49 protein-coding genes (1 of these 49 only partly in view) are annotated in these 57671 nt (G+C 61.0%); 24 read left to right on the top strand and 25 right to left on the bottom strand.

Going from position 1 to position 57671, the window contains the following annotated elements; genetic code table 11:
* The 10 genes from brnQ to sdhC form a co-directional block, all read right to left on the bottom strand.
* A protein-coding gene (brnQ, locus tag BM275_RS05295) for a branched-chain amino acid transport system II carrier protein (protein WP_046620163.1) crosses the window boundary here: on the bottom strand, nt 1-682 show its 5' portion. It extends 638 nt beyond the left edge of the window; 682 of the gene's 1320 nt are visible here — the first part of the coding sequence; it begins with the start codon at nt 680-682; the stop codon falls past the left edge of the window.
* 451 nt (nt 683-1133) lie between these two features.
* Nucleotides 1134-2018, bottom strand: coding sequence for a succinate--CoA ligase subunit alpha (sucD, locus tag BM275_RS05290; protein ID WP_014820473.1), 885 nt, complete (start codon nt 2016-2018; stop codon nt 1134-1136).
* On the bottom strand, nt 2018-3184 hold the full coding sequence (gene sucC / locus BM275_RS05285; RefSeq protein ID WP_011913022.1) for an ADP-forming succinate--CoA ligase subunit beta: 1167 nt from the start codon (nt 3182-3184) through the stop codon (nt 2018-2020). The genes sucD and sucC overlap by 1 nt, the downstream gene beginning before the upstream one ends.
* 192 nt (nt 3185-3376) lie before the next feature.
* Nucleotides 3377-4813 (bottom strand): dihydrolipoyl dehydrogenase, encoded by a 1437-nt coding sequence (gene lpdA / locus BM275_RS05280; protein ID WP_090519744.1) that lies wholly within the window; start codon nt 4811-4813, stop codon nt 3377-3379.
* A gap of 95 nt (nt 4814-4908) precedes the next feature.
* Nucleotides 4909-6129 (bottom strand): 2-oxoglutarate dehydrogenase complex dihydrolipoyllysine-residue succinyltransferase, encoded by a 1221-nt coding sequence (gene odhB / locus BM275_RS05275; RefSeq protein WP_023447232.1) that lies wholly within the window; start codon nt 6127-6129, stop codon nt 4909-4911.
* Between the two features lie 69 nt (nt 6130-6198).
* Nucleotides 6199-9030: a 2-oxoglutarate dehydrogenase E1 component gene (locus BM275_RS05270; protein ID WP_014820477.1), complete on the bottom strand. Its 2832-nt coding sequence runs from the start codon at nt 9028-9030 to the stop codon at nt 6199-6201.
* Between the two features lie 292 nt (nt 9031-9322).
* A complete protein-coding gene (locus tag BM275_RS05265; RefSeq protein WP_003302396.1) occupies nt 9323-10027 on the bottom strand; it encodes a succinate dehydrogenase iron-sulfur subunit in 705 nt (234 codons plus the stop codon).
* Between the two features lie 10 nt (nt 10028-10037).
* Nucleotides 10038-11810 (bottom strand): succinate dehydrogenase flavoprotein subunit, encoded by a 1773-nt coding sequence (sdhA, locus tag BM275_RS05260; RefSeq protein ID WP_014820478.1) that lies wholly within the window; start codon nt 11808-11810, stop codon nt 10038-10040.
* A gap of 3 nt (nt 11811-11813) precedes the next feature.
* Entirely contained in the window at nt 11814-12182 is a 369-nt protein-coding gene (gene sdhD, locus BM275_RS05255) for a succinate dehydrogenase, hydrophobic membrane anchor protein (protein ID WP_014820479.1), read from the bottom strand.
* Nucleotides 12176-12550 carry a succinate dehydrogenase, cytochrome b556 subunit gene (gene sdhC / locus BM275_RS05250; RefSeq protein WP_014820480.1) on the bottom strand — a complete coding sequence of 125 codons (375 nt, stop codon included), beginning with the start codon at nt 12548-12550 and terminating at the stop codon, nt 12176-12178. The genes sdhD and sdhC overlap by 7 nt, the downstream gene beginning before the upstream one ends.
* Before the next feature lie 360 nt (nt 12551-12910).
* Here sdhC and gltA point away from each other — a divergent pair, with 360 nt between their 5' ends.
* Nucleotides 12911-14182, top strand: a complete 1272-nt coding sequence (gene gltA, locus BM275_RS05245; RefSeq protein WP_090519742.1) for a citrate synthase — start codon at nt 12911-12913, stop codon at nt 14180-14182.
* A gap of 460 nt (nt 14183-14642) precedes the next feature.
* Here the strand turns inward: gltA and BM275_RS22395 are convergent, their stop codons facing one another.
* Nucleotides 14643-14894 carry a YkgJ family cysteine cluster protein gene (locus BM275_RS22395; protein ID WP_090519741.1) on the bottom strand — a complete coding sequence of 84 codons (252 nt, stop codon included), beginning with the start codon at nt 14892-14894 and terminating at the stop codon, nt 14643-14645.
* Between the two features lie 144 nt (nt 14895-15038).
* On the opposite strand from BM275_RS22395, the gene BM275_RS05235 reads away from it, so the two are divergent.
* On the top strand, nt 15039-15380 hold the full coding sequence (locus BM275_RS05235) for a DMT family protein (protein WP_090519739.1): 342 nt from the start codon (nt 15039-15041) through the stop codon (nt 15378-15380).
* A gap of 118 nt (nt 15381-15498) precedes the next feature.
* Nucleotides 15499-15780: a pyrimidine/purine nucleoside phosphorylase gene (gene ppnP, locus BM275_RS05230; RefSeq protein WP_090519737.1), complete on the top strand. Its 282-nt coding sequence runs from the start codon at nt 15499-15501 to the stop codon at nt 15778-15780.
* Nucleotides 15781-15988: 208 nt separating this feature from the next.
* Here ppnP and BM275_RS05225 read toward each other — a convergent pair whose 3' ends face one another.
* From BM275_RS05225 to moaA, 9 genes are all read right to left on the bottom strand, one after another.
* Complete coding sequence (locus BM275_RS05225) at nt 15989-16282, bottom strand: flagellar protein FliT (RefSeq protein ID WP_090519735.1); 294 nt, start codon at nt 16280-16282, stop codon at nt 15989-15991.
* 71 nt (nt 16283-16353) lie between these two features.
* On the bottom strand, nt 16354-16740 hold the full coding sequence (gene fliS, locus BM275_RS05220) for a flagellar export chaperone FliS (RefSeq protein WP_090519732.1): 387 nt from the start codon (nt 16738-16740) through the stop codon (nt 16354-16356).
* Nucleotides 16741-17157: 417 nt separating this feature from the next.
* Nucleotides 17158-18645, bottom strand: a complete 1488-nt coding sequence (gene fliD / locus BM275_RS05215) for a flagellar filament capping protein FliD (protein ID WP_090519729.1) — start codon at nt 18643-18645, stop codon at nt 17158-17160.
* Nucleotides 18646-18701: 56 nt separating this feature from the next.
* The gene (locus BM275_RS05210; RefSeq protein ID WP_208607444.1) at nt 18702-19064 is read right to left on the bottom strand and encodes a flagellar protein FlaG; all 363 of its coding nucleotides are present in this window, start codon (nt 19062-19064) and stop codon (nt 18702-18704) included.
* A 70-nt stretch (nt 19065-19134) separates the two neighbouring features.
* Nucleotides 19135-20340 carry a flagellin gene (locus tag BM275_RS05205; protein WP_090519726.1) on the bottom strand — a complete coding sequence of 402 codons (1206 nt, stop codon included), beginning with the start codon at nt 20338-20340 and terminating at the stop codon, nt 19135-19137.
* A gap of 534 nt (nt 20341-20874) precedes the next feature.
* On the bottom strand, nt 20875-23241 hold the full coding sequence (ligA, locus tag BM275_RS05200) for an NAD-dependent DNA ligase LigA (RefSeq protein WP_090519723.1): 2367 nt from the start codon (nt 23239-23241) through the stop codon (nt 20875-20877).
* A 304-nt stretch (nt 23242-23545) separates the two neighbouring features.
* Nucleotides 23546-24367, bottom strand: a complete 822-nt coding sequence (gene zipA / locus BM275_RS05195) for a cell division protein ZipA (protein ID WP_044315813.1) — start codon at nt 24365-24367, stop codon at nt 23546-23548.
* Between the two features lie 181 nt (nt 24368-24548).
* On the bottom strand, nt 24549-28037 hold the full coding sequence (gene smc, locus BM275_RS05190) for a chromosome segregation protein SMC (protein ID WP_090519720.1): 3489 nt from the start codon (nt 28035-28037) through the stop codon (nt 24549-24551).
* Nucleotides 28038-28242: 205 nt separating this feature from the next.
* Nucleotides 28243-29238, bottom strand: a complete 996-nt coding sequence (gene moaA / locus BM275_RS05185; protein ID WP_090519717.1) for a GTP 3',8-cyclase MoaA — start codon at nt 29236-29238, stop codon at nt 28243-28245.
* A 189-nt stretch (nt 29239-29427) separates the two neighbouring features.
* On the opposite strand from moaA, the gene BM275_RS05180 reads away from it, so the two are divergent.
* Nucleotides 29428-30279, top strand: a complete 852-nt coding sequence (locus tag BM275_RS05180) for an ion transporter (protein WP_090519715.1) — start codon at nt 29428-29430, stop codon at nt 30277-30279.
* Between the two features lie 121 nt (nt 30280-30400).
* Nucleotides 30401-30814: a CopD family protein gene (locus tag BM275_RS05175; RefSeq protein ID WP_090519712.1), complete on the top strand. Its 414-nt coding sequence runs from the start codon at nt 30401-30403 to the stop codon at nt 30812-30814.
* Nucleotides 30815-30935: 121 nt separating this feature from the next.
* Here the strand turns inward: BM275_RS05175 and BM275_RS05170 are convergent, their stop codons facing one another.
* Nucleotides 30936-31412 carry a DUF2231 domain-containing protein gene (locus BM275_RS05170; protein WP_090519710.1) on the bottom strand — a complete coding sequence of 159 codons (477 nt, stop codon included), beginning with the start codon at nt 31410-31412 and terminating at the stop codon, nt 30936-30938.
* 147 nt (nt 31413-31559) lie between these two features.
* On the opposite strand from BM275_RS05170, the gene coxB reads away from it, so the two are divergent.
* From coxB to BM275_RS05150, 4 genes are read left to right on the top strand one after another with little or no spacing between them, the layout of a single operon-like run.
* A complete protein-coding gene (gene coxB, locus BM275_RS05165) occupies nt 31560-32450 on the top strand; it encodes a cytochrome c oxidase subunit II (protein ID WP_090519708.1) in 891 nt (296 codons plus the stop codon).
* The gene (gene ctaD, locus BM275_RS05160) at nt 32447-34975 is read left to right on the top strand and encodes a cytochrome c oxidase subunit I (RefSeq protein ID WP_090519706.1); all 2529 of its coding nucleotides are present in this window, start codon (nt 32447-32449) and stop codon (nt 34973-34975) included. Before coxB ends, ctaD begins: the two co-directional genes overlap by 4 nt.
* Nucleotides 34975-35334: a hypothetical protein gene (locus BM275_RS05155; protein WP_090519705.1), complete on the top strand. Its 360-nt coding sequence runs from the start codon at nt 34975-34977 to the stop codon at nt 35332-35334. The genes ctaD and BM275_RS05155 overlap by 1 nt, the downstream gene beginning before the upstream one ends.
* Nucleotides 35335-35345: 11 nt before the next feature.
* Nucleotides 35346-36173 carry a cytochrome c oxidase assembly protein gene (locus tag BM275_RS05150; RefSeq protein WP_090519703.1) on the top strand — a complete coding sequence of 276 codons (828 nt, stop codon included), beginning with the start codon at nt 35346-35348 and terminating at the stop codon, nt 36171-36173.
* A 29-nt stretch (nt 36174-36202) separates the two neighbouring features.
* Here BM275_RS05150 and tusA read toward each other — a convergent pair whose 3' ends face one another.
* Both tusA and rlmM read right to left on the bottom strand, forming a co-directional pair.
* Nucleotides 36203-36454, bottom strand: coding sequence for a sulfurtransferase TusA (gene tusA / locus BM275_RS05145; protein ID WP_014820499.1), 252 nt, complete (start codon nt 36452-36454; stop codon nt 36203-36205).
* Between the two features lie 65 nt (nt 36455-36519).
* Complete coding sequence (gene rlmM, locus BM275_RS05140; protein ID WP_090519701.1) at nt 36520-37569, bottom strand: 23S rRNA (cytidine(2498)-2'-O)-methyltransferase RlmM; 1050 nt, start codon at nt 37567-37569, stop codon at nt 36520-36522.
* A 164-nt stretch (nt 37570-37733) separates the two neighbouring features.
* Between rlmM and acnA the strand changes: the two genes are divergently transcribed.
* Complete coding sequence (acnA, locus tag BM275_RS05135; RefSeq protein WP_090519699.1) at nt 37734-40409, top strand: aconitate hydratase AcnA; 2676 nt, start codon at nt 37734-37736, stop codon at nt 40407-40409.
* Nucleotides 40410-40750: 341 nt separating this feature from the next.
* On the top strand, nt 40751-42319 hold the full coding sequence (locus tag BM275_RS05130) for a methyl-accepting chemotaxis protein (RefSeq protein WP_090519697.1): 1569 nt from the start codon (nt 40751-40753) through the stop codon (nt 42317-42319).
* Here BM275_RS05130 and BM275_RS05125 read toward each other — a convergent pair.
* Nucleotides 42316-43056: an alpha/beta family hydrolase gene (locus BM275_RS05125; RefSeq protein ID WP_090519696.1), complete on the bottom strand. Its 741-nt coding sequence runs from the start codon at nt 43054-43056 to the stop codon at nt 42316-42318. The genes BM275_RS05130 and BM275_RS05125 overlap by 4 nt on opposite strands.
* Nucleotides 43057-43119: 63 nt before the next feature.
* Here BM275_RS05125 and ccoN (BM275_RS05120) point away from each other — a divergent pair, with 63 nt between their 5' ends.
* The 12 genes from ccoN (BM275_RS05120) to BM275_RS05065 all read left to right on the top strand — a co-directional run bounded on the left by ccoN (BM275_RS05120) (nt 43120) and on the right by BM275_RS05065 (nt 55195).
* Nucleotides 43120-44544 carry a cytochrome-c oxidase, cbb3-type subunit I gene (ccoN, locus tag BM275_RS05120; protein ID WP_041014122.1) on the top strand — a complete coding sequence of 475 codons (1425 nt, stop codon included), beginning with the start codon at nt 43120-43122 and terminating at the stop codon, nt 44542-44544.
* A 13-nt stretch (nt 44545-44557) separates the two neighbouring features.
* Complete coding sequence (gene ccoO, locus BM275_RS05115) at nt 44558-45169, top strand: cytochrome-c oxidase, cbb3-type subunit II (protein WP_003301811.1); 612 nt, start codon at nt 44558-44560, stop codon at nt 45167-45169.
* Nucleotides 45170-45261: 92 nt separating this feature from the next.
* Nucleotides 45262-46197, top strand: coding sequence for a cytochrome-c oxidase, cbb3-type subunit III (gene ccoP / locus BM275_RS05110; protein WP_090519693.1), 936 nt, complete (start codon nt 45262-45264; stop codon nt 46195-46197).
* 353 nt (nt 46198-46550) lie between these two features.
* Complete coding sequence (ccoN, locus tag BM275_RS05105; protein ID WP_003301808.1) at nt 46551-47978, top strand: cytochrome-c oxidase, cbb3-type subunit I; 1428 nt, start codon at nt 46551-46553, stop codon at nt 47976-47978.
* 11 nt (nt 47979-47989) lie between these two features.
* Nucleotides 47990-48601, top strand: a complete 612-nt coding sequence (gene ccoO / locus BM275_RS05100; protein ID WP_041014125.1) for a cytochrome-c oxidase, cbb3-type subunit II — start codon at nt 47990-47992, stop codon at nt 48599-48601.
* 6 nt (nt 48602-48607) lie between these two features.
* Nucleotides 48608-48793 (top strand): CcoQ/FixQ family Cbb3-type cytochrome c oxidase assembly chaperone, encoded by a 186-nt coding sequence (locus tag BM275_RS05095; protein ID WP_003301805.1) that lies wholly within the window; start codon nt 48608-48610, stop codon nt 48791-48793.
* Complete coding sequence (gene ccoP / locus BM275_RS05090) at nt 48794-49711, top strand: cytochrome-c oxidase, cbb3-type subunit III (protein WP_046620101.1); 918 nt, start codon at nt 48794-48796, stop codon at nt 49709-49711.
* A gap of 135 nt (nt 49712-49846) precedes the next feature.
* On the top strand, nt 49847-51259 hold the full coding sequence (gene ccoG / locus BM275_RS05085; RefSeq protein ID WP_090519692.1) for a cytochrome c oxidase accessory protein CcoG: 1413 nt from the start codon (nt 49847-49849) through the stop codon (nt 51257-51259).
* 12 nt (nt 51260-51271) lie between these two features.
* Nucleotides 51272-51772, top strand: a complete 501-nt coding sequence (locus BM275_RS05080) for a FixH family protein (RefSeq protein ID WP_090519689.1) — start codon at nt 51272-51274, stop codon at nt 51770-51772.
* A 7-nt stretch (nt 51773-51779) separates the two neighbouring features.
* Nucleotides 51780-54194, top strand: a complete 2415-nt coding sequence (locus BM275_RS05075; RefSeq protein WP_090519687.1) for a heavy metal translocating P-type ATPase — start codon at nt 51780-51782, stop codon at nt 54192-54194.
* Between the two features lie 79 nt (nt 54195-54273).
* Complete coding sequence (ccoS, locus tag BM275_RS05070; protein WP_045665510.1) at nt 54274-54486, top strand: cbb3-type cytochrome oxidase assembly protein CcoS; 213 nt, start codon at nt 54274-54276, stop codon at nt 54484-54486.
* A complete protein-coding gene (locus BM275_RS05065) occupies nt 54479-55195 on the top strand; it encodes a sulfite exporter TauE/SafE family protein (RefSeq protein ID WP_090519684.1) in 717 nt (238 codons plus the stop codon). The genes ccoS and BM275_RS05065 overlap by 8 nt, the downstream gene beginning before the upstream one ends.
* A gap of 18 nt (nt 55196-55213) precedes the next feature.
* Here BM275_RS05065 and nadE read toward each other — a convergent pair whose 3' ends face one another.
* Nucleotides 55214-56041, bottom strand: a complete 828-nt coding sequence (nadE, locus tag BM275_RS05060; RefSeq protein WP_045665512.1) for an ammonia-dependent NAD(+) synthetase — start codon at nt 56039-56041, stop codon at nt 55214-55216.
* 206 nt (nt 56042-56247) lie between these two features.
* On the opposite strand from nadE, the gene hemN reads away from it, so the two are divergent.
* Nucleotides 56248-57624: an oxygen-independent coproporphyrinogen III oxidase gene (hemN, locus tag BM275_RS05055; protein ID WP_045665513.1), complete on the top strand. Its 1377-nt coding sequence runs from the start codon at nt 56248-56250 to the stop codon at nt 57622-57624.
* The last annotated feature ends 47 nt before the right edge of the window (nt 57625-57671 follow it).

Raw genomic sequence — 57671 nt, 5'->3', positions numbered from 1 at the left:
TCGAGTAACGGGTAACCAGCGCGGGCTCGGTGACACCGCGGTCGCGAATGGCGGTGGCGATCACGATGCCGAAAACCAAAGCGCCGAGGGTATCCATGGTCAGATAGCCCTCGAGAAAACCCTTGATCAGCGGCGACGCACGGTAACTCTCACTCGCAGCACCGACCTCTCCCGCCGGGGCGAAAATCGCCGCGCCACCGAGCACCAGCAGTGCCGCCAGCAGCACCGGCGTAATGAACTTGCCGATACGGTTGACCAGCTGACCGGGGTTCAGCACCAGGAACAGCATGGCCGCGAAGAACACCAGCGTGTAGATGAATAGCGGCATGCCGGCGTTACCGCTGAATGGCGCAATGCCCATCTCGAACGAAACGACGGCGGTGCGCGGAGTCGCGAACAGCGGACCGATCGCCAGGTAGACGGCCACCGCCAGCACCGTACCAGCAACCTTGCCGAGCGGTGCGGTCAGACGGTCCATGCCCCCACCCACTCGCGCCAGCGCAACGACGGTCAGCAGCGGCAACCCGACACCTGTCAGCAAGAAGCCCAATGCCGCCTGCCAGATAAACTCGCCCGACGCCATACCGGCGCTGGGCGGGAAGATGATGTTGCCGGCGCCAAGGAACAGCGCAAATGTCATGAAGCCAAGAGCCAGCAGGTCGAAACCTTTCAAACGATTCATGCGGAAAAAACTACCAAATGGATGACGGCATAAATGAACGCGACGCACATGCCACGAGCGCGACGGGTCAGCGGTTCATATTGGCCTGAATGATGGGATTACGGGTTTCCTTCAGGGATAAGGGGAAACGTCATTCAGCCGGTTGGGCCGAATCCTTCGTTGCACGCTGTCGCTCTTGTGGACCGAACAAGCGTATGAATGAGCGGCAATGATGCCACGATGCGGCGATGGATGCTGACCGGAGCGTCAGCATTGGCCGCGAAAAAACGTCGCGCCGCAGGGTTGAAGCGCTCAACGCGTGATAGATGAAGCGCGGGACCAAGCAGCGATTGAAGCTGCAACATTACCAAACCCAAAGCTGAAAGCCCCGAGGCAGAACCGTCAGGTCTGCCTCGGGGCATGCGAAGACTGAGCAGCTCGAACGCCCGGCTGCAGCCGGGCGGGCGTCACATCAGGCCTTCATTTCCCAGCCAGTCACTTCCGCCAGCGCCTTGCCGATATCGGCAAGCGAGCGAACGGTCTTCACACCGGCGTCCTGCAGGGCTGCGAATTTCTCTTCCGCCGTTCCCTTGCCGCCAGAAATGATCGCGCCGGCGTGCCCCATCCGCTTGCCAGCCGGAGCGGTGACACCCGCGATGTAGGAAACGACTGGCTTGGTCACGTTGGCCTTGATGAAGGCCGCCGCTTCTTCCTCGGCCGAACCGCCGATCTCGCCGATCATGACTATGGCCTCGGTCTGCGGATCATCCTGGAACAGCTTGAGGATATCGATGAAGGTCGAGCCCGGAATAGGGTCACCACCGATGCCAACACAGGTCGACTGGCCGAAACCGGCGTCGGTGGTCTGCTTCACGGCTTCGTAGGTCAGCGTGCCGGAACGCGAGACGATGCCGACCTTGCCGGGCATATGGATGTGCCCAGGCTGAATGCCAATCTTGCACTCACCCGGCGTGATCACACCCGGGCAGTTCGGCCCGATCAGGCGCACACCCAGCTCGTCGCACTTGATCTTAACCTCGAGCATATCCAGTGTCGGAATGCCTTCGGTGATGCAGACGATGAGCTTGATCCCACCGAAAGCCGCTTCGAGGATCGAGTCCTTGCAGAACGGCGCCGGCACGTAGATCACCGAGGCGTCAGCACCGGTGGTCTCGACGGCCTCCCGAACGGTGTTGAATACCGGCAGACCGAGGTGCATGGTGCCGCCCTTGCCCGGCGTGACGCCGCCGACCATCTTCGTGCCGTAGGCAATGGCCTGCTCGGAGTGGAAGGTACCTTGCGAGCCGGTGAAGCCCTGGCAAATGACCTTGGTGTCCTTGTTGATCAATACGCTCATTACTTGCCCTCCGCGGCTTTGACAACCTGAATGGCCGCATCGGTCAGGCTGTTCGCACCGATGATGTTCAGACCGCTCTCACTCAGCATCTTGGCGCCCAGGTCGGCGTTGTTGCCTTCCAGCCGCACCACCACCGGCACCTTGACCCCCACTTCACGCACGGCACCGATGATGCCCTCGGCGATCATGTCGCAACGCACGATGCCACCGAAGATGTTCACCAGAACCGCAGCGACATTGCTGTCGGAGAGAATGATCTTGAACGCTTCGGTCACGCGCTCCTCGGTGGCGCCACCGCCCACGTCGAGGAAGTTCGCCGGCGCGCCGCCGTGCAGGTTGACGATGTCCATGGTGCCCATGGCCAGACCGGCACCGTTGACCATGCAACCGATGTTGCCGTCGAGCGCCACGTAATTCAGCTCCCACTTGGCAGCATGCGCCTCGCGCGGATCGTCCTGTGACGGGTCGGCCATGTCGCGCAGCTTCGGCTGGCGATAGATGGCGTTGCTATCGATGTTGATCTTGGCGTCCAGGCAGTGCAGATTGCCGTCGGTCTTGATCACCAGCGGGTTCACTTCCAGCAGGGCCAGGTCATAGTCTTGGAACAGCTGGGCGAGGCCGACGAAGATGTGTACGAACTGCTTGACCTGGTCACCCTTGAGGCCCAACTGGAACGCCAGTTCGCGCGCCTGGAAGGGCTGCGCGCCCACCAGTGGATCGATGGTGGCCTTGAGGATTTTCTCGGGCGTGTCGTGAGCGACTTTTTCGATGTCCACGCCACCTTCGGTCGACGCCATGAAGACGATCCGGCGACTGGCGCGATCGACCACGGCGCCCAGGTAGAGCTCCTTGTCGATATCGGTGCACGCCTCGACCAGAATCTTGCTGACCGGCTGACCATTGGCATCGGTCTGGTAGGTCACCAGACGCTTGTCGAGCCACTGCTGGGCGAACGCCCGGGCCTCATCCTTGCTGCGAACCAGCTTTACGCCACCCGCCTTGCCACGTCCACCGGCATGCACTTGGGCCTTGACCACCCATTGTGTGCCGCCGATCTTGTCGCAGGCTTCCGCTGCTTCCTTCGGGCTATCTACCGCATAGCCTTTGGACACGGGCAGACCGTATTCAGCGAACAGTTGTTTACCTTGGTACTCGTGAAGATTCATGCTTTCTACCGTCTGTTTGGTATTGGCGCATTTACGGCACGACGAACCGCCGTGCCTCCCTCACAAGTCGCTGAAAACTATCTGCTAATTCACGATACCTCTCAGCGACCTGCAATCCTTTTCGAATCTGCAGTTTGCAAAAGGCCCGGCGTATCCGCAGATACGTCGGGCCCGGGTACAGCACGAAGCCGATTAGCGCTTCTTGCGATTGGCGATATGGATGGCGTGGCCATTCACTGCCAAGGCCGCTTCATGCAGCGCTTCGGACATCGTCGGGTGCGAGAACACCATCATGCCCAGGTCTTCGGCACTGGTGCCGAATTCCATGCCGATCGCGCCTTGCTGAACCAGCTCGGCAGCGCTTGGGCCCATGACATGAACGCCCAGCACGCGGTCGGTCTTGGCATCGGCGATGACCTTGACCAGACCAGCGGTGTCGTTGGCAGCCATGGCACGTCCGCTGGCAGCGAACGGGAAGGTACCGACGTTGACTTCAACGCCTTCAGCCTTGAGCGCCTGCTCGGACTTGCCGACCCATGCGATTTCCGGGTGAGTGTAGATGACCGACGGAATCAGGTCATAGTTCATCTGGGTCTTGTGACCAGCGATACGCTCGGCAACCATCACGCCCTCTTCCGAGGCCTTGTGGGCCAGCATGGCGCCGCGAACAACATCACCGATGGCGTAGACGCCAGGGACGCTGGTCGCGCAGTAGTCGTCAACGAAGATGAAACCGCGCTCATCCATATCGACACCAGCATCGGCAGCCAGCAGCTCGGAGGTGACCGGACGACGGCCAACTGCGACGATCAGCTTGTCGAAGGTCATCTGCTGCTCGCCTTCGGCGCTGGTGAAGTTGACGGTCACTTGATCGCCCTTCACTTCCGAACCGGTCAGACGAGCGCCCAGCAGAATCTTCAGACCCTGCTTGGAAAGAACCTTGAACGCTTCCTTGGAGATTTGCTCATCGGCAGCTGGCAGGAACTTTTCCATGGCTTCGATAACGGTCACTTCCGCGCCGAGGCGCGCCCAGACCGAACCCAGCTCGAGGCCGATCACGCCAGCACCGATGACGCCGAGCTTGCCCGGAACGCTCTGAAAGTCCAGTGCGCCGGTGGAATCGACGATGACGTTCTGATCGACCGGCGCCGGCGGAATGTTTACCGGAGTCGAGCCGGAGGCAAGGATGACGTTCTCGGCAGCCAAAGTCTGCACGTTGCCGTCCAGGCCGGTCACTTCAACCTGCTTGCCGGCCAGCAGCTTGCCGTGGCCTTCGAATACGGTCACACCGTTGGCCTTCAGCAGAGCCGAAACCCCACCGGTAAGGTTCTTAACGATCTGGTCCTTGCGCGCGACCATGGTCGAAACGTCCATGGCCACTTCGCCAGTGCTGATGCCATGAACCTTGAAGCTCTCGTGGGCTTCATGAAACTTGTAGGAGCTGTCCAGCAGCGCCTTGGAAGGAATGCAACCTACGTTCAGGCAGGTGCCGCCCAGAGCGGTCTTACCATCCTTGCCCTGGTATTTTTCGATACATGCGGTCTTCAGACCCAGCTGGGCTGCACGAATGGCGGCCACATAGCCGCCAGGGCCGGCACCGATGACGACGACGTCGAATTTCTGGCTCATTACGAATCCTCTTCAAAAGCAGCTAAAAGCCAAAGGCTGTAGGTAGCACGGCCGGCTTTCACCTGACCTGCCAGCTGCAGCCCGTGACGTTTCTATCAGATATCCAGCAGCAGACGGGCCGGGTCTTCCAGCAGGTCCTTCATGGTAACCAGGAAGGTCACCGCTTCCTTGCCGTCGATCAAGCGATGGTCATAGGACAGGGCCAGGTACATCATCGGCAGGATGACCACTTGACCGTTAACGGCCATCGGGCGTTCCTGGATCTTGTGCATACCGAGGATGGCGGTCTGAGGCGGGTTGACGATCGGCGTCGACAGCAGCGAACCAAACACACCACCATTGGAGATGGTGAAGGTGCCGCCAGTCATCTCTTCGATGGTCAGCTTGCCGGCCTTGGCCTTCTTGCCGAAGTTGTTGATGCCGCCTTCGATCTCGGCCAGGCTCATGTGCTCGGCGTTGCGCAGGACCGGAACCACCAGGCCGCGGTCGCTGGAAACGGCGACGCCGATATCCTGATAACCGTGGTAGACGATGTCATTGCCATCGATGGAAGCGTTGACGCCCGGCTGGCGCTTGAGTGCTTCGACCGCGGCCTTGACGAAGAAGGACATGAAGCCCAGGCGCACGCCGTTGTGAGTCTTCTCGAACAGGTCCTTGTACTTGGAACGCAGCTCCATGATCGGCTTCATGTTGACTTCGTTGAACGTAGTCAGCATCGCCATGGAGGATTGCGCTTCGACCAGACGCTCGGCGACCTTCGCACGCAGGCGGGTCATCGGCACGCGCTTCTCGACACGATCGCCTTCGGCGAAGATCGGAGCGGAGGCAGCTGGAGCAGCCGGCTTGGCAGCAGCAGCCGGAGCGGATTTCTTGGCTTCGACGGCGGCAACGACATCTTCCTTGGTCACACGACCATCTTTACCGGTACCGGCGATGCTGTTCGGATCGATGCCGTTCTCTTCGGCCATCTTGCGCGCAGCAGGAGCCAGGATTGGCTCTTCACCTGCGGTTGCGGCAGCAGCCGGAGCAGCAGTTTGAGCCGGGGCAGCAGCCGGCGCAGGTGCGGCGGCGGCAGTAGCACCAGCCTCCAGCTTGCCGAGCAGCTCGCCGCTCAGCACGGTATCGCCTTCGTTCTTGACGATCTCGGTCAGCACGCCGTCAGCTTCGGCGAGCACTTCCATCACCACCTTGTCGGTTTCGATGTCGACGATCAGCTCATCACGCTTGACCGCGTCGCCCGGCTGCTTGTGCCAGGTGGCAACGGTGCCGTCGGCAACCGATTCTGGGAATGTAGGGGCTTTGATCTCGATAGCCATTATTCAGGGGTCCTATTGATTCGGTTTCTACATCGAGGCCGCGATATCGCGGCCCCTTGCACGAAATGGTTAAACGGTGAAGGCGTCCTGCAGCAGTTTTTCCTGCTGTTCGGCATGCATGGAGGCGTAACCGACCGCCGGCGCCGCTGAAGCATCACGACCCGCGTACTGAAGGAACAGTTCCTTCTTGTGTGCGGTGGCCACACGGCGCATGTGATGCTGGCTGCAGTACCAGGCACCCTGGTTCATCGGCTCTTCCTGGCACCAGACGATGTGCTTGAGATTCTGGTAAGGCGCAAGCGCCTCGGCCAGATCCTCTTCCGGGAACGGATACAGCTGCTCGATACGCACGATGGCAATATCTTCGCGGCCTTCGGCACGACGCTTGTCCAGCAGGTCATAGTAGACCTTGCCGCTACACATGATTACACGCTCGACCTTCGCCGGATCGATCGCGTCGACTTCCGGGATAACGGTCTGGAAGGAACCCTGGGTGAGCTCTTCCAGTGTCGAGGTCGCAAGCTTATGACGCAGCAGCGACTTGGGTGTCAGCGCAACCAGCGGCTTGCGCAGCGGGCGAATCGCCTGGCGACGCAGCATGTGGTAGACCTGCGCCGGAGTCGTCGGCACGCAAACCTGGATATTGTGCTCGGCGCACAGCTGCAGGTAACGCTCCAGACGAGCGGACGAGTGTTCCGGGCCCTGCCCCTCATAGCCGTGTGGCAACAGCATGGTCAGGCCACACAGGCGACCCCACTTGTGCTCACCGCTGGTGATGAACTGGTCGATCACTACCTGGGCGCCATTGGCGAAGTCGCCGAACTGCGCTTCCCACACGACAAGCGCATTGGGCATGGTGGTGGCGTAACCGTATTCGAAGGCCAGAACCGCTTCCTCGGAGAGGAACGAGTCGTACAGATCGAAACGCGGCTGACCTTCATAGAGGTGCTGCAGCGGAATGTAGGTACTGCCGTCCTTCTGGTTATGCAGCGCAGCATGGCGGTGCGAGAAGGTGCCGCGGCCGACGTCCTGACCGGAGATTCGTACCGGGTGGCCTTCGAACAGCAGCGTGGCGTACGCCATGACTTCCGCGTAGCCCCAGTTGATGGTGAGCGCGCCCGCACCCATCTTCTGGCGATCTTCAAGAATCTTCGAGACCTGACGCTGCACCACGAAGCCTTCCGGCGTCTGCAGCAGCTTGTTGGACAGATCCTGCAAGGTCTTCAGATCGAAGCTGGTGTCATGACGGGCAGTCCAGGCATGACCCAGATACGGACGCCAGTCAACGAAGAGTTCTTTATTCGGCTCTTTGACCAGGCTCTTGACTACGTGCAGCCCATTGTCGAGCGCCGTACGGTACTCGTCGATCTTGGCCTGAACACGCTCGTCGTCCAACACCTTGGACTGGATCAGCGAATCGGCGTACAGCTCACGAGTGGTGCGCTGCTTGGCGATCTTCTGATACATCAGCGGCTGAGTGCCGCTCGGCTCGTCCGCTTCGTTGTGACCACGACGGCGGTAGCAGATCAGGTCGATGACGATGTCGCGCTTGAACTGCATCCGGTAGTCGACAGCGAGCTGGGTGACGAACAGCACCGCCTCGGGATCGTCTGCGTTCACATGGAAGATCGGCGCCTGGATCATCTTCGCCACATCGGTTGCGTACTCGGTGGAACGAGCATCTTCCTGCTTGTTGGTGGTGAAGCCGACCTGGTTGTTGACCACGATGCGAATGGTGCCACCCGTGCGATAAGCACGGGTCTGCGACATCTGGAAGGTTTCCATCACCACGCCTTGACCGGCGACAGCAGCATCGCCGTGGATGGTTACCGGAAGCACCTTGTCGCCGACCGGATCACAACGGCGATCCTGACGAGCCCGCACCGAACCCTCGACCACCGGGGAAACGATTTCGAGGTGGGACGGGTTGAACGCCATGGCCAGGTGAATTTCGCCACCCGGGGTCATCACGTTGGAGGAGAAGCCCTGGTGATATTTCACGTCACCTGAACTCAGGCCTTCGACCTTCTTGCCTTCGAACTCGTCGAACAGGTCGCGCGGATTCTTGCCGAAGGTGTTGACCAGTACGTTCAGACGGCCACGGTGGGCCATGCCGATGACGATTTCCTTGGTGCCGTAGGAGCCGGAGCGCTGAATGATCTCGTCGAGCAGCGGGATCAGACTCTCGCCACCTTCCAGACCGAAGCGCTTGGTGCCCGGATATTTGGTACCCAGATACTTTTCCAGACCTTCGGCAGCGGTGAGGCGCTCGAGCAGGTGGCTCTTGATCTCCGGCGAGAAGTCCGGGCGGCCACGCACGCTTTCCAGGCGCTGAACGAACCAGCTGCGCTGCTCGGAATCGACGATGTGCATGTACTCGGCGCCGATGGTGCGGCAATAGGTTTCTTGCAGCGCCTGCAGGATTTCGCGCAGAGTGCCTTGTCCGTTGACCATGGCCAGGTCGGCGGTGCGGAACACGGTGTCGAGGTCGGCGTCGGTCAGACCGTAGTTATTGATCGCCAGATCGGCAGGAACGGTGCGCTGTTGCAGGCCAAGCGGATCGAGCTGTGCTGCCTGATGGCCACGCACCCGATAGGCCTGGATCAGGCGCAGGACTTCGATCTGCTTCTTTTCGTGCTCACTGCTGACGCTACCTGCGGACACAGGCTGAGCACGACGCTGGTTCTTGCCCAGCAGGACGAAGTGGTCGCGAATAGTCGAGTGCGATACATCGGCTGAAGCGCTGCCACCGGAGGGCAACTTCTGGAAGTAAGTGCGCCACTCTTCGGGCACAGCGTTGGGATCGTGCAGGTAGAGCTCATAAAGCTCTTCCACATAGGCAGCGTTACCACCGGATAGGTGGGCACTGTCCCACATGCGCTGCATTACGCTTTCTTGCATGTCTGGTCACCTTCGATAAGGAGACACCACCAGCGTGGAAACCGCAGCATGACTTCCCAAGTTCTGAAGCAGCGACTCAGGTAAAGCCACTACGGACCGCGCAGATAGTTCCCGGGCACAAGCCGGGTGCTCCTGCTGGTCATCAAATTTTCAGAGTGGAATCCCGGCTTTGTGAGCTGGGATTCCTACTAAAACTACGGCGCCGAGCTTCAACTTCGGCGCCGCAGGTGTAACGGGTAACGCAATCCGGCCATTCCAGGCTAGCGCATAACCTTTCGCGACCGGGGTGTCATCAGGTGCCGCTCTGCAGCAGCATGTTGCGTATGTGACCGATTGCCTTGGTAGGGTTCAATCCCTTCGGACAAACGTCAACGCAGTTCATGATACCGCGGCAGCGGAACACGCTGAACGGATCGTCCAAACCTGCCAGACGGTTCTCGGTTTCGGTGTCGCGGCTGTCGGCCAGGAAACGATAAGCCTGCAGCGACGCGGCCGGACCGAGAAACTTGTCCGGGTTCCACCAGAAGGACGGGCAGCTGGTCGAGCAGCAAGCGCACAGGATGCACTCGTACAGACCGTCCAGCTTCTCGCGATCTTCCGGACTTTGCAGACGTTCGATAGCCGGTGGCGGCGTATCGTTCATCAGATACGGACGCACTTTCTCGTACTGCTTGTAGAAGATGCTCATATCGACGGCCAAGTCACGAATAACTGGCAGACCGGGCAGCGGACGTACGACCAGCTTGTTGTTCTTGACCACGGCGGACAGCGGCGTGATGCAAGCCAGACCGTTCTTACCGTTGATATTCATCCCATCGGAGCCACACACGCCTTCGCGGCAGGAGCGACGATAGGAGAAACCCTGATCCTGTTCCTTGATCAGAGCCAAGACGTCCAGAACCATCAGATCTTTACCATCGGTATTGACCTGAAAATCCTGCATGAACGGCTTTTCGTCCTGATCGGGGTTGTAGCGATAAACACTCACTTGCAACATATCGTCGACCTCAATAAGTCCGAACCTTGGGCTCGAATGCCGGAACGGTCTTCGGAGCGAAGTTCACGGCACGCTTGGCAACGCGCTTGTCACCCGGGAAGTACAGGGTGTGGCACAGCCAATTCTCGTCATCACGCTCTTCGAAATCTTCGCGAGCATGCGCGCCACGGGATTCCTTGCGGTTCTCCGCGGCAATAGCAGTAGCCTCGGCAACTTCCAGCAGGTTCTGCAGCTCGAGCGCTTCGATGCGCGCGGTGTTGAACGCCTGGCTCTTGTCCGAGATCTTGACATTGGCGATACGCTGACGCAGGTCCACCAGCTGAGCGATACCCTTCTGCATGTACTCGCCGGTACGGAATACACCGAAGTAGTTCTGCATGCAGTTCTGCAGTTCTTTGCGCAGCGGGGCGACGTCTTCACCAGTGGTGCGCTCGTTGAGACCGGCAAGACGGCTCAGGGCGACATCCAGATCGGTTTCGCTGGCACCGCGATGCTCGATACCTTCCTTCAGCGCTTTCTCCAGGTGCAGACCTGCGGCGCGACCGAACACAACCAGATCCAGCAGCGAGTTGCCGCCCAGGCGGTTGGCGCCATGCACCGATACACAAGCCACTTCGCCTACTGCGAACAGGCCATCGATGATGGTGTCATTACCATTGGCGTCTTGAGTGATGGCCTGACCATGAATATTAGTGGCGATACCACCCATCATGTAGTGACACGTCGGCACGACCGGTACCGGAGCGGTCACCGGATCGACATGCGCAAAGGTCTTCGACAGTTCACAGATGCCCGGCAGGCGGCTGTGCAGCACTTCTTCACCGAGGTGATCCAGCTTCAGCATCACGTGGTCACCATCCGGGCCACAGCCATTGCCAGCCAGGATTTCCTTGACCATGGAGCGCGCAACGACGTCACGACCAGCCAGGTCTTTCGCATTAGGAGCATAGCGCTCCATGAAACGCTCGCCGTGCTTGTTGATCAGGTAGCCACCTTCACCACGGCAACCTTCGGTTACCAGCACACCCGCGCCGGCGATACCAGTCGGGTGGAACTGCCACATCTCGATATCTTGAACCGGCACGCCCGCGCGCAGCGCCATGCCCACGCCGTCGCCGGTGTTGATCAGAGCATTGGTGGTCGAAGCATAGATGCGACCAGCACCACCAGTCGCAAGAACAGTGGCCTTCGAACGAATGTAAACGGTTTCACCGGTTTCGATGCAGATGGCGATAACACCAACGACCGCACCATCCTGGTTCTTAACCAGATCGACCGCATACCACTCATTGAGGAATACGGTGTCGTTCTTCAGGTTGCCCTGATAGAGGGTGTGCAGCAGTGCATGACCAGTACGGTCGGCGGCAGCGCAGGTACGAGCAGCCTGCCCGCCCTTGCCGAAATCCTTGGACTGACCACCGAACGGACGCTGATAGATACGACCCTGCTCGGTACGGGAAAACGGCAGGCCCATGTGCTCGAGCTCGAACACAGCTTCCGGGCCGACGGAACACATGTATTCGATAGCGTCCTGGTCACCGATGTAGTCGGAACCCTTGACGGTATCGTACATATGCCAGCGCCAGTCATCATTCGGATCGGCCGAAGCGATGGCGCAGGTGATGCCACCCTGAGCGGAAACGGTGTGCGAACGAGTCGGAAAAACCTTGGTGACCACAGCGGTTTTGTGACCGGACTGGGACAACTGCAGCGCCGCGCGCATACCGGCGCCACCGCCACCAACGATGATGGCGTCAAAAGAAAGCGTACGAATGTTAGCCATGAATCAGATACCCCAAAGAATCTGCACGCCCCAGACGAAGAAGGTGAACATGGCAATGCCACACACCGCCTGGAACAGGAAACGAACGCCGGTAGCCCACTTGCCGATCGCCATGTTGGTCAGGTAGTCAGTGGAAATCGTCCACATACCAACCCACGCGTGCACACTCAGGGCAACCAGCGCCAACAGGCTGAAGATCCGCATCCAGTTGGCCGAAAACAGCTCATGCCACTGTGCATACTCCAAGTCCGGGTTCGCAATCAGGTACCCAAGCAGGAACAGAAAATAAGCCGCAAGAACCACTGCAGAAACGCGCTGTGCCATCCAGTCGTACAGACCCGAGCGCGAAAAGTTGGTGACATTGGTTACCATATCCACACTCCCGCCAGAACGATCAGCACCGCCGACACGGCGATTACGATTTTCGAGCCCAGCTTGCCGCCTTCCAGCGTCTCGCCATGCCCAGTGTCCATGATCAGGTGACGCACACCCGCCACCAGGTGATACAGCAGTGCGGACAGCAACGCCCAGCTCACCAGCTTGGCCAGGGGACTGCTCAGATACGCACGAACATCCTCAAAGCCCTCTGGCGAAGACAACGAGGTATCGAGCGCAAGCAGCAGCAAGGCGACACCGACGAACAGGATGACACCGGATACACGGTGGAGAATCGACGTGTAAGCAGTGATGGGGAGTTTTATTGTCCTAAGATCTAAGTTTACAGGTCGTTGGCTTTTCACGGCTTTTTTTCACACTTGAGAGCCCCAGAGCGCAGGGCAAAGTTGTTGGGAAGAGTACGCAGCAGTACCCGCTACCCACGAGTGACAACCTACAGAATACTGCCTGTAAGGCCCCTGCCGGTCGGTGTCCGAGTATAAACAGTTAGGTCACTAATGACAATGTGGTGAAGTGCCACTAAAGGCTGATAGCAGCCCCTATATAAATACCGTAAACAGTGCACCCAAGCTGTACGCATCCCCCTGCAGAGCCCTCTACGGCATGGGTTCACGCAAATTGACTTTGCGATTTATCACTCTATAGTGATGCGGGCCCTGCGTGGGGGGCCATGATGATTCCAAGCACAAAACAGGAGGCCATACATGGCTGACAAGAAAGCGCAGTTGATCATCGAGGGCGCTGCCCCCGTCGAACTGCCCGTTTTAACCGGTACCGTAGGGCCTGATGTAATAGACGTACGAAGCCTGACCTCCACGGGTCACTTCACCTTCGATCCCGGCTTCATGTCGACCGCCTCTTGCGAGTCCAAGATCACCTACATCGATGGCGACAAGGGCATCCTGCTGCATCGTGGCTACCCAATCGAGCAACTGGCGGAAAAATCCGACTACCTCGAAACCTGCTACCTGCTGCTGAACGGCGAATTGCCGACCACCGAGCAGAAAGCCAAGTTCGTCGACACCATCAAGAACCACACCATCGTTCACGAGCAGCTGAAGTCGTTCCTTCACGGTTTCCGTCGCGACGCTCACCCGATGGCTGTGATGTGCGGCATCGTCGGCGCACTCTCGGCCTTCTACCATGACTCGCTGGACATCAATAACCCCCAGCATCGTGAAATTTCCGCACACCGCCTGGTCGCGAAGATGCCGACCATCGCGGCCATGGTCTACAAGTATTCGATGGGCCAGCCGTTGATGTATCCGCGCAACGACCTGAACTACTCGGAAAACTTCCTGCACATGATGTTCAACACACCGGCCGAGATCAAACCGATCAGCCCGGTGCTGGCCAAGGCAATGGATCGCATCTTCATCCTGCACGCCGACCATGAGCAGAACGCCTCCACCTCTACCGTCCGCCTGGCAGGCTCCACCGGCGCCAACCCGTTCGCTTGTATCGCAGCCGGCATCGCTGCACTGTGGGGGCCGGCACACGGCGGCGCGAACGAAGCCGTGCTGACCATGCTGGACGAGATCGGCGACGTCTCGAATGTCGAGAAATTCCTGGCCAAGGCCAAGGACAAGAACGATCCGTTCAAGCTCATGGGCTTCGGTCACCGCGTCTACAAAAACTTCGATCCGCGCGCCAAGGTGATGAAGCAGACTTGCGACGAAGTGCTCGGCGAGCTGGGTATCAATGACCCACAGCTGGAGCTGGCAATGAAGCTGGAAGAGATCGCACTGAATGATCCCTACTTCGCTGAGCGCAACCTGTACCCGAACGTCGACTTCTACTCCGGCATCATCCTCAAGGCGATCGGTATTCCGACCAGCATGTTCACCGTGATCTTCGCCCTGGCGCGGACGGTTGGCTGGATTTCGCACTGGAAGGAAATGATAGCCTCAGGCCAGAAAATTGGCCGTCCGCGTCAGCTGTACACCGGCCATCCGCAGCGCGACCTGCCACGCTGAGCTTTAGCTGAAACGAAGAAGGCTGCCCAAGAGGCAGCCTTTTTTTTATGTCTAACGCCACGACCTGAATAAACCCTCCGAAACCTCGACCAGGATAGCGCCGTGGCAGCGTCGAGCGTCCAAGACCGCCACTTGGCAATAAACCGTTTTGCTGCGCTACCGGCTCCATGTTGCTGGCCGACCTCGGGACGAAGCTTGTCCCAGGTGAACAACATTCCATTCGCCAACCACAGTTTGCGTAAGATCAGCCAAACCCAACAACGATTACTGAGTGGGTGAAAGTTGTCGAAAATGCGGTCGGTACAGCGCAGCGGAACTACCTACCGTCCAATACGCCACGCCACGACCCAGAGAGCGCCATCAGGCTGCATCGCATCGACTCAGGTTTGCCGCCAAAAAAAACCATGTGCATCTATGACTGCTACCGCCGTCCGGCCGTGCCTACACGCCAATCCCGACATCACGCGGTCGCTTGCTCCAACCACCCGAGCAATCGAATAGCATCCTGACGGCTATCACCACAGACCGAGTGATCCGCCTGGAACGCGGTACAGACAGCAGGCCGCGAGGGCTGGCCAAACAATCCGCATAGATTGCGTTCCGAAAGATGCAAGCAACGCTCACCCGCCGGCTTGCCATAAGGCATGCCTGGAATCGGCGAGCTGATCGAAGGGGCAATACAACAGGCACCGCAACCGGGACGGCAACTCATTTGCAATTGTCCGAAATGAAAAACGGGGCGGCGATAATAATGAGTGTTCGCGCAAAAGGCATTAGCGCCAACGGGCGCCTTTCGGGCACTTGCGAGGCAGGCGACGAATCAATAGGATCCGCCATCGCCCCGGAGTATCGCCCCATGCCCATCTGGCTACAGACCGCTGCCCTGCTCTGCTTTTCGAACCTGTTCATGACCTTCGCCTGGTACGGCCATCTCAAAACGCTTAATGGCAAGCCTTGGGTAATCGCGGCACTGATCAGCTGGGGCATCGCGCTTTTCGAGTACCTGATCATGGTGCCCGCCAACCGCATCGGCTACACCGAGCTATCGATCGGCCAACTGAAGATCATGCAGGAGGTGATCACTCTGATGATCTTCGTGCCGTTTAGCGTGCTGTACATGCAGCAGCCGTTGAAACTCGACTACCTGTGGGCCGGGCTGTGCCTGCTGGGTGCGGTGTATTTCATCTTCCGCTCATGAGCCTGGCCGCCTTAGAGCCCGGAATTAGCAGCCTCATTCGATATGCCAGCGACCTGATGACGCCATCAAGCCGCTTCGGCATACTGGCCGCCCTTTACCGCACCCTTAGAGGTTTCGAATGTTCAAGGTCAACGAGTACTTCGACGGCACCGTCAAATCCATCGCCTTCGACATGGCAGCCGGACCGGCGACGATCGGCGTCATGGCGCCAGGCGACTATGAGTTCGGCACCAACCAGTTGGAAGTCATGCACGTGGTCGCCGGCAGCCTGGACGTGAAATTGCCAGGAAACGAAAGTTACGAAACGTTCGGCGCTGGCACCCAGTTCACCGTGCCGGCGAATAGCAAGTTTCAGCTGAAGGTGGCGGAGGCGACTGCCTACCTGTGCGAGTATCGATAAGCGATTCTGATACGAAGCGAAGGACCATCGTTACGGTGGATGGATGAAGCGTCATCCACCCTACGTCACGACGACACCCGTAGGGTGGGCTTCAGCCCACCAACCTACCCAACAACCTGTTCAGCCATGGCTCCAAAGGCTTAGCTGGAAAACGCTTCCGACCGAGGCGTGCATAATTTCCAATCGCGGATGTCGTTATAACCCCGCCTCACCCTAACGGTTTATAGGCTCGGTTAACGTGCTTCGACTGATTCAACCGAGTCAATTCGCCCGCCAAGCGCTCTCGCTCCCCGCGGCCGACTTGCTGAAGGTCGTCGTACAAACGCGACAGCTCCGCGAGTTGCTCGCGTAAGCCAGCATCAAACGCATCTTCATCGCGCAAGGTGGCTACGAGGGCGCGGCACTCTTCATCCAGCACCGCTATGGCTTCCCAGTCACCTGCCGCCAGTGCATCGCGCAGCCTGTCGGCCAGCGTAGCGAACGCCTGTTTGCGTGACTGCATGAATGCCCTCAAAAAATTAGTCGAATCGTGCGAGAGACGTCGAACTGTCTATGCCCGTCGGGTCAGACAATCTATACCTTCGGTGCGATCTGATCCCAGGCCAGCTTGATCTCGCCCAACAGTTTGCCAACTTCGTTCAGCTTGTCGATATCGTTATGCCGGCTCGCCTCGAACAGGCGCATCGTCATGTATTCGTAGAGTCGGTCGAGGTTCTCTGCCAACTCACCGCCAACACTCTTATCGAGCCCATCGCGCAAGCCACCGACAATATTAATGGCCTTGCCAACAAGCACGCCCTTTTCGGCAAAGGCCTCACGCTCCATGGCACCTTTAGCCTGCGCGATGCGATCTAGACCACCCTGCATCAGCATCTGGATCAAGCGGTGCGGATCAGCTTCGTTGACCTGAACCATAACGCCAACCTGCTGATACTGCTTCATTGCTGTCATTGCATTCATTTGGATAAGCCCCTTGCCACATCAAGTTTGCATGTACAGCTTATCGGTCGAGTTCGCTCAAGCTTGATAGCAGTTGGATAAACCACAGTAATAAAAAAAACCGCCTCGGCGGCGGATTGAAATTAATGGAGAGTTTCACCAGTTTGGAGGACCGGACCATTCTTCGCTGATCATCGGAGTAAGGATTGGCAATTCCGTGCGCCGTTGGCTGCGTTTCCGAGGTATGCGCACCGAGACCAGAACGGTAGGCGTCACGCTTGTAGAAGTTCGCTGTCGGACCAGCGTCAGCCGTTCAGATAGGTTGTGTGGCGCTCCGCTGGTGGGCTGAAGCCCACCCTACAGGTTGAAGCCCACCCTACAGGGGACGTCAAAACGTAGGGTGGGCTTCAGCCCACCACATTGGCCGGCCAAAGCAATTTATCTTTTGGAATTACTCGCCGCCCACGGCAGGTTTTCCAGCGAAGCAATAAGGCTGCTTGACGTGTTGGCCAGCTGCCCAACCAGCAGATCCATCGCGTTGAACTGCTTGTAGAGCCGGTCCTGCAGCGAGGTGATGCGCCGGGTGAGATCTTCTTTCTGCTTGTCGATACCGGAGATGGTCTCCGTCATCTGTTTATTGCGTTGCTCGAGAATACCGCCGGTTTCGCTATAGGGCTTCAGCTTTTCATCCAGCCGTGTCGCCAGGCCTTTCTCGCCAGTAAACAATGCAGGCAGCTCGGTAAAGTTGCTGTCCATTACCTTGCTCAACTTGGCATCGTCGATCTTCAGCGTGCCGTCTTTCTGCGTGGTAATGCCCAGGTCAGCCAGCGCCCGGAGCGCGCCGTCACCCTGCACATTGGTCAATTCGCTGCGAATCGTCCCCAACAACGTTCGCGCCGTAGCATCCCCTACCAACGCGCCGGTAACAGGAGCCTTGCCGTCACCCACGCTTGTAACCTTGGTCTGCGCGTTGATCACGCCGATCAGCTTGTTGTAGCTGTCGACAAAAGACTGGATCTGCTTTTTAACGCCTGCCTTGTCTTCTGCAACACTGATAGTCAGCGGTTCGTTGTCTGGCGTTTTAGCCTTGAGATCGAGCGTAACGCCCTCGATGGCGCCTTCGATCTTGTTGGTCTTGCTGGTCACCACCATGCCATCGACAGTTATCTGGGCACTTTGAGCCATTTGCAGCGCCTTTGGCCCGGGGTTTGCCGCATAGGCAGCCAGCGCATCTTGATACTGCGCCGCGGTCAAGCCGTCCGCTTCGGGTTTCTGGACTAGCGCGCTGGTTTCGAGATCAGTCAAATCGAAACGGCCCGCAGCAGGATCTGACGACGTGGCCTGAACGGTAATATCCTCACCCTTGCCCGTTGCTGTACTGCTCAGCACAAGTCGAGCACCGGTGTCATCCGTAACAATAGTGGCAGACACGCCAAGCTCTACGCCGGCCTTGTTGATCGCATCGCGAATACCGGCCAAGGTGTTGTTGCTTTCGTCGACGTCGATGCTCAGGGACTTGTCCTGCTGGCCTACCTTTACCGTCAGCGTCCCGCTGCCGAAAGTCGCCGGCTGATCCACCGAGTTCTCGAACGACCGCAATGCAACCTTGCTGCTCGTCGCTAAGCTTTTCACCTCGACCTGATAACTGCCCGCGCCCGCCTTGGTACTAGCGGTAATACCAACCAGGTCGGACTTGCTCGACGTAGCCGAACGCGCCTGGAACAGCTCCGGCTTGTTCAATCCGCCCAGCGCCGTCTGAAAATCGCTGATTGCGCTTTTCAACGCACCGATGGCAGTAATCTGGGTGGTGGTTTTCTTTTCGAGGTTGGCCAGCTGTGTTTCCTTGGGCGCGCGCTCGGCAGCGACCATGCTCTTTACGATGCTGTCGATGTCGATGCCTGAACCAATACCTGTTACGCCAGCCATAGCCTTACCTCGTCAAGAAACTGTTAGCCGCAGAGCTCAATACAAAAATCGTACCGTCACGCTTTGGCTTCAAATAACAAACTACGCATTTCATCCAATCGCTCGGTAAGGCGAAGGATTTCCTCCGACGGTATCTGCCGAACAACTTTACCTGACTCGTTATCAATCACCCGAACAACCACGTCGCCCGTAGAATCGTCGACGCTGAAGCTCAGATCGCGCTGGATATCTTGCATCTGCGACCGAAGCTTCTCGACCAGATCAGCGGTGCTTTCCTGCTCTTCGCCTTTTACGGAAGCCGTTACTGGCTGAATCGTATCGGACGCAGAAAACCCAGCCTCTTTGCGGAGGCTGGGTGGCGATCCAGCAGTCATCTGTGTTTGCGGTGCGGTTCCGCCAGTTACTTTTCCGACGTCCATTGATTCACCTCTCATGAATCAATGAGGGTAGAGCGCAGCCCTACCCTCATCATTAACGCCTTCTGCTCGATTACTGCAGCAGACTCAGAACAGCCTGCGGCAGCTGCTTGGCCTGGGCGAGGATCGCGGTGCCAGCCTGTTGCAAAATCTGGTTCTTGCTCAGATTGGCGGTTTCGGCTGCGAAGTCGGTGTCTTCGATACGGCCCCGAGCAGCGGAGACGTTTTCGGAGATGCTCTGCAGGTTGGCGATGGTATTATCGAAGCGGTTCTGCACAGCACCGAGGTCGGCACGCTGAGAGTCGATCGCCTTAATAGCGCCATCGATAATCTGGATAGCATCCTGAGCTTTTAAATCTGTCGAAACGTCAACCGCCTCGACGCTTTTCGTCTCTGCTGCAACAGTAGCGCTTGTCCCAGCATTGGATGCTGTCGCGCCAAATACGGCCGTCACGGTAGCGGCTGTTCCAGATATATCTATAGTCGCATCGCCTGCTACAACTGTTTCGCCTACGACAGCCGTATCTAGTTTCAGCTTTTCCACACTGCCAGTGGTATCCACAGATGCCGTGAGCCCAACAATGCCTTTATTATTAATTCGATCGGCCAATGTTTGAGCCGTATCTCCGGCTGAAACAGAAATTCCCACCGCGTCGTTTTCACCAACTTTAATTTTCAACTCACCAGCTGCAGATCCGGCAATAGCAGCAGCGGCTAAGTCTACGCCGCTCAAAGTGGCTGTTGCGCGGGTCTTCTCAGCGATAGTTCCTTCAAGGGAGCTTGGGTCCATAGCGCCGATAAATACCGATATCGTCTCGTTCGCATTAGAGCCAACCTGGAAATTGCGAGAGCCGAAAGAGCCGTCTAGCAACTTCTGGCCGCCGAAACTCGTAGTATCACTAATACGTTTCAGTTCATCTTTCAGCTGCGAGACTTCCTTTTGCAACGATTCACGATCGTTCCCATCGTTGCTGCCGTTAGCAGATTGCAAAGCCAAATCACGCATCCGCTGCAGAATATTGGTGGACTGTTGCAGCGCACCTTCGGCAGTTTGAGCCAACGAGATTCCGTCATTCGCGTTACGTACAGCCACACCTAAGCCATTAATCTGGCTAGTGAGGCGGTTTGATATTTGCAGACCAGCAGCGTCATCCTTAGCACTGTTGATGCGGCTACCAGTAGATAGACGCTCCATGGAGGTCGCAAGCGCATTGGATGATGACTGCAGATTACGCTGAGTGTTGAGCGACGCAATGTTTGTATTAACTGTAAGAGCCATGATGTGCCTCCAAGGGCGCTAGTTACGTTGGTTGCCTGAGCTTGCGACTCCGGGCCGGCTTTTGCCCAGGCACCCATTGAGTTCGCATTCGATTAGCTTATCGGCGTCGTTTCGGTGAGCTTTAGGAGGCGGTTGAAAATAATTTTGCAAGCCCCGAGAACAACCTGTACGACACCGGCGAATCCGCAAACAAGCGAGCCCGCCTGCAAGGTTTTCGGACGTTGGGTGGAAATCTTTAATGTTTGAATAGAAGGTGGCGAGGTGAGTGACAGGCCAGTGCGGGAGTGTTTGCTTCAGGAGTGGCCTGGAAGCCCTTTTCACCACGAGGGCGCGCCCTCCCACAGGGCTGGAGTCAGCCGCTGCTGTTGTAGAAGGGCTGTCCTCTGCGCGAAGCTTTGCTTTGCTTTGCTTTGCACTGCCTGGAAAGGCCATTTCGCCGCGGGACGCACCTCCCACGAGAAGCGGGCCGTAGCCGCCCGTGACTTGGGCTAGGTGACTCGCCTTCGGTGCGAAGCTGACTAGCTGATCTTTGAGTTAATGCTCAAGTTCAGCAAGCCGTTCCAGAAAGGCATCCTCGTCGTTAACCGCCAAGCCCAGCTCATTAGCCTTTGCCAGCTTCGATCCAGCTCCTGGTCCAGCTACCACTACGCTCGTCTTGGCTGAAACGGAACCCGAAACCTTGGCGCCTAACGCCTCCAGCCTCGCTTTGGCCTCATCGCGGCTCATGCTTTCCAGCGTGCCGGTGAGTACCCAGGTCTGGCCTGCCAAGGGAAGCCCTTCCGCCGTTTTCCGTTCGCTTTGCCAGTGCATGCCGAACTCGTGCAGCTGGGCCTCGATGGCACGGGCGCGCTCGGCGTTGGCCGGGTCGTCGAAATAGTCGCGTAATGCACGAGCGGCCTTTTCGTTGAGGCGCTCGACCTGACGCAGATCCAGCCAGTCAGCTTCGATAATGCCTTCAAGACTGGCGAAACGGTCGGCGAGGCGTTGGGCACCGGTGGTGGCGATGAAGGGAATGTTCAGCTTGTCGAGCAGCTCGGCCAAGGTTGCGCAGGCGGCAAACTCAGGATGAACGTCACCTTCCTCCTGCAGCTGCACGCCACGCTCGCGCAGCTGCTTGATGACGAGCTGGTTATGGTCATCTTCGAAAAAGCTATGGATTTCGTGCGCGACCTCCAATCCGATATCAGGCAGGTAAACCAGCACGTCTGGCAAAGCCCGGCTAATGCGATCGAGTGAACCTAGCGCACGCGCGAGCAGCTTCGCAGTGCCCTCGCCGACGTCTGGTATACCCAGCGCATAGATGAAGCGCGCCAACGACGGTCTGCGGCTGGCGTCGATGGATTTGAGCAGGTTGCGGCTCGATACTTCGGCGAAGCCTTCCAGCGCCAGTACCTGTTCAAAGCTCAGTGAGTAGAGATCGGCCGGCGAGCTGACCAATCCGGTATCGACCAGTTGCTCGACGATCTTGTCGCCGAGGCCGTCGATGTCCATGGCCCTGCGGGAGACGAAATGGATGATCGCCTGCTTGAGCTGCGCCTGACAGGCCAGGCGGCCGACGCAACGATAGATGGAGCCTTCGCTGACCGACTCCCTCCCCTTGCTGCGCTTGATCAATTGGGTGCGTTCAACATCCGAGCCACAGACCGGGCAATGCTCAGGCACTTGGACGTGGCGTGCGTTCTCGGGGCGACGCTCAGGGATGACGCCAAGAATCTGCGGAATAACGTCGCCGGCGCGGCGAACAATAACCGTATCGCCGATCATCACGCCCAGCCGCGCGACCTCATCCATGTTATGCAGCGTGGCGTTCGAAACCGTCACGCCGGCGACCTGCACGGGCTTCAGCCGCGCGACCGGCGTAATGGCGCCGGTGCGCCCCACCTGAAACTCCACGTCCAGCAGCTCGGTCACTTCTTCGCGAGCCGGAAACTTGTGCGCGATGGCCCATCGCGGTTCCCGCGCACGGAAGCCCAGCTCGCGCTGCTGCGCGGTGGAATTGACCTTGAACACGACGCCGTCGATTTCGTAAGGCAGCGCGTCGCGCTTTTCGCCAATCGCGTGATAGTAGTCGCGGCACTCCTGCACGCCCTTCGCCAGCTTGAGCTCGCGACTGATAGGCAGGCCCCACGTTTTAAGCGCTTCGAGGATGCCGATGTGAGTGCCCGGTAGATCACCGTCACTGCGACCGACGCCGTAGGCACAGAGCTCCAGCGGACGGCTGGCGGTTATCTTCGAATCCAACTGACGCAGGCTTCCAGCAGCGGCGTTGCGAGGATTGGCGAAGGGTTTGCCGCCGCTTTCCAGCTGTCGCGCGTTGAGCGCTTCGAAGCCGGCCTTCGGCATGTAGATCTCGCCGCGCACCTCGAGTACCGCAGGCCAGCCACTGCCATGCAGCTTCAATGGAATGTTGCGTACGGTGCGCACGTTGGCGCTGATGTCCTCACCCGTGCTGCCATCGCCCCGGGTGGCGCCGCGCACCAGATGACCGTTCTCATAAAGCAGGCTGACCGCCAGACCATCCAGTTTGGGTTCGCAGCTGTACTCGACCACAGCGCCATCGCCGAACAGGTCGCCCGCCGGCAGATCCAGCCCTTCGCGCACGCGGCGGTCGAAATCGAGCAGATCCTGCTCATCGAAGGCGTTGCCCAGGCTCAGCATCGGTACTTCGTGGCGCACCTGACCGAACGCCGCCAGCGCCGCGCCACCGACCCGCTGGGTTGGCGACTCGGGTGTCACCAGCTCCGGGTGCTCCGCCTCGAGCGCCTTGAGCTCATTGAACAGACGGTCGTACTCGGCGTCGGGAACGCTGGGTTCGTCGAGCACGTAGTAGCGGTAGTTGTGGGCGTCAATTTCGCTGCGCAGTTCGGCGATGCGCTCGGCGGCGGTTTGGGCGGAAGGCATAGGGACGGAGCCGTGACTGGGGCTGTGCTGATTCAGACCGCATCAGCGCGCCTTGGTTGATAGTGAGGCGTCGGATTCTAGCCGAATGCGCAATCGAAGGCAGGTTCGCGGCTTTGGCTAGTCGGAGGCTGGAAGCGCAGCGGGACGGCCTCAGCCATCCCGAATCAAACTGCTCACTGATGGACAGAGGCGGAGCGCGCCCGTCAATGGAATGGCTGCACTGGAGACATGAGCATGAGACGGCGCGAGCAAGCCACGTCTGCTAACACACAACACCGGGCGCAAGGCCCGGTGCAAATATCACTCAACGCTGCTTGATGGTCATCTGCCGGCGTTCGAACTCGACGATGCGCTGGCGGTAGTGCTCGATGGTCTGGGCGGTGAGAACGCTGCGCTGGTCATCCTTCAACTCGCCGTTGAGCTCCTGGGACAGCTTGCGCGCCGCAGCAACCATGACATCGAAGGCCTGCTTCGGATGGCGTGGGCCGGGCAGACCGAGGAAGAAGCTCACGGCCGGCGTGGTGAAGTGATCGATGTCGTCCAGATCGAAAGTACCAGGCTTGACGGCATTGGCCATGGAGAACAGCACCTCGCCATTGCCGGCCATGCTTTCGTGGCGATGGAAGATGTCCATTTCGCCGAAGCGCAGGCCACTCTCGAGAATGTTCTGCAGCAGCGCCGGACCACGGAAACCGTGAGGATCACGGCAAATGACGTTGATAACGAGTACTTCCTCGACGGGCGCCAGTTCCTTCTGCGGCTGGTCTTTCCCTTCCTCGTCATCACCAACAACCGGATCGAGCAGCGTCGGTACAGGCTCGTCGCTGTTGAGCTGGAGGTCGCCCTGAAAGGGTTCGTTCTGCCGGCGCTTCTTGCCGGACTCGCGCGCGCTCACCGTCGGCATGTCGCCCTCATCCAGAGAAGGCTCTTGATCGCGATTAACCACACGCGCCGGGCCTAGAAGCTCCGGAGAATCGTCGGCATCGGGAAGGTTGGAGAGGCTGCGGTCCAGCTTGAATTTCAGCTTGCCCTTGCCACCGCGCATGCGACGCCAGCCGTCGAACAGAATGCCGGCAATGACAATGATGCCGATGACGATCAGCCACTCGCGCAGACCGATATCCATTAATGCTTTAACCTCTGAATTCGATGATAAAGACGCAACGAACAGTCACTTGGGACTGCTTCAAGCGCATCGCAAAAATTGTGCTCTAAGCTAGCACGACGAACGGTAACTTTGCACCGTGCGGTAGTTCTCTTTTTATAGCGTTCCTTGTATCAAAAATGCTCAAACACGCGGCTTAATCCTAGGCTTCGACGAGTGCAACGGCCTGCTCGACGTCGACCGTCACCAGGCGTGAGCAGCCCGGCTCATGCATGGTCACACCCATCAGCTGATCGGCCATTTCCATGGCGATCTTGTTGTGGGTGATGTAGATGAATTGCACTTTCTCCGACATCTCCTTCACCAAGCGCGCGTATCGACCGACGTTCGCATCATCCAGCGGTGCGTCAACTTCATCGAGCATGCAGAACGGCGCGGGATTGAGCTGGAAGATGGCAAAAACCAGCGCCAGCGCCGTCAACGCCTTTTCGCCACCGGAAAGCAGGTGAATGGTGCTGTTCTTCTTTCCGGGCGGGCGCGCCATGATCGCCACCCCGGTATCGAGTAAATCTTCTCCGGTAAGTTCCAGATAGGCATTGCCGCCGCCGAACACTTTCGGGAAAAGCGCCTGTAGGCCACCGTTGATCTGATCGAAGGTCTCTTTGAAGCGGTTGCGAGTTTCCCGGTCGATCTTGCTGATGACGTTTTCCAGCGTATCCAGCGCCTCGACCAGATCATCGTTCTGCGCATCGAGGTAACGTTTGCGTTCCGATTGCTGCTGGTACTCATCGATCGCCGCGAGGTTGATCGGGCCCAGGCGCTGAATGCGCTGGCCAAGGCGCTCCAGCTCCGCCTCCCAACGCGGCTCGTCTGCATCGGCAGGGAGCGTGCCAAGCACGCCATGCAGATCGTAGCCGTCCTCCTGCAGCTGATCCTGCAAAGCCTTGCGGCGGACGCTCAGCCCTTGCCAATCCAGCCTTTGCTGCTCCAGCTGCCCACGTAGCAGCTGCGCTTGCTGCTCGGCCTGAGTGCGGCGTTTTTCGGCATCACGCAGCTCGCGGTCGGCGTCTTCCAAGGCCAGTCGCGCATGCTTGAGTTCGTCTTCGACACCCATGCGCCGCTCCAGCAGCTCTTCGAGCTTCATGCGCAGTTCTTCCAGCGGTGCCTCGCCCTCCTCCAGGTTCAGCGTCAGCTGCTCGCGGCGCTCGATGGCACGTTCGAACTGTTGCTCCAATCGCTCCAGCGCCTGCCGGGTGGACTCGTACTGCGCCTTGAGTGAACCGACCCGCAACGCCAGCTGATGCGCCTGGTCCTTGTGCTGACGGGCATCTTGGCGAATGCGATCGAGCCGCTCGCGAATGCCGTCGCGACTGGCCAGCAATGTCTCGCGCTGCTCGGTGTCATGGGCCATCGCATCCAGCGCGTCCTGTAGTTGCAGACGCGCCTCGCCAAGCTGTTCGGTCTCGATCTCGCGCTGTTCGTTCTGCTCGGAAAGCTCTTCATCCAGACGCTGGCGGCGCAGCGACAACTGCTCGAGGCGCGCTTGCCCGGCAGATAGCTGCGCCTTGAGATCGCTATGGCTGCGAGCTTCCTCCTGCTGCCGACGACGCTGCTGCTCGCGCTCGTCTTCGAGACGGGCCTGATCGCTACGCAACTCAGCGATGCGCTCTTCAACTGCCGCCAGGGCGGTTTCACGCTCTTCGCGCTCTGCCTGTAACCGCTCCAGTTCCTGCCCGCGGGCGAGCACACCAGATTCGGCCTCGCTGGCGCGCCGCACCCGCAGAAAATGCCGACCGACCCAGTAGCCGTCGCGGCTTACCAGACTTTCGCCGTCGTTGAGACCCGAGCGCGCGGCCAGCGCCTGCTCCAGCGAATCGACCGGACGCACGTTGCCCAGCCAGGGCGACAAATCCAGAGCGGACTCGACCAGATCGAGCAAGCTACCAGCGCGGCGCGCACCGCCATTTGCAGGACTGACCAGCCGCAGGTCGCCCTGTTCGAAGCCCTCGAACTCGATCGCCGCAAAATCATCCAGCAGCACGGCATGCAGATCGGCGCCCAACACGGTTTCCACCGCCACTTCCCAACCGGGCTCGACACGCAGCCCTTCGGCGAGGCGCGGGCGCTTTTCCAACCCTTGCTCACGCAGCCACTCGCCGACGCCTTTGCCGGGGTCCATCGCCGCCTGCTGCAGCGCCTCCAGCGAGGCGATGCGGCCATTCAGACGCTGCAGATCACCCTGCGCCTGCTGCTGCGTCTGGGTCGCCTGCTGCAACGCTTCACGCAATTGCTCCAGGCGTTCATTGAGCGCATCGCCAGCCGCGGCGAGCGCTTCGAGATCGAGCTCACTGGCGGCAAGCTGCTCGCCCAGCTCGAGAATCGCCACATCTTCAGGATCGGTAACCAGCAGCGCACGTTCGTCATCCAGCCGACGTTGACGTTCGGCCAACCGTTCCAGACTCTGCTCCAGCTGCTGGATGCGCGACTGCTGGACCTCAGCCACGCGGCGTGGCTCAGCGCTGAGCTGATTGAAGCGTTCCCATTGTTCCTGCCAGCTCTGCATGGCCGACTCCGCCTCTTCCAGCTGGACGGCAGATTCCTCCGCGGCGGCGCCGGAGAGTTCCTGCTCAGGCTCGAGCATCGCCAATTCCTCGCCGAGCGTGGCCAGCAGCGTGCGGTCGTGACCGAGGTGTGATTCGGTCTCCAGACGCGCCTGCTCCGCCTCGCGCAGATCGTCCTGCAACTGACGCAGGCGCTGCTGGCCGTGCTGGATGCTTTGCTCGACCCGGGCGATATCGCCGCCAACCGAATAGAAGCGACCCTGCACCTGGTTGAAGCGCTCGGACAGCTCGTGGTGGCCGTCACGCAGGCGTTCGATGCTCGCATCGGCGTTGCGCTGCTCGGCGACCAGCGCTTCGAAGGCGACTTCCTGATCGCCGATGACCTGCTCGCGCTGGCCGACCTGCTCGTTCAAGGCCTGCCAGCGCAGTGCCGACAGCTGCGCCTTGAGCTGACGCTCTTCGGCCTTGTATTCCTGATACTTCTCCGCCGACTGCGCCTGACGGTGCAGACGTTCGAGCTGGCGTTCCAGCTCTTCGCGCAGGTCGGTCAGGCGAGCCAGGTTCTCGTGCGTCCGACGAATACGGTTCTCGGTTTCGCGCCGGCGCTCCTTGTACTTGGAGATGCCGGCCGCTTCCTCGATGAAGTTGCGAAGGTCCTCGGGCTTGGCCTCGATCAGTTTGGAGATCATGCCCTGCTCGATGATCGAGTAACTGCGCGGCCCCAGCCCGGTGCCGAGGAAGATATCGGTGATATCGCGGCGCCGGCACTTCACGCCGTTGAGAAAGTAGGTGTTCTGCGAGTCGCGGGTGACGCGGCGGCGGATGGAAATTTCGGCGAAGGCTGCGTACTCACCGGTCAGCGTGCCGTCGGAGTTATCGAAGATTAGCTCGATGCTCGCCTGGGTTACCGGCTTGCGCGTGTTCGAGCCATTGAAGATGACGTCCGTCATCGACTCGCCACGCAGGTTCTTAGCCGAGCTTTCGCCCATTACCCAGCGCACGGCGTCGATGATGTTGGATTTGCCGCAGCCGTTCGGCCCGACCACCGCCGCCATGTTGCTCGGAAAGCTGACCGTGGTGGGATCGACGAAGGATTTGAAGCCGGCGAGTTTGATGCTTTTCAGTCGCATGCGGCCTATCCGTGGCAGTCAGCGTGGGAACGAACAAGCGGGGTCGCCGTGAACATCGGAAATCCTGGCATCGAATGGGTACTGGCAAGAAGCCAGGGAGTTTATCACGCAGCCTGGCTCCGCTCGCAGCGTGGCCGCGCACAGAACGGTGTGGCAGGTAAGGCATCGGAACTGCAAGCGGCGCTCGGGCTGGAAAGACGATTCGTCAGCCGCCCGTCATGCTCATGAAGCGCACCACCTGAACCTGCTCATCAGTGCGGAAGTGATGTTTCTCCGGCTTGAGTTGCAGTGCGTCCACCAGCGCATTGCGCAGGCGTTCGCCATCGCCCGGATGCCGGCGCATCAGGCTTTTCAGATCCAGCGCACCCTCGTGGCCGAGGCATAGCACCAGCTTGCCTTCGGCAGTCACGCGGACGCGGTTGCAACTGCCGCAGAAGTTGTTGCTGTGGGGCGAAATGAAGCCGACCTGTGTTTCGCTGCCCGCTACCTGCCAGTAACGCGACGGGCCGCCGGTGGCATGACTGCTGCGTACCAGGGTATGCCGCGCCTCGATTCGCTCACGCACTTCGTCGCTGGAACAGAAGGTGATCTGGCGTTGATGACTGGACACGCTACCCAGCGGCATCTCCTCGATGAAGCTGATATCCAGGCCGCGCTCAATGGCGAACTCCACCAGATCGAGAATCTCGTCGTCGTTGCGCCCCTTCTGCACCACGCTGTTGAGCTTGATCCGCTTGAAGCCAGCAGCGCGTGCCGCCTCGATGCCTGCCAGTACCTGATCGAGGCGGTCACGGCGAGTCAGTTCGGCGAAGCGGTCGCGCTTGAGCGAGTCGAGGCTGATGTTCAGGCGCTTCACGCCGGCATCACGCAGCGACGGCGCCAGACTTGGCAGCTGTGAACCGTTGGTGGTGATGGCCAGGTCTTCGAGCTCGCTGCGCGCGCCCAGTTGCGCCAGCAGGCCGGTCACACCCTTGCGCACCAACGGCTCGCCGCCGGTCACGCGAATGCGTTTGACACCGAGACTGATGAAGGCATCGGCCACGGCATAGAGCTCTTCGAGGGTAAGTATCTGCGCGCGGGGAGCGAAGACCATGTCTTCGCTCATGCAGTAGGTGCAGCGAAAATCGCAGCGATCGGTTACCGATAACCTCAGGTAGGTGATGCGCCGGCCGAACGGGTCGACCAACTGGGAATCGGGCATGGAACTCTCCAACTGCTGGTTGCGCCTGTATTCAGACTATGCGCTAAGCGCGAATCAGGCAAAGTGACGTTACCAACGGCGAGCGGTCCGCGCCACCGCCGGGCATGCAGCATCACGGTCGCAATGCTTTAATGAGCCGCTTTGGCAGGCAACCCGCTCGACCTGCAACCATGCGAGAGACCACGGCGAATGGATAACGACTCCTTGAAAGCGATGAGCTGGCGCGAACGGCTATACGTCATCATCTTTTTCACCAATACCCCAGCGGGAAAACGCTTCGATACCTGGCTGCTGGTGATTATCCTCGCCAGTCTGGTCGTGGTGATGTTCGACAGCATCGCCTCCTTCAATGAGCGCCACGGCGAGCTGCTGACCACTCTGGAATGGGGATTCACCACGATATTCGCCCTGGAGTACCTGGTGCGCATCTACACCCACCCCGAGCCACGCAAATACATCTTCAGCTTCTACGGCGCGGTGGACCTGCTCTCGGTGCTGCCGGCCTTCATCGCCCTGCTGCTACCCGATGCGCAGTACCTGCTGGTGGTACGCATCGTCCGCATGCTGCGGATTTTCCGTGTACTCAAGCTCACGCCCTACCTAAGCCAGGCGAATTTCCTGCTGGTGGCGCTGCAGGGCAGCCGGCAAAAGATCATCGTCTTCCTCGTCAGCGTAACCACCCTGATCATCGTTTACGGCACGCTGATGTATGTGATCGAAGGGCCAAGCAATGGCTTCACCAGCATTCCGATAAGCATCTACTGGGCGGTGGTCACGCTGACCACGGTCGGCTTCGGCGATATCGTTCCGCATACGCCGTTGGGCAAGGCGCTGGCGACGATGGTGATGATCACTGGTTATTCGATCATCGCCGTGCCGACCGGCATCTTCACCGCCGAACTGGCCAACGCCATGCGCCAGGACAGCCTGCGCCACAGCTGCCCGACCTGCGACAAGCTCACCCACGAGCCCAATGCGGCCTTCTGCAGCCGCTGCGGCAGCCAACTGTTCGAGCGGCGCGACGGCGAGGCGCGCGACTGACACGAGCCAACCGTCGCGCGGGCTGGGTCTCCACCCCGATGCCGCACCAACGGCACGACGAACTGCCCTGAAGCAGGGCTGTCACATCCTCAGACTCGCGTCAGGCAGGATGGAGACCGGCATGCCCTTGCTCAAACTGCTGCACTTCGCCGCCCTGCTCTGCTGGTGCGGCTCGCTGCTCTATCTCCCGGCGCTGATCGCGGCGGGCACCAAGCGTAGCGATCAGCTCTTCTACCGTGACCATGCACACCTCACCCGCATGGCCTTTACCCTCATCAGCACCCCGGCTGCGCTGCTGGCGATCGGCTCCGGCACGGCTCTGTTCCTGCGCGACGGCACGCTGGCCGGCTGGTTGATCATGAAGCTCACGGTAGTGACGGCGATGGCGCTTTGTCATGCGCTGTGCGGCGTTCTCGTCCTGCGCATCGAACGCGAGCCGGAGCGTGGCGTCACATACCAGTGCATCACCTTGGGCGTGATGGTGCCCGTGCTGATCGCCCTGACTCTGTGGCTGGTGCTGGCCAAGCCCTTCTGACCTCAAGGAACGACCGCCTCGCATGACCGACTCTCCGGCCCGATTCGTATACCCTCAGCGCCATTGCGCGGCGCAGCCCGGCAGGTCGCCAGGAGACGACTCGATCCGTCGCGACTCGCGCTTACGGCCCATCACCTTCAATGTCCACACCAACCGCGTGCTCGTAGACCAGGCGCCCGCCGAGAAAGGCCGCCAGCGAGATCAGCACGGCGGTCAGCAGCGACAGGTAGAGACCCCACATGGCATCGCCGTCACCGCGATCCATGCCCTGGTAGCGCAACAGCCAGTTCAGCGAGGCCAGGGAAAGCATCATCACCGCCAGGATCGCATGGCACCACGCGGTCACCTTGCGGCGAATCTGCTGCACGGTGACCAGATCAATCACGCCGGCGACGCTGGCGATCCAGCCGCCGATCGCACCCACACCGGAAAGCCAGAGGCCAGCGCGCCACCAGAATTCGTCAAGCGTCCACAGGAAGGCGAGATCCGCCGGCACCAGGCCGATCAACGCCGCGACGGGGAAGTGAATCATCATCGGGTGCAGCGGATGGCCGGCAATGGCGGCGTTACTGTTGATCGACTCGCGTTCTGTGGCCATCCGGCCCTCCCAGGCACTGAAGTGAAACGGGTCGCCCTGTGGTCGAGACGAGGCGGCAACCCTTTCAAATGGACCACGCTGGCGCTGGCAGTTCCTTTACTCGCGGCCTGCGACGGTCCGCAATCGGCGCTTTCACCAGCTGGCCCGATGGCCCGCGACGTGGCGAACGTCTGGTGGGCGATGTTCGGCTTTTCCGTGGTGGTGCTGCTGGTAGTGAGCGCGCTGTGGATCTACGCGATGCTGCGCCGCCCGCGAACGCACACCGCCGAAGAAGCCAAACGGATCAATCGTCGCTGGATCATCGGCGGCGGCCTGATCCTGCCCACCGTCACCATCATCGCCCTGCTGGCGTTCGGCATTCCCACCGGGCGCGGCATGCTGCCGTTGCCAGTCGAAGGCGAGCAACCGCTGCGCATCCAGGTTATCGGCCACCAATGGTGGTGGGAGGTGCGCTACCCGGAAAGCGGGGTGGTGACGGCCAACCAATTCATCCTGCCGGTCGATCGCCCGGTGGACGTCGAGGTCACCAGCGCCGACGTGATCCACTCGTTCTGGGTGCCACGCCTGGGCGGCAAGCTGGACATGGTTCCCGGCCGGACCAACACCCTGCGCGTGCAGGCCTCGCAGACCGGAATTTTCCGCGGGCAATGCTCGGAGTTCTGCGGCAGCCAGCATGCGCACATGATTCTGCACGTGGAGGCGCTGGAAGCTGACGCTTTTGCCAGCTGGATCAAGGCCCGCCGTGAGCTGCAGCACCAGCCACCCAGCGGCGATGCCGGTCGCGTCTTCGCTGAGCGCTGCGGGCAATGCCACCGCGTCACGGGCGTCAGCGAGGGCAATCGCGCACCGGACCTGAGCGATCTCGCCACCCGTCCGACCCTCGGCGCCGGCGTGATCGCCAACGATGCGGACGGCCTGCGCCGCTGGCTGAGCGATCACCAGAGCCTCAAGCACGGCAACGCCATGCCGCGGCACGACGACATTTCCGATGAAACCCTCGGCCAGCTTGCCGACTGGCTGGAGACACTCGCTCCATGACACCGACCCCGAAGAATGGCGCGCCCGCCACCGATCTCGACCAGTTGCAGGACCAGTTCAACGAGGTCTGGGGCAACCCCCGTGGCTGGCGTGCGCTGACCATCGTCAACCACACCAGCATCGGTCTGCGCTTTCTGGTCACCGGAGCCTTCTTCTTCCTCGTCGGCGGCCTGCTGGCGATGCTGATCCGCACGCAGCTCGCCCTCCCCGGCTACGAGCTGATGGAGCCGGACGTCTACAACCAGGTCTTCACCATGCACGGCACGGTGATGATGTTCCTCTTCGCGGTGCCGATGATGGAGGGGTTGGCGGTCTACCTGATCCCGAAGATGATCGGCGCCCGCGACCTGGTTTTCCCACGCCTTTCCGCCCTGGGCTACTACTGCTACCTGTTCGGCGGGCTGATCCTGCTGTCGAGCATCTTTCTCGACGTCGCGCCCAAGGCCGGCTGGTTCATGTACACGCCGCTGTCCAGCTCGGCACATACCCCCGGGGTGAACTCGGATTTCTGGCTGCTGGGCATCACCTTCGTCGAAATTTCCGCGGTATCCGCCGGCGTCGAGCTGGTGGTATCGATCCTGCGCACCCGCACCAACGGCATGGCGCTGCACAAGATGCCGCTGTACGCCTGGTACATCCTGGTGATGGCGATGATGATCGTGGTCGGTTTTCCGCCGCTGATCCTCGGCTCCATCCTGCTGGAACTGGAACGCGCGGCCGGCATGCCATTCTTCGATGTCGCCCGCGGTGGCGATCCGGTGCTCTGGCAGCACCTGTTCTGGCTGTTCGGTCACCCGGAGGTGTACATCATCTTCCTGCCCGGCGCCGGCATCGTCTCGACGCTGATTCCAGTGTTCTGCCAGCGCCCGCTGGTGGGCTACCGCTGGGTCGTGCTGGGCGTACTGACCACCGGCTTCATCAGCTTCGGACTATGGGTGCACCACATGTTCACGGTGGGCATTCCGCAGCTGGCCACGGCGTTCTTCTCGGCGGCGAGCATGCTGGTGGCAATCCCCACCGGCGTGCAGATCTTCGCCTGGCTGGCGACACTCTGGCTCGGCAAGCCGGTGTACAGGGTGCCAATGCTCTGGCTGGTGGGCTTTCTGATCGTCTTCGTCGCCGGCGGCCTGACCGGGGTAATGCTGGCGCTGGTGCCGTTCGACTGGCAGGTACACGACACCCATTTCGTCGTCGCGCACATGCACTACGTACTGGTGGGCGGCATGTTGTTCCCGCTAATGGCCGGTCTGTACTACTGGCTGCCGCACTTCTCCGGGCGCATGCCCTCGGAAAAGCTCGGCCGCTGGGGTTTCTGGCTGTTCTTCATCGGCTTCAACGTGACCTTCATGATCATGCACTGGACGGGCCTGATCGGCATGCCTCGGCGCGTCTACACCTATGACACCGGCCTCGGCTGGGACATGCCCAACCTGGTGTCGTCGATCGGCAGCTTCATCATGGCCGCAGGCGTCGCCACCATCCTGCTGGACATCATCCTGCACTTCCGCTTCGGCATCCCGGCGCCGAAGAATCCCTGGAAGGCCGATACGCTGGAATGGGCCACCAGCCTGCCGCCCAGCGCCTACAACTTCGTCAGCCTGCCCGACGTGACGGAGCGCCATCCGTTGTGGAAAGACCCGGACCTGCCCGACAGTATCGCCCGCGGTGAGCATGCGTTGACGGTGATCGATCATGGTCGGCGGGAGACCTGGGGCAGCGACCCGCTGACGGGGAAGGTCCGCGAGATCATCCACCTGCCAGGCAATAGCTGGCTACCGTTCATTGCCTCGGTGTTCCTCGCCGTGCTCTGCCTGAGCCTGCTGAACAAGGCCTACATCCTCGCGATCATCGCCACCGTGGCAACGCTGATCGTGCTGCTGCGCTGGTCCTGGGAAAACGGCGCCCATCCTGCTGCCGCGCCGGACGCCCATACCCAACCCGGCGAACCACCGCTGCACTCACGCACGTTTGACGGCCCGGGCCTGTGGGGCATGGGCGTGACGCTGCTGGCCAATGGCGCGCTGTACCTGTCGCTGCTGTTCGGCTGGTTCTATCTGTGGACCGTGTCGCCGCAATGGCAGGTGCCGGACAGCGACCTGAACGGTTGGTTGATGCTGGCCAGCACCGTGTTACTGAGTGCCGGCACGCTCTGGCTGCACCAGCTGATCAAGCGTCTGCGCGCCGGTATGCATTGCGGGCTGATGGGGCAACTTGCCGTGTTGGCGATCGTCGCCTTCATTCAATCGGCGCTGCTGCTCTGGCTGATGCTGTCGGCCGGCCTGGCGCCGACCGAAACCGCCCACGATGCAGTGATCTTCGTGATGCTGGCGTACAACCTGATTCACTGCACGCTGGCAGCCGTACTGACCGGACTGCAGGCGTGGCGGGTAGCCCTCGGTTACGTGGGCGACAAGGCGCCATACGAGCCCATCGTGGTCGAGCAGCTCTGGTACTACAACCTGGGTGTGCTGTGGGTCAGCTATGCGGCGATCGTGTTGTTCCCGGCGACCTGGGGAGGTGCCTGATGGCCTATGCACGCACGTCACCCTTTCACCCGGTGCAGATCCCGATCGGCCTGATCATCTGGAGCCTGTGGTTTGTCGCGATGTACGGTGGCCAGGCGGTGATCTGCAAGGTAAGCCCACCGGACCCCGCGGACGGCGTGTGGAACTGGCTGAACGGCAGCCTCGGCGTGCTGACCCTGCTTACCCTGACGCTGTTGCTCTGGCTAGCGCGTTACTTCTGGCGCCTGTCGCGACCACCGCATGAGTTGAACGAGCGGCAGCAGTTCGTCACCAAGCTGGCTGCCGGTATTCACTTCATTGCCGCGCTGGCCACCCTGTTCGTCGGCATTCCGCTGCTGCAGATTCCGCCATGCCTGTAATCCGACCGCCGATGCGCTGGGCAGCCGCTGCAGCCTTGACCGCCATCTTCCTGCCGGTATCGGCGCAGGCCCATGGCCTGTTCGATGCCCACCTGCTGGGCCGCGCGCCATTGCTACTCACGGCGGTGCTGGTCGCGGCCGCCTGGCTGCTCTATGTGCTGGGCGCCCGCAAGGTACCGCCGCGGCGCAGCGAGGCCCTCTGCTTTCACAGCGCCATGCTGCTGGCGGTGTTCTCGGTTTTCGGCCCCATCGACGACTGGGCGGAAAGCAGCACCAGCTGGCACATGACCCAGCACATGCTGTTCATCATCGTGATCGCGCCGCTGTGGGCGCTGGCCCGGCCGCTGCCGCAATGGCGCGGCGTCACCGGCCGCTTTGCCCAGCCGCTGTGGACTGGCATTCTGCGCGCCGGCCGCTACCCCACGCTGCTGGCGCTGCTGCATGGTGCGATCATCTGGATCTGGCACACGCCGAAGCTCTATGTGCTGGCGCTGGACAACCTCTGGTGGCACGCCTTCGAACATGCGTGCTTTCTGTTCACCGGCTGGCTGTTCTGGTGGTCGGTGCTGCGCGCCAATCCGAAGCAGGTGCCCCAGGCGTTGATGGCCGTGTTGCTGACGCTGATGCACACCGGCCTGTTGGGCGCCCTGCTCACCTTCGGCACCGTCTCGTTCTATGGCGAAGGTCGCTCGGTGGACGACCAGCAACTCGCCGGCCTGATCATGTGGGTACCCGGTGGGCTTATCTATCTGATCGGCGGGGGCTGGATCGCCTGGCGCTGGCTGACCCGCATGTGGCGGCGCCAGCAAACGGGTGCTGCCCGGGAGGAGCTGGGCTGAGGCTGCGAACGAGCCTGCAGCCGCGTCGCTCACTCGCTCTTCTTGCGAATCCAGTAGAGGTAGGTGCCAGCCGCTTCCTGCTGCTCGACCAGGTCATGGCCGAGAAAGATGCAGAACTTCGGAATATCTCTCTGGGTCGAGGGATCGGTCGCGATCACCTTGAGCAGCGCACCACCGGCCAGATCGCGCACCTTGTTGTGCAACATCATCACCGGCTCGGGGCAGTTCAGGCCGCTGGCATCGAGCACGGCATCGACGGACATTTCAGCTGATTGGGTCATCTTGGGCTCCGGAAAACTGGCGTGCATTGTTACGCATGCGCGCAGGCGGGTCATCCGCTGGCTGATCAGAGACGCCGCAGGTGGCAGGTCACCTCTTCGCGGTCGTGGTACAGCTGCTTGCAGCCGATGCTGGCCTTGACGCCGCGCGCGGCCAGGCCATCGGCGATGCGCTCGAGCAACCGCTTGACCTCGGCATAGCGCTGCTTCATCGGCAGTTTGAGGTTGACCACCGCTTCGCGGCACAGGCCCTCGCCGATCCAGGTTTCCAGCAGCGCGGCATTGCGCGCCGGCTTTTCGACGATATCGCAGACCATCCAGTTCACCGGCTTGCGCGGGCGGAACGTGAAGCCGTCGGCACGGAAATGTTCGACCAGCCCGGAATCCATCAGCTCGGCGTTCATCGGGCCGTTATCCACGGCGCTGACCTTGATGTGTCGGTTGACCAGCTGCCAGGTCCAGCCACCCGGCGCTGCGCCGAGATCGACGCCGGTCATGCCCGCCGCCAAACGCGCATCCCACTGGTCGCGCGGGATGAAATGGTGCCAGGCCTCCTCCAGCTTGAGCGTGGATCGACTGGGCGCCTGGCGCGGGAACTTCAGTCGCGGGATGCCCATCGGCCACAAGGCGCTGTTGTTCACCTCGGCAATACCGACGAACACCTCACGGCCACTCTTGAAGGTCAACAACAGTCGCGGGCCGTTGCCATGCTCGTCGAGGCGGCCGGCCTTGATCAGCGCCTTGCGCAGTGGCGCCTCGAACTTGCGGCAGAAGTTGGAAAGTTCCTTGCCATCGTTGGTGTCCAGCACTTCCAGCCACAAGCCACTGCAGACTGGATAAGCCGCCAGGTACTCCAGCAATACGCTGATACGATCCGTTTCAGGAAGTTGCAGGTACTCGCCGCGCGCCCATTGCCGCGGAAAGATCAGTTCGGCGAAACGCAGCTTTCGCATCAGCCGCTCGGCGCCGCCGCTTTCGCTGCAGATGAATTCCGCACAGGCACTCTCGGGCCGCGCCTTGGCGTAGCCGGCCACTTCCAGGACGGCGGCGTGCTCGCTGATTTCCGCGCATACCTCGCCCTCGAAACCGGGGCGGCAATGCAGCAGCAATGTGTTCATGTTCGAATCCTGTCAGCGGTCGGGCCAGCGCCAAAGCCGCGCATCATAGCCGACCACGGGAACCCTCGCCTGCATGACCCGGTCCAGTGCAGTAGCGAAGCCCCATGGGTTTCACCGCTCGTTCATCAGCCAGCCCTTACCGTGTGGGCACAAGGAGATGAGGAATGCCTTCCCTGGATAGCCTGAATTGCCGCCGCAGCCTCGAAGTTGCCGGCAAGACCTACCACTACTACAGCCTGCCCGACGCAGCCGCCCAACTCGGCGATATCAGCCGCCTGCCCACGTCACTGAAGGTGCTGCTGGAGAATCTGCTGCGCTGGGAAGACAACCAGACGGTGCGCGCCGACGACCTGAAATCCCTGGTGCGCTGGCTGGACACGCGCAGCTCCACGATGGAGATCCAGTACCGCCCTGCCCGCGTACTGATGCAGGACTTCACCGGCGTCCCGGCAGTCGTCGATCTTGCAGCCATGCGCGACGCCGTGGCCAAGGCCGGCGGCGATCCGCAGAAGATCAATCCGCTGTCGCCGGTGGACCTGGTCATCGACCACTCGGTGATGGTCGACCGTTTCGGCAACGATCAGGCATTCGAGCAGAACGTCGCGATCGAGATGCAGCGCAACGGCGAGCGCTACGAGTTCCTGCGCTGGGGCCAGCAGGCATTCGACAACTTCGCCGTGGTGCCACCGGGCACCGGCATCTGCCACCAGGTGAATCTGGAATACCTCGGCCAGGTGGTCTGGACCCGTGAAGAGAACGGCGAAACCTATGCCTATCCGGACACCCTGGTCGGCACCGACTCGCACACCACCATGATCAATGGCCTCGGTGTGCTTGGCTGGGGCGTTGGTGGTATCGAGGCCGAGGCGGCAATGCTCGGCCAGCCGGTGTCGATGCTGATCCCTGAAGTGATCGGCTTCCGCCTGACCGGCAAGCTCAACGAGGGTGTCACCGCCACCGACCTGGTGCTGACCGTAACGCAGATGCTGCGCAAGCACGGCGTGGTCGGAAAGTTCGTCGAGTTCTTCGGCCCCGGCCTGGATCACCTGCCGCTGGCCGACCGCGCCACCATCGGCAACATGGCCCCGGAATATGGCGCCACGTGCGGCTTCTTCCCGGTCGACCAGGTGACCATCGATTACCTGCGCCTGACAGGCCGCAATGAAGAGCGCATCGCGCTGGTCGAGGCCTACAGCAAGGCGCAGGGCATGTGGCGCGACACCAACTCGCCCGACCCGGAGTTCACCGCCACGCTGGAACTCGATCTCAGTCAGGTACGCCCCTCCGTGGCCGGACCGAAACGTCCGCAGGACCGTGTGACCCTCGGCGATATCGGCGCGAACTTCGATCTGCTGCTGGAGACCAGCGGGCGCCAGCAACAGGCTGATACCGATTTTGCGGTCGCTGGTGAACAGTTCCAGCTCAAGCACGGCGCGGTGGTGATCGCTGCCATCACCTCCTGCACCAATACCTCGAACCCGAACGTGCTGATGGCCGCCGGCCTGGTTGCGAAGAAGGCCATCGAGCGCGGCCTGCAACGCCAACCCTGGGTCAAAACCTCTCTGGCGCCGGGCTCGAAGGTGGTGACCGACTACCTCGAGCGCGCCGGCCTGACCCGCTATCTCGACGAACTCGGCTTCAACCTGGTGGGCTACGGCTGCACCACCTGCATCGGCAACTCCGGGCCGCTGCCGGATGCCATCGGCCAGGCGATCACAGATAACGATCTAATCGTTTCTTCCGTACTGTCCGGCAACCGTAACTTCGAAGGGCGCGTACATCCGTTGGTCAAGGCCAACTGGCTGGCCTCACCGCCGCTGGTGGTCGCCTTTGCACTGGCCGGCACCACACGCATCGACATGGACCGCGAACCGCTGGGCTATGACGCGCAGAACCAGCCGGTGTACCTGAAGGACATCTGGCCGAGCAGTGCCGAGATCGCCGAAGCGGTGGCGAGCATCGATGGCGAAATGTTCCGCAGCCGTTACGCCGACGTGTTCAGCGGTGACGAGCACTGGCAGAAGATTCCAGTCAGCGCCGGAGATACCTACGCGTGGGACGCTGGCTCCAGCTATGTGCAGAACCCGCCCTACTTCGAGGATATCGGCCAGCCACCGACTCCACCGACGGACGTAGAGAACGCTCGCGTGCTGGCCTTGTTCGGCGACTCGATCACCACCGACCACATCTCACCGGCCGGCAATATCAAGGCCAGCTCACCGGCCGGCACCTATCTGCAGTCGCTGGGCGTGGCGCCGGAGGACTTTAACTCCTATGGTTCGCGCCGCGGCAACCATGAAGTGATGATGCGCGGCACCTTCGCCAATATCCGCATCAAGAACGAGATGCTCGGCGGGGAGGAAGGTGGCAACACGCTCTATCAGCCGAGTGGCGAGAAGCTCTCGATCTACGATGCCGCCATGCGCTACCAGGCCGAGGGCGTACCGCTGGTGGTGATCGCCGGCAAGGAATACGGCACTGGTTCCAGCCGTGACTGGGCGGCCAAGGGCACCAATCTGCTGGGCGTCAAGGCGGTGATCGCCGAAAGCTTCGAGCGTATCCATCGCTCCAACCTGATCGGCATGGGCGTGCTGGCATTGCAGTTCGTCGATGATCAGACACGCCAGTCGCTGGGCCTGAACGGTACGGAGAAGTTGTCGATCCGCGGTCTAGGCGCCGACATCGCGCCACGCCAGATGCTGACCGTGGATGTGGAGCGCGGCGATGGTTCGCGTGACTCGTTCCAGGTGCTGAGCCGCATCGATACGCTCAACGAGGTGCAGTACTTCAAGGCTGGCGGGATTCTGCACTACGTGCTGCGCCAGCTGATCGGGAGCTGATCGAAACCGGAAACGCCGATGCGATTCCTTTCGCATCGGCGTCCGCCGGTCCTTCGGCGATTGGTTTCCAGCTGCCCTGACGTCCCTGCCCGCTGCCCGGCTCCCTGAGTTCGCTTCGCATCGCGAAGCACCGGACACGCACCGACAATGCCCAAAACCCGTTACAGAACCATTAAGCCATGGCTGCCGCTGGTCGCCTGTGCGCAGGAGAAGCTGATCCACGGATCAGCTTTCGCTCAAGAACGCCACTCTCCGGCCGACCAACTGGTCAGCCTGACCCATTAGAAAAACATAAGGTCGGGTGCGACACCCTACGATTCCTCTGCCAGGCGTGATAGTCGATGCGTAACAATCAACCCGTAACTCAGCGCGAATACGCGTTTCCTGACCAGCAACGCCTCATCTCGACCACCGACCTCAAAGGCCAGATCACCTACTGCAACGACATATTTGCCGAGGTCAGCGGCTTCGCACGTGACGAACTGATTCGCGCGCCGCATAACCTGGTGCGCCATCCGGATGTGCCGCCGGCCGTGTTCGACCACATGTGGACGACCCTCAAGCAGGGCAAGCCGTGGATGGGCATCGTCAAGAACCGGCGCAAGACCGGCGACCATTATTGGGTCAACGCCTACGTCACGCCCATTTTCGATCAGCAGCGCCAGGTAACAGGCTATGAGTCGGTGCGTACCAAACCGACCCGCGAACAGGTTCAGCGAGCCGAAGCCCTGTATGCGCGCATCAATTCCGGCAAGTCCGGCGTGCCCCGCCGCGACACCTGGCTGCCCGTATTGAGCAAATGGCTACCATTTCTGGTCATCAGCCAGATCGGGTTTCTGGTCGGGGCCAGCTTCGATCATGCATTGGGGTTCATCGCCGCCGCGCTGCTGGCCGTACCGTTCGGCCTGGTCGCGCTGCACTGGCAGCAACGTGGCATAAAGCGCCTGTTGCAGCTGGCGAGCGAGAGCACCAGTGACCCACTCATCGCGCGTATGTATACCGACAGCAGCGGCGTCGAAGCCCAGCTGGAAATGGCGATGCTCAGTCAGCATGCGCACCTGAAGACCTGCCTCACGCGCTTGCAGGACATGGCCGTGCAGTTGCAGGGCCAAGCCAAACAGGCCGACTCGCTGGCACAGAACTGCGCCAATGGCCTGATGCAGCAGCATCAGGAAACCGAGCAGGTCGCAACGGCGATCAACGAGATGGCCGCGACGACGCAGGAGGTCGCCGGCAACGTAGCGCTGGCCGCCGACGCGACCCGAGAGGCCAGCCGCCTCACCGATCAGGGCCGTGCGGTCACTGCCGAGACACGCAAGGCCATTCAGCAGCTATCCGAGTCCGTCGCCAAGACGGGCGAGGCGGTCAACCAACTGGCCAACGACAGCGAGGCGATCGGCAGCGTGGTCGATGTGATCAAGAGCATCGCCGACCAGACCAACCTGCTGGCACTCAACGCCGCGATCGAGGCTGCGCGTGCCGGTGAAAGTGGCCGCGGCTTCGCGGTAGTCGCCGACGAAGTCCGCCAGCTTGCCCAACGAACGGCCAGTGCCACGGGTGAGATCCACCAACTGATCGAGAAGCTTCAGTCGCAGGCGCGCCACGCCGTGCAGACCACCGAGGATGGCCGAGTGCATGCGACGCGCGGCGTCGATCAGGTGGTCCAGGCCGATCAGGCCCTCAGCGGGATCAATGAGGCGATAGGCAATATCATCGACATGACCACGCAGATCGCGTCCGCGACGGAGCAGCAGAGCGCGGTGGCCGACGAGATCAGCAACAACGTCAGCACCATCGCCCAGCTGGCCGAACAGACCACCGGTGACGCGCGCAGCTCTGCGCTGCTCAGCGAGGACCTCGCCGCCACGGCGCAAGGGCAGTACGCCCTGATCGAGCGCTTCAACCGCTAGGAAAAGCCGCAGCCGGTATCGCTCGATCCGGCTGCAGGCAGCGCTCTGTGCGAGATCACACCCTGGAGAAAAGCGGCAATCGCATCGGCAGTACTGTCGAGGTGCTGGTCGTGGCTCAGGCCCGAGCGTTTCAGCGGTTTGAGATCGTGATCGGCGGCGGCCAGCCAGTGCAGCGCAATCGCCGGGGATAGCGCGTACTGCGCCACCGTTTCATGATCACCCAAGGCGTCGCGCTCACCCTGGACAACCAGGGTCGGCGTCTGCAGCATGGCGAGATGCGCCACCCGAGGCTTTTCCGGCTTGCCGGCGGCATAGAACGGATAACCCAGGCAGACCAACGCGTCCGCGCCCAACTCATCGGCCAGCAAACTGGCCATTCGCCCCCCCATCGACTTGCCACCGATGGCCAGCGGTCCTGTGGCCTGCTGTCGCACCAGGGCATGGACTTCACGCCATTGGGCCAACAATTGAGCCTGTGGACTGGGCGGCCGCTTGCCTGCCCCGGCACGTCGCGCCGCCATGTAGGCGAACTCGAATCGGCAAACCGCTATCCCGCGCGCAGCAAGGCGCGCAGCCATTTGTTCCATGAACGGGCTGTCCATCGGTGCTCCTGCACCATGCGCCAGGATCAGGCTCACCCATGCGCCGGCAGACGGCTGGTTCCACCTGACGAGATGCCCTTTGTCACTTTGTGTGTATTGATCCGGGTCAATACCGGCAGATTGCCCTTTCCCCATCCTTGCCCCGCTTTCTATTAGAAAGAAAAAAACTGCTCATTACCCGTGGATGGAAGCCCATACATGAACACAGCAACCAGTACCGCCTACAGTTACAAGGTGGTCCGCCAATTCGCCATCATGACGGTGGTGTGGGGAATCGTCGGGATGGGGCTCGGCGTTTTCATCGCAGCACAATTGGCCTGGCCATTTCTGAACCTTGACCTCCCCTGGACCAGTTTCGGTCGTCTACGTCCATTGCACACCAACGCGGTGATCTTCGCCTTCGGCGGCTGTGCTCTGTTCGCAACGTCCTACTACTCGGTACAGCGTACCTGTCAGACCACACTGTTCGCGCCGAAGTTGGCCGCGTTCACGTTCTGGGGCTGGCAGCTGGTCATCCTGCTCGCCGCGATCTCCCTGCCGCTGGGCTTCACCAGCTCCAAGGAATATGCGGAACTGGAGTGGCCGATCGATATCCTGATCACCATCGTCTGGGTGGCCTATGCGGTCGTCTTCTTCGGTACGCTGGCGACGCGCAAGGTCAAGCACATCTACGTCGGTAACTGGTTCTTCGGCGCCTTCATCCTGACCGTGGCCATTCTGCACATCGTCAACAACCTGGAAATCCCGGTCAGTGCGATGAAGTCCTACTCGCTGTATGCCGGTGCGACCGATGCGATGGTGCAATGGTGGTACGGCCACAACGCCGTGGGCTTCTTCCTTACCGCCGGCTTCCTCGGGATCATGTACTACTTCGTGCCGAAGCAGGCCGAGCGTCCGGTGTATTCCTATCGCCTGTCGATCGTCCACTTCTGGGCACTGATCACCGTCTACATCTGGGCCGGTCCGCACCACCTGCACTACACCGCTCTGCCGGATTGGGCGCAGAGCCTGGGCATGGTGATGTCGCTGATTCTGCTGGCTCCCAGCTGGGGCGGCATGATCAACGGCATGATGACCCTCTCGGGCGCCTGGCACAAACTGCGCAGCGACCCGATCCTGCGCTTCCTGGTGGTTTCGCTGGCGTTCTACGGCATGTCGACCTTCGAAGGCCCGATGATGGCCATCAAGACCGTCAACGCCCTCTCGCACTACACCGACTGGACCATCGGCCACGTACACGCCGGCGCCCTCGGCTGGGTTGCCATGGTGTCCATCGGCGCGCTGTATCACCTGATTCCGAAGGTCTTCGGCCGCGCTCAGATGCACAGCGTCGCGCTGATCAACACCCACTTCTGGCTGGCCACCATCGGCACCGTGCTCTACATCGCCTCGATGTGGGTCAACGGTATCGCCCAGGGCCTGATGTGGCGCGCGATCAACGACGACGGCACGCTGACCTACTCCTTCGTCGAAGCACTGGAAGCCAGCCACCCCGGTTTCGTGGTGCGGATGATCGGTGGCGCGATCTTCTTCGCCGGCATGCTGGTGATGGCCTACAACACCTGGCGCACCGTGCAGGCTGCCAAGCCCGCCGAGTACGACGCTGCCGCGCAGATCGCCTGAGGAGCCTAGGTAAATGAAATCGCACGAGAAACTAGAAAAGAACGTCGGGCTGTTGACCCTGTTCATGATCCTGGCGGTGAGCATCGGTGGTCTGACCCAGATCGTCCCGCTGTTCTTCCAGGACGCCGTCAACGAGCCGGTCGAAGGCATGAAGCCATACACCGCGCTGCAGCTGGAAGGCCGCGATCTGTACATCCGCGAAGGCTGTGTCGGCTGCCACTCGCAGATGATCCGTCCGTTCCGCGCTGAAACCGAGCGTTACGGCCACTACTCGGTCGCTGGCGAAAGCGTCTATGACCATCCGTTCCTGTGGGGCTCCAAGCGTACCGGTCCGGACCTGGCCCGTGTCGGTGGCCGCTACTCCGATGACTGGCACCGCGCGCACCTGTACAACCCGCGCAACGTAGTGCCCGAGTCGAAGATGCCGTCCTACCCGTGGCTGGTCGAGAACACCCTCGACGGCAAGGACACCGCCAAGAAGATGTCGGCACTGCGCACTCTCGGCGTGCCGTACACCGAAGAAGACATCGCCGGCGCTCGCGACTCCGTCAAGGGCAAGACCGAGATGGACGCCATGGTGGCCTATCTGCAGGTGCTCGGCACGGCTCTGACCAACAAGCGCTAATCGCAGCCAAGAAAAATGACGGCTGCCAAGCCAGCCGTCAGGGACTTCAATCGCGGACAGCCAGAGTTGCTCGGGCTGTTCAGGAGTAGCACATGAGCACTTTCTGGAGTGGATACATCGCCCTGCTGACGCTGGGCACCATCGTCGCTCTGTTCTGGCTGATCTTCGCCACCCGCAAGGGCGAGTCGGCCGGCACCACGGATCAAACGATGGGTCATGCCTTCGACGGCATCGAGGAATACGACAACCCGCTGCCGCGCTGGTGGTTCCTGCTGTTCATCGGCACCCTGGTGTTCGGCATCCTTTACCTCGTGCTCTATCCGGGCCTGGGTAACTGGAAAGGCGTACTGCCCGGCTACGAGGGTGGCTGGACTCAGGAAAAGCAGTGGGAGCGCGAGGTCGCTCAGGCCGATGAGAAATACGGTCCGATCTTCGCCAAGTACGCTGCCATGTCGGTGGAAGAAGTCGCTCAGGACCCGCAAGCCGTGAAGATGGGTGCTCGCCTGTTCGCCAACTACTGCGCCATCTGCCATGGTTCCGATGCCAAGGGCTCCCTGGGCTTCCCGAACCTGGCTGACCATGACTGGCGCTGGGGTGGTGATGCAGCCTCGATCAAGACCAGCATCCTCAACGGCCGTATCGCAGCAATGCCGGCCTGGGGTCAGGCCATCGGCGAGGAAGGCGTGAAGAACGTGGCAGCCTTCGTCCGCAAGGAACTCGCTGGCCTGGCGCTGCCGGAAGGCACCGACGCTGATCTGGGCAAAGGCAAAGAGGTCTATGCACAGACCTGCTCCGTCTGCCACGGCCAGGGTGGAGAAGGTATGGCAGCACTGGGTGCGCCGAATCTTCAGCATGCTTCCGGCTGGATCTACGGCTCGAGCCTCGCTCAGCTGCAGCAGACCATCCGCCACGGCCGCAACGGCCAGATGCCTGCCCAGCAGCAGTACCTGGGCGACGACAAGGTTCACCTGCTCGCCGCCTACGTCTACAGCTTGTCGCAGAAACCGGAACAACTCGCCAAGCAGTAAGTCGTAAAAAGGGCGGTACACTCGTACCGCCCTTCTCGCCTTGTCTTCAGGCAACTCTCGTCGCGCTGCGACCATCTGTCGCATCATCAGCCGACCGAAGACCTTCCCCGCCCGCCCACGCACTTCTAAGCTTTGCTTCCGACTCGCCGCACCACCTAGAAGCATAAGGCGAACTCGGTATTTCTGGCGCACCGGCCTGGTGCGAAACGTCCCTGCGCAGCGCATGGAAAACGCTTTAAATCAGGGTTTTGGCCAGCAAAGAGAGCCCGGGCGTCGTTTGCATTGCCCCCATGCTTTCTCCATACTTGCCGCCGTTTTTGCCTTCGAAAATGCCATTAGCGTGGAAGCCTTGCATGAGCACAGCAATAAGTGAGACTGCTTATAACTATAAGGTGGTTCGCCAATTCGCCATCATGACGGTGGTATGGGGAATCATCGGGATGGGCCTGGGTGTTTTGATCGCCGCGCAGTTGGTGTGGCCCTCGCTCAACTTCGACCTGCCGTGGACGAGCTTCGGCCGTCTACGACCATTGCACACAAACGCGGTGATCTTCGCATTCGGTGGTTGCGCACTGTTTGCCACGTCCTATTACGTGGTTCAGCGCACTTGCCAGGCGCGTCTGTTCTCCGACGGACTCGCGGCCTTCACCTTCTGGGGTTGGCAGGCTGTGATCGTGCTTGCAGTCATCACGCTTCCACAGGGCTTCACCAGCTCCAAGGAATACGCGGAACTGGAATGGCCGATCGACATCCTGATCACGCTGGTGTGGGTGTCGTACATCGGCGTGTTCTTCGGCACGATCATGAAGCGCAAGGCCAAGCACATCTATGTGGGTAACTGGTTCTTCGGCGCGTTCATCCTGGTTACGGCGATGCTGCACATCGTCAACAACCTGGAAATCCCGGTGTCCTGGTTCAAGTCCTACTCGATCTATTCGGGTGCGACCGACGCGATGGTGCAATGGTGGTACGGCCACAACGCCGTGGGTTTCTTCCTGACCACCGGCTTCCTGGGCATGATGTATTACTTCGTGCCGAAGCAGGCCGAGCGCCCGGTGTATTCCTATCGCCTGTCGATCGTTCACTTCTGGGCGCTGATCACCCTTTATATCTGGGCCGGTCCGCACCACCTGCACTACACCGCTCTGCCGGATTGGGCGCAGAGCCTGGGCATGGTGATGTCGATCATCCTGCTGGCTCCGAGCTGGGGCGGCATGATCAACGGCATGATGACCCTCTCGGGCGCCTGGCATAAGCTGCGCACCGATCCGATCCTGCGCTTCCTGGTGGTATCGCTGGCGTTCTACGGTATGTCGACCTTCGAAGGTCCGATGATGGCGATCAAGACCGTCAACGCCCTCTCGCACTACACCGACTGGACCATCGGCCACGTTCACGCCGGCGCCCTCGGCTGGGTTGCGATGATCACCATCGGCTCCATGTACCACCTGATCCCGAAAGTGTTCGGTCGCGAGCAGATGCACAGCATCGGCCTGATCAATGCGCACTTCTGGCTGGCCACCATCGGCACCGTGCTCTACATCGCCTCGATGTGGGTCAACGGCATCACCCAGGGTCTGATGTGGCGCGCAATCAACGAAGACGGCACGCTGACCTACTCCTTCGTCGAGGCACTGGAAGCCAGCCACCCCGGCTTCATCGTCCGTGCACTGGGCGGTGCCTTTTTCCTCGCCGGCATGCTGCTGATGGCCTACAACACCTGGCGCACTGTGCGTGCCGCCAAAGCAGCTCAGTACGACGCTGCTGCGCAGATCGCTTGAGGAACGGATAGATGAAGAATCACGAAGTACTCGAAAAGAACATTGGTCTGCTGACCCTGTTCATGATCCTGGCGGTGAGCATCGGTGGTCTGACCCAGATCGTCCCGCTGTTCTTCCAGGACGCCGTCAACGAGCCGGTCGAAGGCATGAAGCCCTACACCGCGCTGCAGCTGGAAGGCCGCGATCTGTACATCCGCGAAGGCTGCGTCGGCTGCCACTCGCAGATGGTGCGTCCGTTCCGCGCTGAAACCGAGCGTTACGGCCACTACTCGGTCGCTGGCGAAAGCGTCTATGACCATCCGTTCCTGTGGGGCTCCAAGCGTACCGGTCCGGACCTGGCCCGCGTCGGCGGCCGCTACTCCGATGACTGGCACCGCGCGCACCTGTACAACCCGCGCAACGTAGTGCCCGAGTCGAAGATGCCTTCCTACCCGTGGCTGGTGGAGAACACCCTCGACGGCAAGGACACCGCCAAGAAGATGTCGGCGCTGCGCACCCTCGGCGTGCCCTACACCGAAGAAGACATTGCGGGTGCCAAGGACGCCGTCCGTGGCAAGACCGAGATGGACGCCATGGTCGCCTACCTGCAAGTACTCGGCACTGCACTCACCAACAAACGGTAACGCATGATGGAAATCGGGACTCTTCGCGGCCTGGGCACAATTCTGGTATTCGTCGCCTTTATCGGCGTGGTGCTCTGGGCTTACAGCAGCAAACGCAAGAATAGCTTCGACGAAGCCGCCAACCTGCCCTTCGCGGACGACGAGACCGACGCCAAGAAGCGTGATGAAGAAGCTTCCAGGAGTAAGAAATAAATGACCTCGTTTTGGAGTTGGTACGTCACCCTGCTGAGCCTCGGCACCATTGCCGCGCTGGTCTGGCTGCTACTGGCAACTCGCAAGGGCCAACGCCCTGACAGCACCGAAGAAACCGTTGGCCATTCCTATGACGGCATCGAGGAATACGACAACCCGCTGCCACGCTGGTGGTTCATGCTGTTCGTCGGCACCGTCGTCTTCGCCCTTGGCTACCTGGCGCTGTATCCAGGGCTTGGCAACTGGAAGGGCCTGCTGCCGGGCTACGAGGGTGGCTGGACCCAGGTCAAGGAATGGCAGCGCGAGATGGACAAGGCGGATGAGCAGTACGGTCCGCTGTTCGCCAAGTACGCTGCAATGCCGGTAGAGGAAGTCGCCAAGGACGCGCAAGCGCTGAAGATGGGCGGTCGCCTGTTCGCCTCCAACTGCTCCGTCTGCCATGGCTCCGATGCCAAGGGTGCCTACGGCTTCCCGAACCTCACCGACAATGACTGGCTGTGGGGCGGCGAGCCTGAAACCATCAAGACCACCATCCTGCATGGCCGTCAGGCCGCTATGCCGGCATGGCGCGATGTGATCGGTGAAGAAGGCATCCGCAACGTCGCGGGTTACGTACGCAGCCTATCCGGCCGTGATACCCCTGAGGGTATCAGCGTCGACATTGAGCAGGGTCAAAAAATCTTCGCGACCAACTGTGTAGTCTGCCATGGACCGGAAGCCAAGGGCGTTGCAGCCATGGGCGCGCCGAACCTGACCGACAATGTCTGGCTGTATGGTTCGAGCTTCGCTCAGATCCAGCAGACCCTTCGCTACGGTCGCAATGGCCGCATGCCGGCCCAGGAAGCAATCCTTGGCAACGACAAGGTGCACTTGCTGGCGGCTTACGTTTACAGCCTGTCGCAGCAGCCGGAGCAGTGATACAAAGGGTCGGGGTGACGACCTGTCGCACCCGACCCCGACACTCCGGGCGTACCATTCGCAGCTGGACAGAAAAATGATCCCGGTTGGCACGTATCGGCCGGGACACCCACCTTCCGCCGTGGTACGCACTCGATGACTGAGCAGATCCCCGTTCGTGATGTAACCCCCCCGTCCAAGGCAGGAGCGTCGGCAGACCTCTACGCCGCGCGTGAAAAAATCTACACCCGAGCCTTCTCCGGCCTGTTTCGCAATGTCCGCCGCGTCGGCGGAGCGGTTCTCTTCATCCTTTATTTCGGCACCGCGTGGATCAACTGGAACGGCCGACAGGCTGTCTGGTGGGATCTTCCGGAGCGCAAATTCCACGTCTTCGGGGCAACCTTCTGGCCTCAGGACTTCATGCTGTTGTCATGGCTGCTGATCATCTGTGCCTTCGGCCTGTTCTTCATCACCGTGTTCGCCGGACGCGTCTGGTGTGGCTATACCTGCCCGCAGAGCGTGTTCACCTGGGTTTTCATGTGGGCCGAGAAGGTCACCGAGGGTGACCGCAACCAGCGCATGAAGCTGGACAAGGCGCCCATGAGCGGCAACAAGTTCATCCGCAAGCTGGGCAAGCACGGCATCTGGCTCGCCGTGTCGTTCGCGACGGGAGTCACCTTCGTCGGGTACTTCACCCCCATCCGCGAACTGGTACCTGACCTGCTCACCCTGCAGGTTGGCGGCTGGGCCCTGTTCTGGGTGGCCTTCTTCACGCTCGCCACCTACGGCAATGCCGGCTATCTGCGTGAGCAGGTGTGCATCTACATGTGTCCCTACGCGCGCTTCCAGAGCGTGATGTTCGACAAAGACACCCTTATCGTTTCCTACGACCCGCGGCGCGGCGAGAAGCGTGGACCGCGCAAGAAAGACGCCGACTACAAGGCCATGGGCCTCGGCGACTGCATCGACTGCACCATGTGCGTACAGGTCTGCCCGACCGGGATCGACATCCGCGACGGCCTGCAGATCGAATGCATCGGCTGCGCGGCCTGTATCGACGCCTGCGACGCCATCATGGACAAGATGAACTACCCGCGCGGGCTGATCAGCTACACCACCGAACACAACCTGTCCGGGCAGAAGACTCATCTGCTGCGCCCGCGCCTGATCGGCTATGCCATCGCGCTGGTGGCCATGATGGGGCTGTTCGCCTATGCCGTGTATGATCGCCCGCTGGTAAAACTCGACGTGCTCAAGGATCGCGTGCTCTACCGCGAGAACGAGCAGGGCAACATCGAAAACGTCTACACCCTCAAGGTGATGAACAAGGCCCAGCGCGAACAGACCTTCGTCATCGAAGCGACCGGCCTCGACGGCCTCGTCTACGAAGGTCGCAGCGAGATTCGCGCCGAAGGCGGCGAACTTGTGACGATCCCGGTCGAGCTGTCCATCGCCGCCGAGAAACTGCCCTCGAGTACCAATGAAATCGCCTTCCACATTCGCTCGGCAGACGACGACTCGATAACCGACGATGCAGACAGCCGTTTCATCGGCCCGAGCATCCGCTAAGTAAGGTAATGCATGCGCTCTGATAACGAACAAACGCGTTGGTACACCCAGTTCTGGGCCTGGTTTGTCATCGCCATCCTGCTCAGCTCCGTGATACTGGGCGTGTCTCTGCTGACGTTGGCGATCAAGAATGCCGACACCTTGGTCGCGGACAACTATTACGACGCCGGCAAGGGCATCAACCAGTCGCTGGAGCGCGAGAAACTGGCAGAGCGCCTGGAGATGCAGGCACGCATCGCCCTGAATGACGAGCGCGGCCTGGCCGAAGTGCAACTGAGCGGTGCGAGCCGCCCGCAGCAACTGGTGCTCAACCTGATCTCTCCGACCCAGCCCGAGCGTGACCGCCGCATCATCCTGCAGCCGCAGGGCGACGGCATCTATCAGGGCCAGATGCAGGAATCGATCAGTGGCCGCCGCTTCATCGAGCTACTAGGTCGCGAAGGTGATCAGGACTGGCGCCTGTACGGGGAAAAAACCATCGAAACCGGCCACGCCCTCGAACTGAAGCCTTGAGCTGCTGATGGCAAAGCCTCTCCCCTGCTACCACTGCGGCCTGCCGGTGCCAGCCGGCAGGCCGTTCCAGGCCCGCGTGCTGGGTGAGACGCGGGCCTTGTGCTGCCCAGGCTGCCAGGCCGTCGCTGAAGCCATCGTCAAGGGTGGGCTGGAGAGCTACTACCAGCACCGCAGCGACACCGCCATCAACCCGCAGACTCTCCCTCAGGAACTGAGCGAAGAGATGGCGCTGTACGACCGCGAGGACGTCCAACAGCCGTTCGTACAGCACCAGGGCGATCTGGCAAGCACTTCGCTGATGATCGAAGGGATCAGCTGCGCCGCCTGCGGCTGGCTGATCGAACGCCACTTGCGCAACCTGCACGGTGTGGCCGAGGCCAGCCTCAACCTGTCCAATCATCGCCTGAACGTACGCTGGAGCGACGCACAGCTGCCGCTCAGCGAGCTGCTCGGCGAGCTGCGACGGATCGGCTACGCAGCACACCCCTACCAGGCCGACCAGGCTGCCGAGCGCCTGGCCAGCGAGAACCGCCGTTCGCTGCGCCAGCTGGGCGTAGCCGGGCTGCTGTGGATGCAGGTAATGATGGCCACCATGGCCACCTGGCCCGAGTTCAACCTGGACCTGTCGGAAAGCTTCTTCGTCACCCTTCGCTGGACCGCCCTGCTGCTCACCACGCCGATCGTCTTCTACTGCTGCACCGACTTCTTCAAAGGAGCACTGCGCGATTTGCGCACCCGCCACCTGACCATGGACGTGTCGGTGTCGCTGGCGATCGGCGGTGCGTACGTCGCCGGCATCTGGTCCACCATCACCGGCCAGGGTGAACTCTATTTCGACGCGGTGGGCATGTTTGCCCTTTTCCTGCTGGCCGGGCGCTACCTGGAGCGGCGCGCGCGCGAACGCACCGCAGCCGCCACCGCACAACTGGTCAATTTGCTGCCTGCGTCCTGCCTGAAACTCGACGCAGACGGTCACAGCAATCGCATCCTGCTCAGCGAGCTGCAGCTCGGCGACCGCGTACTGGTGCAACCCGGTGCGCTGATTCCGGCAGACGGCCTCATCATCAGCGGTCAGTCCAGCGTCGATGAATCGGTACTGACCGGTGAGTACCTGCCCCTACCCCGCGGCGTGGACGATGCAGTAACCGCTGGCACGCTGAACGTCGAAGGCCCGCTGACCGTGGAAGTCCAGGCCTTGGGCGACGACACCCGTTTATCCGCCATTGTCCGCCTGCTGGAGCGTGCTCAGGCAGACAAACCGAAGCTTGCCGAGCTGGCCGACCGCGTCGCGCAGTGGTTTCTGCTGGTGGTGCTGCTGGTTGCAACCGTCGTCGGTGCGGTCTGGTGGCAGATCGATCCGCAACGCGCGTTCTGGATCGTTCTTGCATTGCTCGTCGCGACCTGCCCATGCGCGCTGTCGCTGGCGACACCCACAGCACTTACCACGGCCACCGGTACGCTGCACAAGCTCGGTCTGCTGCTGACCCGCGGGCATGTGCTCGAAGGCCTGAATCATATCGATACCGTGGTGTTCGACAAGACCGGTACCCTGACCGAGGGCCGCCTGACACTTAGCGCCGTGCACCCGCTCGGAGCTTTGAATGCCGATGCCTGCCTGGCGCTGGCCGCAGCCCTGGAGAACCGTTCCGAACACCCGATTGCCCGCGCCTTCGGACGTGCGCCGCTGGCGGCGGAATCGGTCGAAACGGTGCCGGGCCTGGGCCTGCAAGGCAACGTTGAAGGTCGCAACCTGCGGATCGGCCAGCCCAGTTTCGTCGCCGAAGGCTTCGCCCAACCGGCACCCGCTATTCCCGGCGACCAGGGGCAATGGCTGTTGTTGGGCGACGATCAAGGCCCGCTGGCCTGGCTGGTATTGGACGATCGGCTTCGCGACGATGCCCCGGCACTCCTTGAGGCCTGCCGCGCCCGTGGCTGGCAGACGCTACTGCTATCCGGTGACAGCTCACCGATGGTCGGCCAGATTGCCAGGGAACTGGGCATCGCTGAGGCCGAAGGCGGCATGACCCCTGCTGCCAAGCTTTCCCGATTGCAGGCATTGCAGGCCGCCGGACATCGGGTGCTAATGCTCGGCGACGGCGTCAACGACGTCCCGGTGCTTGCCGCAGCGGATATCAGCGTCGCTATGGGCTCGGCGACCGACCTGGCCAAGACCAGTGCTGATGCGGTGCTGCTATCCAACCGTCTAGGCAGCTTGGCGCAGGCATTCGACGTCGCACGCCGCAGCCGCCGCATCATCATCGAGAACCTGGCCTGGGCAAGCCTGTACAATGGCCTGATTCTGCCCTTCGCCGCCTTTGGCTGGGTCACCCCACTATGGGCCGCGCTGGGGATGTCGCTCAGCTCGCTGCTGGTGGTTTTGAACGCCTTGCGGCTGACACGTCAGCCGGCAAGTCACGGCTGAATCTGCTGCAACGCACGTCATTGGCGCAGCGGCGCACTTTACGCAGCTAAAGACTTCGCTTCGGATCCTGGAGGTCCTAATGGCCGCTCTGTACATCCTCATCCCTGTTGCCGTGGTCCTGGTGGCCGTCGCAATCTGGGTGTTCTTCTGGGCGGTGGACAGCGGGCAGTTCGACGATCTCGACGGACCGGCGCACAGCATCCTGTTCGACGACGACGAGCCGCAGAAGCCTTCCGCAGCCGATGCAGTGGAATCCTCGGAAGATCAGCCGGAGCAACGCAAAGGTGACTGAACTGCTGCCCCTGCTGCTGTCAGCACTGGTCTTGGGACTACTGGGTGGCGGCCATTGCCTCGGCATGTGCGGCGGCCTGATGGGTGCACTGACCATGGCCATTCCACCGGATCAGCGCGGCAGGCGCCTGCGCCTCCTGGTCGCCTACAACCTCGGACGCGTATCAAGCTATGCCGTTGCCGGATTCCTGATCGGCCTGGCGGGCTTGGCCGTTGCCAACAGTCCAGCGGCCATGGCGTTACGAGTCGTAGCCGCACTTCTGCTGATCACCATGGGCCTGTACCTCGCCGGCTGGTGGAGCGGGCTGACACGCATCGAGTCGCTAGGACGCGGACTCTGGCGTCATATCCAGCCTATCGCTAGCAAATTCATGCCGGTAACGAGCATTCCACGCGCCCTGATACTGGGGGCGCTGTGGGGCTGGCTACCGTGCGGCCTGGTCTACAGCACCCTGTTGTGGTCAGCCAGCCAGGGCGATGCACTGGATAGCGCTTTGCTGATGCTGGCGTTCGGCATCGGCACCTGGCCGGTGTTGCTTGCCACCGGCCTTGCTGCCGAGCGATTGACAACGTTGCTGCGCAAGCGTGGCGTGCGCGTCGTCGGCGGGGTAATGGTGATTCTGTTCGGTATCTGGACGCTGCCAGGCCCTCATCAGCAGTGGCTGATGGGGCATGGCTCAGCGCCATCTCACGAGACACACGCGCACTAGCGGAAGGCTTGCGAGCGCTCATGGCTCCTTGGGCAACTGGCGCTTGTGAGCAGTCTTGTCGTAGGTATCGATGATGATCCGGGCCGCCTCGTCCGGTACCGGCTTACCCTGCAGAAAATCATCGATGTTGCGGTAGCTGACACCATGAGCTGCCTCATCGGGCTTGCCAGGTGACAACTCTTCGAGATCCGCGGTTGGCACCTTGTGCACCAATTGATCGGGAGCGCCCAATGCCGCGGCTATCTGCCGAACCTGGTCCTTCACCAGACCCGCCAGTGGCGTCAGGTCGCACGCGCCATCACCGAACTTGGTGAAGAAGCCCATCACCGCCTCTGCCGCATGGTCGGTACCGATGACCAGGCCCTGGCGCGCGTTGGCGATCGTGTACTGAGCCACCATGCGCATCCGCGCCTTGGTATTGCCCAGCACGAAATCACGCTGCGCCGGGCTCAAAGGATCAAGCGCCTGCGTGGCGGCAGCCAGGCCCAGCACCGCGGTGCCGATGTTCACGGTGTGGCACTCGTCGGGCTTGATCGAATCCACCGCCAGCTGCGCTTCATGCTCGTCATGCTGCACCTGATAAGGCAGGCGCACGGCGATGAAGCGATAGTCGTCGCCTTCCCCTGCTTCGCGCATGCCGGCGACCGCCCGCTGGGCCAGCAGACCCGCCGTGGTCGAATCGACGCCACCACTGATCCCGAGCACCAAGGTCTTCAGGCCCGACTCGCGCAAGCAGGTCTGGATGAAGCTCACCCGACGATCAATCTCGGCCTGTACCGACTCCGGCCCGGTAAATGGTGCGCAGACGTTGAGCGCGGTTGCGATTTCCTGCTGGCGGCTGTGCATGAATCTCTCCTCTGGCGATATGAAGGCGCTGCTGAAGCATAAGACGCTGACGTGATCATCTGACCGCCAATCAGCGCGATCCTTCCGGATGTCGGCGCTGATCTGGCCCAGCGCGCTAGGGTCGGATCAAGTTTGATACAGGTCAAGTCCGCCGCAATGCCCTGCCCCTAGAATCCAGCGACCGCCGTCATGACCGGGAACGCCACATGCTCGACTCCATTCGCTGGGATTCCGACCTGATCCGTCGCTACGATCAGGCCGGCCCGCGCTATACGTCGTACCCGACCGCGGCCCAGTTCAATGAAAAGGTCGGCTCGTTCGACCTGCTGCACGCATTGCGCGGCAGCCGCCAGGCGTCACGCCCGCTGTCGCTGTACGTCCATCTGCCATTCTGCGCCAACGCGTGCTACTACTGCGGTCGCAACAAAGTGGTGACCAACGACCGGACACGCGCACAGCCCTATCTGGAACGCCTCGAGAAAGAAATCGAGCTAATCACCTGCCACCTGGGCAAGGACCAGGTGGTCGAGCAGCTGCACTTTGGCGGCGGCACACCTACCTTTCTCAGCCATGATCAACTGCGTCGGCTGATGGGCCATCTGCGCCAGCACTTCAACCTGCAGGACGATGATCATGGCGACTTCAGTATCGAGATCGACCCCCGGGAAGCGGATTGGCCAACCATCGGCCTGCTCCGCGAACTAGGTTTCAACCGCATCAGCATCGGCGTGCAGGATCTGGACCCGGACGTCCAGCGCGCCATCAATCGCATGCAGACCCTGGAGCAAACACGCACCATCATCGAGGCGGCCCGCACGCTGCAGTACCACTCGCTGAGCATCGATCTGATATACGGCCTGCCGCTGCAGACGCCAGCACGCTTCGCCAGAACCGTTGAGGCGATCATTGACCTGCAGCCGGACCGGCTCTCGCTGTTCAACTATGCTCATCTGCCTGAGCAATACGCGCCGCAGCGCCGTATCAACGCCAACGACCTGCCGCCCCCCGCCGAAAAGCTGGCCATGCTGGAGCGGAGCATTCATTTGCTCACCGACGCGGGATACCGCTACATAGGCGTGGACCACTTCGCCCTGCCGGACGATGAACTGGCCATGGCGCAAGAAGATGGCAGCCTGCAGCGCAACTTCCAGGGCTACACCACCCATGGCCATTGTGATCTGGTGGGCCTCGGCGTTTCGGCCATCAGCCAGATCGGTGATCTCTACTGCCAGAACACCAGCGACATCGAACAATACCAATATCAGCTGGATCAGCATCAGCTAGCCACCGCCAGAGGCTTACGCTGCAAACAGGACGACCATATCCGCCGCACCGTCATCCAGTCTCTGATCTGCGATTTCGAGCTGAGCTTCACGAAAATCGAGAGCGAGCATGACATCGAGTTCAGACAGTACTTCGCCGAAGCCTGGCCGATGCTCGAGCAGATGGCCGCTGACGGGATGATCGAGATCACCGAGAGCCATCTGCTGATTCAGCCTGCTGGCCGGCTACTGGTTCGCTCGATATGCATGCTCTTCGACCACTATCTCCCCGAGCAGGTCAGCCAGGCCAGTCGCGCCTGATCTAGAGCGCCTCAGACTATCGTCCAAATCATTGCCTGCGACCCTTG

Origin of the sequence: Stutzerimonas kunmingensis, assembly GCF_900114065.1 — a bacterium.
Lineage (GTDB): Bacteria > Pseudomonadota > Gammaproteobacteria > Pseudomonadales > Pseudomonadaceae > Stutzerimonas > Stutzerimonas kunmingensis.
This window is presented reverse-complemented; position numbering and strand designations above follow the sequence as displayed.

Bases quoted from the DNA above. Each gene is read 5' to 3' on its own strand.
- sucD (WP_014820473.1), bottom strand. From the start codon at position 2,018: ATGAGCGTATTGATCAACAAGGACACCAAGGTCATTTGCCAGGGCTTC.
- sucC (WP_011913022.1), bottom strand. From the start codon at position 3,184: ATGAATCTTCACGAGTACCAAGGTAAACAACTGTTCGCTGAATACGGT.
- lpdA (WP_090519744.1), bottom strand. From the start codon at position 4,813: ATGAGCCAGAAATTCGACGTCGTCGTCATCGGTGCCGGCCCTGGCGGC.
- odhB (WP_023447232.1), bottom strand. From the start codon at position 6,129: ATGGCTATCGAGATCAAAGCCCCTACATTCCCAGAATCGGTTGCCGAC.
- BM275_RS05270 (WP_014820477.1), bottom strand. From the start codon at position 9,030: ATGCAAGAAAGCGTAATGCAGCGCATGTGGGACAGTGCCCACCTATCC.
- BM275_RS05265 (WP_003302396.1), bottom strand. From the start codon at position 10,027: ATGTTGCAAGTGAGTGTTTATCGCTACAACCCCGATCAGGACGAAAAG.
- sdhA (WP_014820478.1), bottom strand. From the start codon at position 11,810: ATGGCTAACATTCGTACGCTTTCTTTTGACGCCATCATCGTTGGTGGC.
- sdhD (WP_014820479.1), bottom strand. From the start codon at position 12,182: ATGGTAACCAATGTCACCAACTTTTCGCGCTCGGGTCTGTACGACTGG.
- gltA (WP_090519742.1), top strand. From the start codon at position 12,911: ATGGCTGACAAGAAAGCGCAGTTGATCATCGAGGGCGCTGCCCCCGTC.
- BM275_RS22395 (WP_090519741.1), bottom strand. From the start codon at position 14,894: ATGAGTTGCCGTCCCGGTTGCGGTGCCTGTTGTATTGCCCCTTCGATC.
- BM275_RS05235 (WP_090519739.1), top strand. From the start codon at position 15,039: ATGCCCATCTGGCTACAGACCGCTGCCCTGCTCTGCTTTTCGAACCTG.
- ppnP (WP_090519737.1), top strand. From the start codon at position 15,499: ATGTTCAAGGTCAACGAGTACTTCGACGGCACCGTCAAATCCATCGCC.
- BM275_RS05225 (WP_090519735.1), bottom strand. From the start codon at position 16,282: ATGCAGTCACGCAAACAGGCGTTCGCTACGCTGGCCGACAGGCTGCGC.
- fliS (WP_090519732.1), bottom strand. From the start codon at position 16,740: ATGAATGCAATGACAGCAATGAAGCAGTATCAGCAGGTTGGCGTTATG.
- fliD (WP_090519729.1), bottom strand. From the start codon at position 18,645: ATGGCTGGCGTAACAGGTATTGGTTCAGGCATCGACATCGACAGCATC.
- BM275_RS05210 (WP_208607444.1), bottom strand. From the start codon at position 19,064: ATGGACGTCGGAAAAGTAACTGGCGGAACCGCACCGCAAACACAGATG.
- BM275_RS05205 (WP_090519726.1), bottom strand. From the start codon at position 20,340: ATGGCTCTTACAGTTAATACAAACATTGCGTCGCTCAACACTCAGCGT.
- ligA (WP_090519723.1), bottom strand. From the start codon at position 23,241: ATGCCTTCCGCCCAAACCGCCGCCGAGCGCATCGCCGAACTGCGCAGC.
- zipA (WP_044315813.1), bottom strand. From the start codon at position 24,367: ATGGATATCGGTCTGCGCGAGTGGCTGATCGTCATCGGCATCATTGTC.
- smc (WP_090519720.1), bottom strand. From the start codon at position 28,037: ATGCGACTGAAAAGCATCAAACTCGCCGGCTTCAAATCCTTCGTCGAT.
- moaA (WP_090519717.1), bottom strand. From the start codon at position 29,238: ATGCCCGATTCCCAGTTGGTCGACCCGTTCGGCCGGCGCATCACCTAC.
- BM275_RS05180 (WP_090519715.1), top strand. From the start codon at position 29,428: ATGGATAACGACTCCTTGAAAGCGATGAGCTGGCGCGAACGGCTATAC.
- BM275_RS05175 (WP_090519712.1), top strand. From the start codon at position 30,401: ATGCCCTTGCTCAAACTGCTGCACTTCGCCGCCCTGCTCTGCTGGTGC.
- BM275_RS05170 (WP_090519710.1), bottom strand. From the start codon at position 31,412: ATGGCCACAGAACGCGAGTCGATCAACAGTAACGCCGCCATTGCCGGC.
- coxB (WP_090519708.1), top strand. From the start codon at position 31,560: ATGGCCCGCGACGTGGCGAACGTCTGGTGGGCGATGTTCGGCTTTTCC.
- ctaD (WP_090519706.1), top strand. From the start codon at position 32,447: ATGACACCGACCCCGAAGAATGGCGCGCCCGCCACCGATCTCGACCAG.
- BM275_RS05155 (WP_090519705.1), top strand. From the start codon at position 34,975: ATGGCCTATGCACGCACGTCACCCTTTCACCCGGTGCAGATCCCGATC.
- BM275_RS05150 (WP_090519703.1), top strand. From the start codon at position 35,346: ATGCGCTGGGCAGCCGCTGCAGCCTTGACCGCCATCTTCCTGCCGGTA.
- tusA (WP_014820499.1), bottom strand. From the start codon at position 36,454: ATGACCCAATCAGCTGAAATGTCCGTCGATGCCGTGCTCGATGCCAGC.
- rlmM (WP_090519701.1), bottom strand. From the start codon at position 37,569: ATGAACACATTGCTGCTGCATTGCCGCCCCGGTTTCGAGGGCGAGGTA.
- acnA (WP_090519699.1), top strand. From the start codon at position 37,734: ATGCCTTCCCTGGATAGCCTGAATTGCCGCCGCAGCCTCGAAGTTGCC.
- BM275_RS05130 (WP_090519697.1), top strand. From the start codon at position 40,751: ATGCGTAACAATCAACCCGTAACTCAGCGCGAATACGCGTTTCCTGAC.
- BM275_RS05125 (WP_090519696.1), bottom strand. From the start codon at position 43,056: ATGGGGAAAGGGCAATCTGCCGGTATTGACCCGGATCAATACACACAA.
- ccoN (WP_041014122.1), top strand. From the start codon at position 43,120: ATGAACACAGCAACCAGTACCGCCTACAGTTACAAGGTGGTCCGCCAA.
- ccoO (WP_003301811.1), top strand. From the start codon at position 44,558: ATGAAATCGCACGAGAAACTAGAAAAGAACGTCGGGCTGTTGACCCTG.
- ccoP (WP_090519693.1), top strand. From the start codon at position 45,262: ATGAGCACTTTCTGGAGTGGATACATCGCCCTGCTGACGCTGGGCACC.
- ccoN (WP_003301808.1), top strand. From the start codon at position 46,551: ATGAGCACAGCAATAAGTGAGACTGCTTATAACTATAAGGTGGTTCGC.
- ccoO (WP_041014125.1), top strand. From the start codon at position 47,990: ATGAAGAATCACGAAGTACTCGAAAAGAACATTGGTCTGCTGACCCTG.
- BM275_RS05095 (WP_003301805.1), top strand. From the start codon at position 48,608: ATGGAAATCGGGACTCTTCGCGGCCTGGGCACAATTCTGGTATTCGTC.
- ccoP (WP_046620101.1), top strand. From the start codon at position 48,794: ATGACCTCGTTTTGGAGTTGGTACGTCACCCTGCTGAGCCTCGGCACC.
- ccoG (WP_090519692.1), top strand. From the start codon at position 49,847: ATGACTGAGCAGATCCCCGTTCGTGATGTAACCCCCCCGTCCAAGGCA.
- BM275_RS05080 (WP_090519689.1), top strand. From the start codon at position 51,272: ATGCGCTCTGATAACGAACAAACGCGTTGGTACACCCAGTTCTGGGCC.
- BM275_RS05075 (WP_090519687.1), top strand. From the start codon at position 51,780: ATGGCAAAGCCTCTCCCCTGCTACCACTGCGGCCTGCCGGTGCCAGCC.
- ccoS (WP_045665510.1), top strand. From the start codon at position 54,274: ATGGCCGCTCTGTACATCCTCATCCCTGTTGCCGTGGTCCTGGTGGCC.
- nadE (WP_045665512.1), bottom strand. From the start codon at position 56,041: ATGCACAGCCGCCAGCAGGAAATCGCAACCGCGCTCAACGTCTGCGCA.
- hemN (WP_045665513.1), top strand. From the start codon at position 56,248: ATGCTCGACTCCATTCGCTGGGATTCCGACCTGATCCGTCGCTACGAT.